The 56,110-nt window shown below is 65.2% G+C and carries 54 protein-coding genes and 1 tRNA gene (1 of these 55 only partly in view); 24 read left to right on the top strand and 31 right to left on the bottom strand.

What is annotated here, in order from left to right; genetic code table 11:
- On the top strand, positions 1-971 hold the 3' portion of the coding sequence (gene mgrA, locus LJ656_RS12645; RefSeq protein WP_230509739.1) for an L-glyceraldehyde 3-phosphate reductase. Its footprint begins 73 nt before the window's first position; 971 of the gene's 1,044 nt are visible here — the last part of the coding sequence; its start codon lies off the left edge, out of view; it ends in the stop codon at positions 969-971.
- A gap of 117 nt (positions 972-1,088) precedes the next feature.
- Here mgrA and LJ656_RS12650 read toward each other — a convergent pair whose 3' ends face one another.
- Positions 1,089-1,271 (bottom strand): hypothetical protein, encoded by a 183-nt coding sequence (locus LJ656_RS12650; protein WP_008923386.1) that lies wholly within the window; start codon positions 1,269-1,271, stop codon positions 1,089-1,091.
- A 309-nt stretch (positions 1,272-1,580) separates the two neighbouring features.
- Positions 1,581-2,855 carry an MFS transporter gene (locus LJ656_RS12655; RefSeq protein ID WP_230509740.1) on the bottom strand — a complete coding sequence of 425 codons (1,275 nt, stop codon included), beginning with the start codon at positions 2,853-2,855 and terminating at the stop codon, positions 1,581-1,583.
- Between the two features lie 381 nt (positions 2,856-3,236).
- On the opposite strand from LJ656_RS12655, the gene LJ656_RS12660 reads away from it, so the two are divergent.
- Together LJ656_RS12660 and LJ656_RS12665 are read left to right on the top strand one after the other, a co-directional pair.
- Positions 3,237-3,449 carry a hypothetical protein gene (locus tag LJ656_RS12660; protein ID WP_230509741.1) on the top strand — a complete coding sequence of 71 codons (213 nt, stop codon included), beginning with the start codon at positions 3,237-3,239 and terminating at the stop codon, positions 3,447-3,449.
- Between the two features lie 37 nt (positions 3,450-3,486).
- Positions 3,487-4,533, top strand: a complete 1,047-nt coding sequence (locus tag LJ656_RS12665; RefSeq protein ID WP_230509742.1) for a serine/threonine protein kinase — start codon at positions 3,487-3,489, stop codon at positions 4,531-4,533.
- Positions 4,534-4,596: 63 nt separating this feature from the next.
- Here the strand turns inward: LJ656_RS12665 and LJ656_RS12670 are convergent, their stop codons facing one another.
- The 11 genes from LJ656_RS12670 to LJ656_RS12720 all read right to left on the bottom strand — a co-directional run bounded on the left by LJ656_RS12670 (position 4,597) and on the right by LJ656_RS12720 (position 17,866).
- Positions 4,597-6,498 carry a DUF3857 domain-containing transglutaminase family protein gene (locus LJ656_RS12670; RefSeq protein WP_230509743.1) on the bottom strand — a complete coding sequence of 634 codons (1,902 nt, stop codon included), beginning with the start codon at positions 6,496-6,498 and terminating at the stop codon, positions 4,597-4,599.
- Between the two features lie 138 nt (positions 6,499-6,636).
- Complete coding sequence (locus tag LJ656_RS12675) at positions 6,637-7,659, bottom strand: XdhC family protein (protein ID WP_230509744.1); 1,023 nt, start codon at positions 7,657-7,659, stop codon at positions 6,637-6,639.
- Entirely contained in the window at positions 7,632-8,237 is a 606-nt protein-coding gene (locus LJ656_RS12680) for an SRPBCC family protein (protein WP_230509745.1), read from the bottom strand. Before LJ656_RS12680 ends, LJ656_RS12675 begins: the two co-directional genes overlap by 28 nt.
- Positions 8,228-9,436 (bottom strand): vWA domain-containing protein, encoded by a 1,209-nt coding sequence (locus tag LJ656_RS12685; protein ID WP_230509808.1) that lies wholly within the window; start codon positions 9,434-9,436, stop codon positions 8,228-8,230. The genes LJ656_RS12680 and LJ656_RS12685 overlap by 10 nt, the downstream gene beginning before the upstream one ends.
- An 89-nt stretch (positions 9,437-9,525) precedes the next feature.
- Positions 9,526-10,407, bottom strand: coding sequence for an AAA family ATPase (locus tag LJ656_RS12690; RefSeq protein ID WP_230509746.1), 882 nt, complete (start codon positions 10,405-10,407; stop codon positions 9,526-9,528).
- An 11-nt stretch (positions 10,408-10,418) separates the two neighbouring features.
- The gene (locus LJ656_RS12695; RefSeq protein ID WP_230509747.1) at positions 10,419-11,216 is read right to left on the bottom strand and encodes an FAD binding domain-containing protein; all 798 of its coding nucleotides are present in this window, start codon (positions 11,214-11,216) and stop codon (positions 10,419-10,421) included.
- Positions 11,217-11,236: 20 nt separating this feature from the next.
- Positions 11,237-13,621 (bottom strand): xanthine dehydrogenase family protein molybdopterin-binding subunit, encoded by a 2,385-nt coding sequence (locus LJ656_RS12700; RefSeq protein WP_230509748.1) that lies wholly within the window; start codon positions 13,619-13,621, stop codon positions 11,237-11,239.
- A 10-nt stretch (positions 13,622-13,631) separates the two neighbouring features.
- Positions 13,632-14,165, bottom strand: coding sequence for a (2Fe-2S)-binding protein (locus tag LJ656_RS12705; protein ID WP_230509749.1), 534 nt, complete (start codon positions 14,163-14,165; stop codon positions 13,632-13,634).
- Between the two features lie 396 nt (positions 14,166-14,561).
- Positions 14,562-15,953, bottom strand: a complete 1,392-nt coding sequence (bcaP, locus tag LJ656_RS12710; RefSeq protein ID WP_230509750.1) for a branched-chain amino acid transporter BcaP — start codon at positions 15,951-15,953, stop codon at positions 14,562-14,564.
- A gap of 343 nt (positions 15,954-16,296) precedes the next feature.
- Positions 16,297-16,953, bottom strand: coding sequence for a response regulator transcription factor RqpR (rqpR, locus tag LJ656_RS12715; RefSeq protein ID WP_230509751.1), 657 nt, complete (start codon positions 16,951-16,953; stop codon positions 16,297-16,299).
- 10 nt (positions 16,954-16,963) lie between these two features.
- Entirely contained in the window at positions 16,964-17,866 is a 903-nt protein-coding gene (locus tag LJ656_RS12720) for a sensor histidine kinase (protein ID WP_230509752.1), read from the bottom strand.
- Between LJ656_RS12720 and LJ656_RS12725 the strand changes: the two genes are divergently transcribed.
- Positions 17,865-18,011, top strand: a complete 147-nt coding sequence (locus tag LJ656_RS12725; protein WP_230509753.1) for a hypothetical protein — start codon at positions 17,865-17,867, stop codon at positions 18,009-18,011. The two genes, LJ656_RS12720 and LJ656_RS12725, sit on opposite strands and share 2 nt — an antisense overlap.
- A gap of 268 nt (positions 18,012-18,279) precedes the next feature.
- On the opposite strand, the gene LJ656_RS12730 is transcribed toward LJ656_RS12725, so the two are convergent.
- The 6 genes from LJ656_RS12730 to LJ656_RS12755 all read right to left on the bottom strand — a co-directional run bounded on the left by LJ656_RS12730 (position 18,280) and on the right by LJ656_RS12755 (position 25,768).
- Positions 18,280-19,050 (bottom strand): ferredoxin--NADP reductase, encoded by a 771-nt coding sequence (locus LJ656_RS12730; RefSeq protein ID WP_230509754.1) that lies wholly within the window; start codon positions 19,048-19,050, stop codon positions 18,280-18,282.
- 493 nt (positions 19,051-19,543) lie between these two features.
- Positions 19,544-20,497 (bottom strand): ABC transporter permease, encoded by a 954-nt coding sequence (locus tag LJ656_RS12735; protein WP_230509755.1) that lies wholly within the window; start codon positions 20,495-20,497, stop codon positions 19,544-19,546.
- A 30-nt stretch (positions 20,498-20,527) separates the two neighbouring features.
- Complete coding sequence (locus LJ656_RS12740; protein ID WP_230509809.1) at positions 20,528-21,439, bottom strand: ABC transporter permease; 912 nt, start codon at positions 21,437-21,439, stop codon at positions 20,528-20,530.
- Between the two features lie 115 nt (positions 21,440-21,554).
- Positions 21,555-23,120 carry a sugar ABC transporter ATP-binding protein gene (locus LJ656_RS12745; RefSeq protein WP_230509810.1) on the bottom strand — a complete coding sequence of 522 codons (1,566 nt, stop codon included), beginning with the start codon at positions 23,118-23,120 and terminating at the stop codon, positions 21,555-21,557.
- A 396-nt stretch (positions 23,121-23,516) separates the two neighbouring features.
- A complete protein-coding gene (locus tag LJ656_RS12750) occupies positions 23,517-24,536 on the bottom strand; it encodes an ABC transporter substrate-binding protein (RefSeq protein ID WP_230509756.1) in 1,020 nt (339 codons plus the stop codon).
- A 179-nt stretch (positions 24,537-24,715) separates the two neighbouring features.
- Complete coding sequence (locus LJ656_RS12755; protein ID WP_230509811.1) at positions 24,716-25,768, bottom strand: LacI family DNA-binding transcriptional regulator; 1,053 nt, start codon at positions 25,766-25,768, stop codon at positions 24,716-24,718.
- A gap of 339 nt (positions 25,769-26,107) precedes the next feature.
- On the opposite strand from LJ656_RS12755, the gene LJ656_RS12760 reads away from it, so the two are divergent.
- Positions 26,108-27,133: an aldose 1-epimerase gene (locus LJ656_RS12760; protein WP_230509757.1), complete on the top strand. Its 1,026-nt coding sequence runs from the start codon at positions 26,108-26,110 to the stop codon at positions 27,131-27,133.
- A 35-nt stretch (positions 27,134-27,168) separates the two neighbouring features.
- On the opposite strand, the gene LJ656_RS12765 is transcribed toward LJ656_RS12760, so the two are convergent.
- Both LJ656_RS12765 and LJ656_RS12770 read right to left on the bottom strand, forming a co-directional pair.
- Positions 27,169-27,966: an endonuclease/exonuclease/phosphatase family protein gene (locus tag LJ656_RS12765; protein ID WP_230509758.1), complete on the bottom strand. Its 798-nt coding sequence runs from the start codon at positions 27,964-27,966 to the stop codon at positions 27,169-27,171.
- A 67-nt stretch (positions 27,967-28,033) separates the two neighbouring features.
- A complete protein-coding gene (locus tag LJ656_RS12770) occupies positions 28,034-28,654 on the bottom strand; it encodes a hypothetical protein (RefSeq protein WP_230509759.1) in 621 nt (206 codons plus the stop codon).
- Positions 28,655-29,064: 410 nt separating this feature from the next.
- On the opposite strand from LJ656_RS12770, the gene LJ656_RS12775 reads away from it, so the two are divergent.
- The 4 genes from LJ656_RS12775 (at position 29,065) to LJ656_RS12790 (ending at position 33,699) form a co-directional block, all read left to right on the top strand.
- Entirely contained in the window at positions 29,065-30,042 is a 978-nt protein-coding gene (locus LJ656_RS12775) for an AAA family ATPase (protein WP_230509760.1), read from the top strand.
- 413 nt (positions 30,043-30,455) lie between these two features.
- A complete protein-coding gene (locus LJ656_RS12780; protein WP_230509761.1) occupies positions 30,456-31,562 on the top strand; it encodes an NAD(P)/FAD-dependent oxidoreductase in 1,107 nt (368 codons plus the stop codon).
- 211 nt (positions 31,563-31,773) lie between these two features.
- A complete protein-coding gene (locus tag LJ656_RS12785) occupies positions 31,774-32,085 on the top strand; it encodes a high-potential iron-sulfur protein (RefSeq protein ID WP_230509762.1) in 312 nt (103 codons plus the stop codon).
- 321 nt (positions 32,086-32,406) lie between these two features.
- Positions 32,407-33,699, top strand: a complete 1,293-nt coding sequence (locus tag LJ656_RS12790; protein ID WP_230509763.1) for an MFS transporter — start codon at positions 32,407-32,409, stop codon at positions 33,697-33,699.
- 43 nt (positions 33,700-33,742) lie between these two features.
- On the opposite strand, the gene LJ656_RS12795 is transcribed toward LJ656_RS12790, so the two are convergent.
- Together LJ656_RS12795 and LJ656_RS12800 are read right to left on the bottom strand one after the other, a co-directional pair.
- The gene (locus LJ656_RS12795; protein ID WP_230509764.1) at positions 33,743-35,335 is read right to left on the bottom strand and encodes an amidase; all 1,593 of its coding nucleotides are present in this window, start codon (positions 35,333-35,335) and stop codon (positions 33,743-33,745) included.
- Positions 35,336-35,497: 162 nt separating this feature from the next.
- Positions 35,498-36,196 (bottom strand): dienelactone hydrolase family protein, encoded by a 699-nt coding sequence (locus LJ656_RS12800; protein WP_230509765.1) that lies wholly within the window; start codon positions 36,194-36,196, stop codon positions 35,498-35,500.
- A 266-nt stretch (positions 36,197-36,462) separates the two neighbouring features.
- Between LJ656_RS12800 and LJ656_RS12805 the strand changes: the two genes are divergently transcribed.
- Positions 36,463-36,840 carry a hypothetical protein gene (locus tag LJ656_RS12805; RefSeq protein ID WP_230509766.1) on the top strand — a complete coding sequence of 126 codons (378 nt, stop codon included), beginning with the start codon at positions 36,463-36,465 and terminating at the stop codon, positions 36,838-36,840.
- Positions 36,841-37,292: 452 nt separating this feature from the next.
- Positions 37,293-38,438 carry a branched-chain amino acid ABC transporter substrate-binding protein gene (locus tag LJ656_RS12810; RefSeq protein WP_230509767.1) on the top strand — a complete coding sequence of 382 codons (1,146 nt, stop codon included), beginning with the start codon at positions 37,293-37,295 and terminating at the stop codon, positions 38,436-38,438.
- Between the two features lie 350 nt (positions 38,439-38,788).
- Here the strand turns inward: LJ656_RS12810 and LJ656_RS12815 are convergent, their stop codons facing one another.
- Both LJ656_RS12815 and LJ656_RS12820 read right to left on the bottom strand, forming a co-directional pair.
- Positions 38,789-40,474, bottom strand: coding sequence for a collagen-like triple helix repeat-containing protein (locus LJ656_RS12815; protein WP_230509768.1), 1,686 nt, complete (start codon positions 40,472-40,474; stop codon positions 38,789-38,791).
- Positions 40,475-40,731: 257 nt separating this feature from the next.
- On the bottom strand, positions 40,732-41,946 hold the full coding sequence (locus LJ656_RS12820) for an MFS transporter (protein ID WP_230509769.1): 1,215 nt from the start codon (positions 41,944-41,946) through the stop codon (positions 40,732-40,734).
- A 175-nt stretch (positions 41,947-42,121) separates the two neighbouring features.
- On the opposite strand from LJ656_RS12820, the gene LJ656_RS12825 reads away from it, so the two are divergent.
- From LJ656_RS12825 to LJ656_RS12835, 3 genes are all read left to right on the top strand, one after another.
- Positions 42,122-42,802, top strand: a complete 681-nt coding sequence (locus LJ656_RS12825) for a HugZ family pyridoxamine 5'-phosphate oxidase (protein ID WP_230509770.1) — start codon at positions 42,122-42,124, stop codon at positions 42,800-42,802.
- A gap of 394 nt (positions 42,803-43,196) precedes the next feature.
- Positions 43,197-43,502, top strand: a complete 306-nt coding sequence (locus tag LJ656_RS12830) for an H-NS histone family protein (protein ID WP_075294893.1) — start codon at positions 43,197-43,199, stop codon at positions 43,500-43,502.
- Positions 43,503-43,822: 320 nt separating this feature from the next.
- A complete protein-coding gene (locus tag LJ656_RS12835; protein ID WP_230509771.1) occupies positions 43,823-45,115 on the top strand; it encodes a cation diffusion facilitator family transporter in 1,293 nt (430 codons plus the stop codon).
- Positions 45,116-45,146: 31 nt separating this feature from the next.
- On the opposite strand, the gene LJ656_RS12840 is transcribed toward LJ656_RS12835, so the two are convergent.
- From LJ656_RS12840 to LJ656_RS12850, 3 genes are all read right to left on the bottom strand, one after another.
- Positions 45,147-45,605, bottom strand: coding sequence for an Lrp/AsnC family transcriptional regulator (locus LJ656_RS12840; protein WP_012431468.1), 459 nt, complete (start codon positions 45,603-45,605; stop codon positions 45,147-45,149).
- 91 nt (positions 45,606-45,696) lie between these two features.
- Positions 45,697-46,329, bottom strand: coding sequence for a 3'-5' exonuclease family protein (locus LJ656_RS12845; RefSeq protein ID WP_230509772.1), 633 nt, complete (start codon positions 46,327-46,329; stop codon positions 45,697-45,699).
- Positions 46,326-46,970: an MBL fold metallo-hydrolase gene (locus LJ656_RS12850; protein ID WP_230509773.1), complete on the bottom strand. Its 645-nt coding sequence runs from the start codon at positions 46,968-46,970 to the stop codon at positions 46,326-46,328. Before LJ656_RS12850 ends, LJ656_RS12845 begins: the two co-directional genes overlap by 4 nt.
- Positions 46,971-47,614: 644 nt before the next feature.
- On the opposite strand from LJ656_RS12850, the gene LJ656_RS12855 reads away from it, so the two are divergent.
- On the top strand, positions 47,615-48,205 hold the full coding sequence (locus LJ656_RS12855; protein WP_230509774.1) for a septal ring lytic transglycosylase RlpA family protein: 591 nt from the start codon (positions 47,615-47,617) through the stop codon (positions 48,203-48,205).
- A 187-nt stretch (positions 48,206-48,392) separates the two neighbouring features.
- On the opposite strand, the gene rsmI is transcribed toward LJ656_RS12855, so the two are convergent.
- Positions 48,393-49,277 (bottom strand): 16S rRNA (cytidine(1402)-2'-O)-methyltransferase, encoded by an 885-nt coding sequence (gene rsmI, locus LJ656_RS12860; protein WP_230509775.1) that lies wholly within the window; start codon positions 49,275-49,277, stop codon positions 48,393-48,395.
- On the opposite strand from rsmI, the gene LJ656_RS12865 reads away from it, so the two are divergent.
- The 7 genes from LJ656_RS12865 to LJ656_RS12895 all read left to right on the top strand — a co-directional run bounded on the left by LJ656_RS12865 (position 49,276) and on the right by LJ656_RS12895 (position 53,542).
- Positions 49,276-49,746 carry a YraN family protein gene (locus LJ656_RS12865; protein WP_230509776.1) on the top strand — a complete coding sequence of 157 codons (471 nt, stop codon included), beginning with the start codon at positions 49,276-49,278 and terminating at the stop codon, positions 49,744-49,746. The genes rsmI and LJ656_RS12865 overlap by 2 nt on opposite strands.
- Before the next feature lie 269 nt (positions 49,747-50,015).
- Positions 50,016-50,603 carry a phosphoheptose isomerase gene (locus tag LJ656_RS12870; RefSeq protein WP_230509777.1) on the top strand — a complete coding sequence of 196 codons (588 nt, stop codon included), beginning with the start codon at positions 50,016-50,018 and terminating at the stop codon, positions 50,601-50,603.
- Between the two features lie 26 nt (positions 50,604-50,629).
- Complete coding sequence (locus LJ656_RS12875; RefSeq protein ID WP_230509778.1) at positions 50,630-51,418, top strand: BON domain-containing protein; 789 nt, start codon at positions 50,630-50,632, stop codon at positions 51,416-51,418.
- 53 nt (positions 51,419-51,471) lie between these two features.
- On the top strand, positions 51,472-51,783 hold the full coding sequence (locus tag LJ656_RS12880; RefSeq protein ID WP_230509812.1) for a c-type cytochrome: 312 nt from the start codon (positions 51,472-51,474) through the stop codon (positions 51,781-51,783).
- Positions 51,784-51,848: 65 nt separating this feature from the next.
- A tRNA-Ala gene (locus tag LJ656_RS12885) sits at positions 51,849-51,924 on the top strand.
- Positions 51,925-52,225: 301 nt separating this feature from the next.
- Entirely contained in the window at positions 52,226-52,561 is a 336-nt protein-coding gene (locus LJ656_RS12890; RefSeq protein ID WP_230509779.1) for a DNA-binding protein, read from the top strand.
- A 3-nt stretch (positions 52,562-52,564) separates the two neighbouring features.
- Positions 52,565-53,542: a replication initiator protein A gene (locus LJ656_RS12895; RefSeq protein ID WP_230509780.1), complete on the top strand. Its 978-nt coding sequence runs from the start codon at positions 52,565-52,567 to the stop codon at positions 53,540-53,542.
- A gap of 344 nt (positions 53,543-53,886) precedes the next feature.
- Here LJ656_RS12895 and LJ656_RS12900 read toward each other — a convergent pair whose 3' ends face one another.
- Together LJ656_RS12900 and LJ656_RS12905 are read right to left on the bottom strand one after the other, a co-directional pair.
- The gene (locus LJ656_RS12900; RefSeq protein ID WP_230509781.1) at positions 53,887-54,063 is read right to left on the bottom strand and encodes an AbrB/MazE/SpoVT family DNA-binding domain-containing protein; all 177 of its coding nucleotides are present in this window, start codon (positions 54,061-54,063) and stop codon (positions 53,887-53,889) included.
- 256 nt (positions 54,064-54,319) lie between these two features.
- Entirely contained in the window at positions 54,320-55,012 is a 693-nt protein-coding gene (locus LJ656_RS12905; protein WP_230509782.1) for a hypothetical protein, read from the bottom strand.
- Positions 55,013-55,132: 120 nt separating this feature from the next.
- Here LJ656_RS12905 and LJ656_RS12910 point away from each other — a divergent pair, with 120 nt between their 5' ends.
- Complete coding sequence (locus LJ656_RS12910; RefSeq protein ID WP_230509783.1) at positions 55,133-55,417, top strand: hypothetical protein; 285 nt, start codon at positions 55,133-55,135, stop codon at positions 55,415-55,417.
- A 188-nt stretch (positions 55,418-55,605) separates the two neighbouring features.
- Positions 55,606-55,845 carry a TraK family protein gene (locus LJ656_RS12915; protein WP_230509784.1) on the top strand — a complete coding sequence of 80 codons (240 nt, stop codon included), beginning with the start codon at positions 55,606-55,608 and terminating at the stop codon, positions 55,843-55,845.
- Positions 55,846-56,110 lie beyond the last annotated feature (265 nt).

Below are 56,110 nucleotides of genomic sequence, written 5' to 3' on the forward strand. Positions count from 1 at the left end.
TGCCGGCGCTGTCGCTCGGCCTGTGGCACAACTTCGGCGACACCACGCCGATCTCCACGCAGCGCGACATCCTGCGCACCGCGTTCGACCTGGGCATCACTCACTTCGACCTCGCGAACAACTACGGCCCGCCGTACGGCAGCGCGGAAACCAATTTCGGCCGCCTGTTCAAGGACGATTTCAAACCGTACCGCGACGAGCTGCTGATTTCGTCGAAGGCCGGCTGGGATATGTGGCCCGGTCCGTACGGCCAGGGCGGCGGCTCGCGCAAGTACGTGCTCGCCAGTCTCGATCAGAGCCTGAAGCGCATGGGCCTCGATTACGTCGACATCTTCTATTCGCATCGCTTCGACGCGCATACGCCGCTCGAGGAAACCGCCGGCGCGCTCGCGAGCGCGGTGCAGCAGGGCAAGGCGCTGTATATCGGGATCTCGTCGTACTCGTCGGCGAAGACGCGTGAAATGACGAAGCTGCTGGCCGAGTACAAGGTGCCGCTGTTGATCCATCAGCCGTCGTACAACATGCTCAATCGCTGGATCGAACGCGACCTGCTCGATACGCTCGCCGACGTCGGCGCGGGCGCGATCGCGTTCACGCCGCTCGCGCAAGGGCTGCTGACCGGCAAGTATCTGAACGGCGTGCCGGCCGATGCGCGCGTGAACAAGCCGGGCGGCGGCTCGCTGAAAGACGAGCATCTGAGCGCGCAGAACATCGAGCACGTGCACAAGCTCAACGACATCGCGCAGCGCCGCGGCCAGAGCCTCGCGCAGATGGCGCTCGCATGGGCATTGCGCGATCAGCGCGTGACCTCGGTGCTGATCGGCGCGAGCCGCGCGGAGCAGGTGCGCGAGAACGTCGGCGCGTTGCAGAACCTCGCGTTCTCGGCGGACGAACTGGCGGAGATCGATCGCTTTGCGACCGAAGGCGGAATCAATCTGTGGGAAAAGCCGTCGACCGATCAGGACATCTGATCATGTGACGCCGGCTCCGCGTGGTTAGCGGACACAGAAAGCGGACATGGAAAGCCGCACGCATGCGCGTGCGGCTTTTTTATTCGGGCTCTGCAGCGGCGACGCCGCTGCGCAACGCTACACCAGCGCCGGCAGACCCTCGACCAGCGCGACCGCGCACATCACGCCGATCAGCGCGCCCAGCACGCGCAGCGCGTTATGGCGCAACTCGGTCTTGCATGGCAGCGCGCCGACGAACAGCGCGCCCGCCAGCGCCATCGGAATAACAAGGATGAAATCGCCGATCGTGAAGTACGTCATATTCGTCTCCGTTGTCGAACCCGTGCTGCCGGGTTGCTGAGTTGTTCCGGGGAAGGCGGCGGCTGCGCAATCGGGCAGCACGCGCGTTCGATTCGAGTATAGGAGACCGGTGGTGACGCAGGAGCGCGCGCGAGCGGCTCGCGAGCTTTATTCGCAAGCCGGCGAAGCCGGCGCGGCAGGGCCTTCGCCGGTTGGCGCGGCGCAGCAAAACGCGAAAAAGATATGTAGCGGACGCTTACGTTTGGCTTGCGTTTTGCCGCAAATCCATGCGGGCTGGGTCGCGCGGGTTATTCGCGGGTCATTCGGGGATTATTCGCGCCCCCGCAGCCGCGTCGCTGCCACCAGTCCGATCACGAGCAGCATCCCGACGAGTCCGGCCACGCCGTTCCACCCGTGTCCGGCCCACACGTGACCGCCATACGAGCCGACCACGCTGGAGCCGATGTAATACGCGAGCAGATACAGCGCGGCGGCCTGGCCCTTCGCTTCTTTCGCGAGTCGCCCGATCCAGCCGCTCGCGACCGAGTGCCCGGCGAAGAAGCCGAACGTCACGCACGCGATACCGGCGACGATCGCCACGAGCGGATGCAGCATCGTCAGCGCGAGGCCGCACACCATCAGCAGCAGGCTCGCGGTCAGCACGCGCGCGCGGCCGAATGTGTCGGCCATCCGACCCGACAACGGCGACGCGATCACGCCGGTCAGATAGACGACAAAAATCGCGCCGATCCCGGTCTGCGTCAACTTGTATGGCGGCGCGAGGAGCCGGTAGCCGATGTAGTTGTACAGCGTGACGAAGCTGCCCATCAGCACGAAGCCGAGCAGGAACAGTTGCGGCAGGCCGGGACGCCTGAACTGCGCGAGCAGCGCTTTGCGGTGATGCGCGAAGCCGAGTCCGCGGCGCGGCACGAAATGGCGCGACGGCGGCAGCAGCGCGCGAAACGCGAGCATCGACAGCAACCCGAGCACGCCGATCGTGCCGATCGCGACACGCCACGAAAACAGATCCGCGACCACGCCGGTAATCACGCGCCCGGCCATTCCGCCGATCGCAGTGCCACCGACGTAGAGCCCCATCGCGAGACCGAGACCGTCGGGATGCACTTCCTCCGCAAGATAGGCCATCGCGACGGCCGGCACGCCGCCGAGCGCGAGCCCTTCGAGAAAGCGCAGCACCAGCAACTGATGCCAGTGCGGCGCGATCGACACGCCGATCGTCAGCACCGCCGACACGGTCAACGACAGCGTCATCAGCTTGTGCCGGCTCCAGCCTTCGGAGACGAAACCGGCGACGAAAATCGCCAGCGCGAGCGCGGCGGTGGACAGCGACAGCGACAGGCTGCTTTGCGCGGGCGTCACGCCGAACGCTTCGGAAAACGACGGCAACAGCGGCTGCACGCAGTAAAGCAGCGAGAAAGTCGCGTAGCCGGCGAACAGCAACGCGACGCTCGCACGCCAGTACGCGCGGGAGCCACGTTCGAGATACGGGATGTCCGACACGGCGGACGCGCCGGCGGCAACGGTCGATACAGCAGGGGAGGGAACAGCAGATGCAGTCCGCTGGGATTGCGGCGGCAGGGTCACAACAGAACTCCTTGGGTCACACGAAACGCGCAAAAGCGTGAAGGATACGCTGAAAAAGCAACTCGGGCCGGCTCGCCGGTTTTGTTGGCGGTCATCCGCAGGGTTTATGATGGTCCGCATGACGAGGCATGGCGGTGCGATCAGCGCCGTGCGCCGTGAAGCTGGAATCAAGCGAGGAAACTCGCGAAACGACGGCTGAACCGCTTTCTGTTCGCGCTTCCCAAAGCCCGGTAAAACGGCAACAATGGTTCGAACCTTACACGCGCAAAGGGGCGGTGTAGCTTGGGTGCGCTGGCAACGTTCAATGCGAAGCGGCGTTTTTATCATCACCTCGACCGGCGGAAAACTCACTAAGCCGGCTAAGGGAAACGGGGAAATATCATGCAAGTCGGTTCCATTGTCCGCTCGGTACATATCGCCGTGCCGCAAGGCGCGCGCGGAATCGTCATGCGCATTCTTGGCGACATGGCGATGGTCGCGTGGTACGCCGGCGAGCCCGGCGCGTCGCAGCAACTGAACACCGAACCCTTTTTCCTCGAAGATCTGATCGATACCGGCGACGTGATACGTCCGGCCGGCGCGCAGACACATTGAAGATGCCGACTCGTTTTTCCCCGCGACGCGGCGCACAATGCGGGGCATGAACGACACCATTCCCGATTCTTCCCATCCCGAGGCCGGCGCCGGCGGCGCCGTGCCGTTCGCGCGGCTCACGCCGGAAACCGTGCTGGACGCACTCGACGGCGTGCTCGCCACCGCCGGCGTGCGTACCGACGGCCGGCTACTGCCGCTCAACAGCTACGAGAATCGCGTCTACCAGGTCGGCGTCGAAGACGGGCCGCCGGTGGTCGCGAAGTTCTATCGGCCGGCGCGCTGGAGCGATGCGGCGATCCTCGAAGAGCATGCGTTCGTCGCCGAACTCGCCGCGCGCGAAATTCCGGCGGTGACCGCGCGCGTGCTCGACGGCCGCACGCTGCACAGCTTCGACGGTTTCCGCTTCTCGGTATTCGAGCGGCGCGGCGGCCGCGCGCCCGATCTGGACCGGCGCGATACGCTCGAATGGCTAGGGCGCTTCATCGGCCGCATTCATGCGATCGGGCAGACGCAGAACTACGCTGAGCGTCCGACGCTAAACATCGAGACCTTCGGCTACGAGCCGCGCGAGTTTCTGCTCACGCATCGTTTCGTGCCGGACGATTTGCGCACCGCGTGGGAAACAGCGGTGAATCTCGCGCTCGAAGGCGTCGAGCAGGCGTTCGAGCGGGCCGGTGAGATTCGCCCGCTGCGCCTGCACGGCGATTGTCATCCAAGCAACGTGCTGTGGACCGACGCGGGTCCGCATTTCGTCGACTTCGACGACAGCCGCATGGGCCCCGCGATTCAGGACCTCTGGCTGCTGCTGCCGGGCGAACGCGTGGAAGCATCGCGCGCGCTCGCCGACCTGCTCGCCGGTTACGAGGACTTCTGCGAATTCGAGCTGCGCGAGCTGTATCTGATCGAAGCGTTGCGCACGTTGCGGCTGATTCATTACCAGGTGTGGCTTGCGCGCCGCTGGGACGATCCGGCTTTTCCGGCCGCGTTTCCGTGGTTCAACACGCAGCGTTACTGGGAGGAGCGCATCCTCGAGATGCGCGAGCAGATCGGCGCGATGCAGGAAGGGCCGTTGTGGCCGGTGTGACGCATGGCCCGGGTGGCCCGGGTGGCCACCCATACGCGCGTCGTTTCAGCTGGTCCGCAATCCTCAAGGCGCCTTCGACGCCACACTCGACGACTCCACCAGCGTCGATCTGACAATCACCTGCGCGCGCACGTCCCGTCCGATCGCTTCGATCGCGGGACGCATTCGCGCGAAATCATCAGGTGTGCAAACGTCGCTGTCGAAATGGGTCGCGCCGTCGCGCGTCATCGTCACCACGTTGGTGTGCGGATCGTACGCGTAGCGCGACGTGAAATCGACGAAGCGGTCCGCGGTGCGCAGCGCTTCCGGCATGTCGAGCACGCGGAAATTAGCCGGCAATTCGAGCCGCGCGCGTTCGTGAATCACCAGGTTGTGGCACACGAACGGCTGCGTGCGTTTGCGCTCGCCGAGCCAGTAGCGGGTGTCCGCATCGACGCCGCCGCCGAAACTCGTCAGCGCGGGAATCGATGCGGTCATCCCGGTCACTACCAGGTCTTCGAGCGTGCCTTGCATCGTCAGCGTGAGCGGGCCTTCGGTGGCGGCGAGATCGCTCGTTGCGAGCGTCGCGGTGCCGCGCAGATTCGCGTTGCGCAATTCGCCCTGGATCGATTCCTCGCGCTGCGCCGGCGTTTGCGTGCGCAGCCGCGCGCGGGTCTGTTCGGCGTACGGCCCGATGTCTTCCAGCCGATAGGTGAAGCTCGCGGACCCGTCCGCCGCAACCTTGATCGCGAGGTCGGTGCTGCGCGTCATCGGCGCGGTTGCCGGCGTTTGCGCGAGCACGCCGGTGTCGACCAGCACCGCGGGCCGGTTCATATCGGACGCGGGCAGATAGCCGAATTCGACGTTCGACGCGGTCGAATCCGCGTACATCTGCAACTCGGGCAGCCACGTGATCGCGTGATTGATCACGCCGTAGCCGGGCACGCTCGGCAGCGTGTAGATCGTGCCGTTGCTGATCAGCGCGGGCTCGTTGCGCACGCCGACCGCATCGAGCAGCGCGCCGTATAGCGCGACGTGGTCCTTGCAGTCGCCGTAGCGGTTCGCGAGAATCGCGCTCGCGCTGTGCGGCACGACCGCATCGCGGCCCACATAGATCGCGACATAGCGCACGTTGCGGCGTACCCAGTCGTATAGCGTTTTGGCTTTGTCGCGCGGCGTGCGGTCGTGGGCGGTCAGTTGGCGCGCGAGTTGCGCGAGCGCGGCATCGTGCGCGCCGGGGTCCGCCGCCGACGCGCGATACGACGCGGCGAACGCCGCATAGCTCGGAAACGTCGACACCATCAGCCGGTCGCCATACGACACATACGCGATCGAGCCGCGCTCCAGCCGCTCGAAATGCGCCTTGTCGTAATCGAATTCGTAGCGGGTGCGGCCGTCGCGAGTGACCGGCGACACCGCGCTGAAGCCGCGCGCGTCCGCATACAGCGGCTTGTCGGCGGGCAGGTCGTAGATCAGACGGAAGTTGCGGGTCGGCGCGAGATCGGGCGGCGTGAAGTCGCTGAATTCGCCGGGGACGATCGGCTGGCGCTGGGTCTTGCGGTAGGTCAGATGCACGCGCGCGCCTGGTTCGACCGCCGGAAACACGATCACTTTTTCCTGGATGTCCTGAAACATCGGCGCGTCGAACGACCGGGCTTCCTGCACGTCGCGAATCTGTTCGGACCGCACGTCGTGGCGTCTGCCGTCGGCGCTCAGCGTGTAGGCCTCGAGAATCTGTACGTCGGCCATGTTGCGGTTGAACCAGACGTACTGCTGCGCGACCCGGCCGACCCCGGCCTCGGTGTTCACGCGCAGCGTCATCGAGTCGAGCTTCGCATACGAGCCGTCCGCGTTGACCGTGAAGGTCTGCGTTTCGCCTTCGTTCGTGTACGGGTCGTCGAGCTTGAGCGCCACGCTCGCGCTCGCGGCGTGGATGCCGGCGAGCCAGCCGAGCGAGGCAACGCGGACCAGAACGTGCAGGCGCATGACAGGTGATATCCGGACGGTGACGTTGACGGGATCGTCAGCTAGCGTCGGTTCGCGCCGCGCGGATGTCAAGCGGCTGTCGCGCATTGCGCGGGCGGTGGCGCGGCACGCCACCCGCCGGACGCAACCCGCGCGACGCTACACGCCGCAAGCCGCCCCGCCCGACGCCGCGATCTCGCGCGCGGCCTTCGCGCCTTCGACCTGCAACAAGGTAGGCAGCGACACGCCGTTCTTCGCCGCGGTCACTTCCGCGAGGATCGACACCGCGATCTCGGGCGGCGTGCGGCTGCCGATATAAATCCCGACCGGCCCATGCAGCCGCGCCAGCTCGGCGTCGTTCAGATCGAACTCCTTGAGCCGCTCGCGCCTCGCCTGATTGTTGCGCCGCGAGCCGAGCGCGCCGACATAAAACGCCGGCGTTTTCAGCGCTTCCATCAGCGCCAGATCGTCGAGCTTCGGATCGTGCGTGAGCGCGATCACCGCGCAGCGTTCGTCGAGCTTCATGTCGAGCACGGTGTCGTCCGGCATCGTGCGCACGAGCTTCGTGCCGGGCACGTCCCATTCCTCGGTGTATTCCTCGCGCGGATCGCAGACGGTGACCTGGTAGTCGAGCCCCACCGCGATATGGCACAGATAGCGCGACAATTGCCCCGCGCCGATCACCAGCATCCGGTAGCGCGGCCCGTGGATCGTCAGCAGACGCTGGCCGTCGAAATGCACGCCGTCGGTCGCCTGCGCGTCGTCGAGCCGGACCGCGCCGGTCGCCATGTCGAGTTCGCGCGCGAGCAGCCGGCCGTTCTCGACCGCGTGACACAGTTCGGCGATCGCGCTGGCCGGCGTCAACGGTTCCAGCACCAGCTGGATCGTGCCGCCGCACGGCAGCCCGAAGCGGTGCGCCTCTTCGGCGGTGATCCCATACTTCACCGCTTCCGGGTGGGTCTGCTCGATACCGCGCTGCCGCACCCGCTCGATCAGATCGTCTTCGATACAGCCGCCCGACACCGAGCCGACCACGTGGCCGTCGTCGCGCACCGCGAGCATCGCGCCTTCGGGGCGCGGCGACGAACCCCACGTCTTCACGACCGTGACGAGTAGTGCGCGATGTCCGTCTTCCAGCCAGCGAGCGCTGGATTTCAGGACTTCGAGATCCACGCTGTCCATGATTTCTTCCCTTTCTTTGTGTCGCCGTCGGACGTGCCGTCCGCGGTTTCGTTCGATTCCGGTTGCGTCGCCGCGGATGCGGCTTCGGTTGCTGCCGGCGTGACCGCATCGCCGTGCGCCGGGCCGGCGCTATTGTCGCCCGAGAGCTGGGCACTGAAGCGCCGAAAAAATTCCCCGGCGATCTTGCGCGCGGCACCGTCGACGAGCCGCGAGCCGATCTGCGCGAGCTTGCCGCCGACCTGCGCGTTGGCCGTGTAGCTGAGCTTCGTGGCGGCGTCGCCGTCGGCTTCGAGCACGACCTGCGCGTTGCCCTTCGCGAAGCCGGCCGCGCCGCCCTGACCTTCGAACACGATCGTGTAGGTGCGAGGTGCGTCGATGTCGGTCAGCTGCATGCGCCCTTTAAAACGCGCCTTGACCGGCCCGACCGCCGCGCTCAACGCGACGAGATACGCGTTCTCGCCGTCGGGATCGATGCTTTCGCAGCCGGGGATGCACGCGCGCAGAATGTCGGTGTCGTTCAGCGCGTCCCATGTTTGCTGGTGCGCGACCGGCAGCGTGTGCGTTTCGGTCAATTCCATGAGCTTGCTCCTGCGGGTGTCGTTGCGGCGACGGCCCGGCGCGGCGCGCGCGCGAGTTGCGCGAGGTCGCGGCCGAACGCGGCGAGACTGTCTAGATTATGAACCGGACGATGCGCGTCCACATGCGGGAGGATCGCCTGCACGCCGCGCGCTTTCGGGGTGAAACCGCTGAAACGCAGCAGCGGATTGAGCCAGACGATTCGATGTGCGAAGCGCGCGAGGCGCGCCATTTCGGTGTCGAGCACGTCGATCGCTTCGTGATCGAGTCCGTCGGTGACGAGCAGCACGGTGGCCCGGCCGGTGAGCACGCGACGTGCCCAGCGCCGGTTGAATTCGGCGAGCGCCGCGCCGATGCGGGTGCCGCCCGACCAGTCCACAACCTGATCGCTGAGCGTCGCGATCGCGACATCGGGGTCGCGCTCGCGCAGCGCGCGGGTCGCGTTGGTGAGCCGGGTGCCGAACAGGAAGACCTGCAGACGTTCGCGCGATTGCAGCAGCGCGTGGCAGAAGTACAGCACCGCGCGCGAGTAGTTGCTCATCGAACCGGAGATGTCGAGCAGCAGCACCAGCGGCGGCTTGCGTTCGACCACCGCGCGATATTTCCACACGGTCCAGTCGCCGCCCGCGCGCACCGCGTGCCGCGCGCTCGCGCGCAAGTCCGCATGGGTGCCGTGCGATGCCGCTTTGAGGCGGCGCGTCGGTTCCGTCGCGAGCGGTAGCCGCTGGCCGCGAATCAGATGACGCAGCGTGCGCCATTCGTCGGCGCTGAGCGTGTCGAAATCGCGCTGACGCAACCGCTCTTCCGCGCTGAACGTGAGCTGCGCGTGCAACTCGTGCTGCTCCGTTTCCGGCGCCGCGTGGTGTTGCGGCGACGGCGGCATGCGGACCGCGAGCGCGTCGGCGAGGCGGTTGTTGCGCTTGGGCGGCGGCAGGCCGTCGCGCACTTTCGGCAGCAGCAGCGCGCGCAGCTTGCCTTCCCAGTCGGGGTCGCGCCAGAACAGTTCGAACGCGGCGTTGAACAGGTCCCGTTCGTCGGGCGCGGTGACCAGCAGCGCGGCGAGTGCCGCGCGCACGTCGTCGCGGCGGCCAAGGTCGATCCATTGCAGCGCGGCGAGCGCGTCGACCGCCTGCGCGGGCGACATCGGCAGGCCGGCGCCGCGCAGCACGCGGACGAAATGGACCACGTTGCGCGCGAGCATCGGCGCGGTGGGTGGGGCCGCCGTGGGTGGCTGCGGGTTGGTGTCGTTGCTGTCGTCGGGGCCGCTTTGCCTGGTCATCCGAACGATCCTCACGCGGACAGGCACTGCGCGATCTGCGCGGCGTCGATGCGCGCGAGATCGTCCTGATACTTGAGCAGCACGCCGAGCGTGTTCTGCACCGATTGCGGATCGAGTTCCGTCACCGACAGCGCTTCGAGCGCGCGGCACCAGTCGATCGTCTCGGCGATGCCGGGCGCCTTGAACAGATCCATCCCGCGCAGCCGGTGCACGAAATCGACCGCGCGCCGCTGCAATTGCTCGGACGTTTGCGGCGCGCGCGCGGCGACGATTTCCAGTTCGCGCTCGCGGTCCGGGTAGCCGATCCATTGATACAGACAGCGCCGTTTCAGCGCGTCGTGCACTTCGCGGGTGCGGTTCGACGTCATGATCACGAGCGGCGGCTGGGCGGCGCGCACGGTCCCGTATTCGGGAATCGATACCTGGAAGTCCGAAAGCAGTTCGAGCAGGAACGCTTCGAACGGCTCGTCGGCGCGGTCGATTTCGTCGATCAGCAGCACGCGGCGCGCGCCCGGATGGTGTTCGTCCGGCAGCAGCGCCTGCAACAGCGGCCGCTTGAGCAGGAATTCGCCGCGATACAGCGTGTCGTTATCGGCGCGCTCGCCGGTTGCTTCGGCGAGGCGCAGCGCCATGATCTGGCGCGGGTAGTCCCACTCGTACAGCGCACTGGCGGTGTCGAGTCCTTCGTAGCATTGCAGCCGCAGCAGCGTGGTGCCGAGCATGCCGGCGGCCGCTTTCGCGAGTTCGGTTTTGCCGACCCCGGGTTCGCCTTCGACGAACAGCGGCCGCTCCATGCGCAGCGCGAGATACAACGCGGTCGCGAGTTCGCGGCTCGCGAAATAGCGTTGCGCGGCGAGCTGCGCGAGGGTGTCGTCGATCGAGGCCGGCTGCATCGCAAGGATCGCTAAGCAGTTGCCTTCGTCACCGCGCGTGCGGCCAGCACCGGGATCAGGTGCGCGCGGTACTCGGCGCTCGCGTGCATGTCGTCGTTCAGCTCGTCGGCCGGCACACTGACAGCGCGCGCCGCGTCGGGCGTGAAGTTCGCCGACAGTGCGTTTTCGAGTCCCGTCGCACGAAACACCGACGACGCCGCGCCGGTCACCGCGACCCGCACGCCGCCCGCGAACTTCGCGACGAACACGCCGACTAGCGCGAAGTGCGACGCCGGGTTGCGAAATTTCTCGTACGCGGCCCGCTCCGGCACCGGAAATTCGACCGCGACGATCAGCTCGTCCGGTTCAAGCGCGGTCTCGTACATGCCGACGAAGAAATCGCCCGAGGCGATGCGCCGCCGTTCGGTGACGATCGTCGCGTCGAGCCCCAGTGCCGCGGCCGGGTAGCACGCGGCCGGGTCGTCGTTCGCGAGCGAGCCGCCGATCGTGCCGAGCGCGCGCACCTGGCGATCGCCGATATGGCCGGCGAGATCGGCGAGCGCCGGCAATACGCGCCGCACGTCCGGATGATCGGCGACGTCCGCATGACAGACCGCCGCGCCGATCGTCACCTTGTTCGCATCGACCGTGATCGACTTCAGCGCCGGAATTCGCGTCACGTCGACCAGTTGCGACGGCTGCGCGAGCCGCAGCCGCATCGTCGGCAACAGGCTCTGGCCGCCGGCGATGAATTTGGCTTCGGTGTCGGCGGACAGGGCTGCGGCGGCCGCTTGCGGATCCGTCGCGCGTTGATACTCGAATGAATACATGTCGAATGCTCCGCTCAGGATCAGTTGGGTTGCTTGGCCGCGTGAATCGCCGACCACACGCGATGCGGGGTTGCCGGCATCTGCAGATCGGTCACGCCGAGCGGCGCGAGCGCGTCGATGATCGCGTTGATCACTGCCGGCGGCGAGCCGATCGCGCCCGCCTCGCCGCAGCCTTTGACGCCGAGCGGATTGTGCGTGCACGGCGTGCCCTTCGCGGTTTCGACGGTGAAGTCGGGCAGGTCGGACGCATGCGGCATCGCGTAGTCCATATACGAGCCCGACAGCAGCTGGCCGCTGTCGTTGTCGTACACGCAGCGCTCGAGCATCGCCTGACCGATCCCTTGGCCGAGCCCGCCATGCACCTGGCCTTCGACGATCATCGGATTGATCACGTTGCCGAAATCGTCGACCGCGGTGAACTTCTGGATGCGCGATACGCCGGTGTCCGGATCGACTTCGACCTCGCAGATATACGCGCCCGACGGATAGGTGAAGTTGGTCGGGTCGTAGAACGCGCTTTCCTCCAGGCCCGGTTCGAGCACGTCGAGCGGATAGTTGTGCGGCACGTACGCGGCGAGCGAGATTTCCGCGAACGCCTTGGTGCGGTCGGTGCCGGCAACGCGGAACACGCCGTTCCTGAACTCGATGTCTTCGGCCGACGCTTCGAGCAGATGCGCGGCGATCTTCTTCGCTTTCGCTTCGATCTTGTCGAGCGCCTTCGAGATCGCCGAGCCGCCGACCGCGATCGAACGCGAACCGTAGGTGCCCATCCCGAATGCGATGCGGCCGGTATCGCCGTGCACGATCTCGACGCTGTCCAGTGGAATGCCGAGGCGGTCCGCGACCACTTGCGCGAAGGTCGTTTCGTGCCCCTGGCCGTGGCTGTGCGAGCCGGTGAACACCGTCACCGAGCCGGTCGGATGCACGCGGATCTGGCCGACTTCGAACAACCCGGCGCGCGCGCCGAGCGCGCCCGCGATGTTCGACGGCGCGAGTCCGCAGGCTTCGATGTAGCACGAGTAGCCGAGCCCGCGCCGCTTGCCGTTTCGTTCGGATTCCTGCCGACGCGCGGCGAAGCCCGCGACGTCCGCGAGTTCGAGCGCGCGTGTGAGCAGCGTGTTGTAGTCGCCGGTGTCGTAGGTGAGGCCGACCGGCGTCGCGTACGGGAACTGCGTGATGAAGTTGCGGCGGCGGATTTCGGCCGGATCGAGCTTCATCTCGCGCGCAGCGGCTTCGACCAGCCGCTCGACCACGAAGGTCGCCTCCGGCCGGCCCGCGCCCCGATACGCGTCGACCGGGACCGTATTGGTGAACACCGCCTTCACTTCCGCGTAGATCGCCGGCGTCGCGTACTGGCCGGCGAGCAGCGTCGCGTACAGGATGGTCGGCACGCTCGACGCGAAGGTCGACAGATACGCGCCCATGTTCGCGATCGTATGCACGCGCATCGCGAGGAACTTGCCGTCGGCGTCCATCGCGAGTTCGGCTTTGGTTACGTGGTCGCGGCCGTGCGCGTCGGACAGGAACGCTTCTGAACGCTCCGCGGTCCACTTGACCGGCCGGCCGATCTTCTTCGACGCCCACGTCAGCGCGACGTCTTCCGCATACAGGAAGATCTTCGAGCCGAAGCCGCCGCCGACGTCCGGCGCGATCACGCGCAGCTTCGATTCCGGCAACGACAGCACGAACGCGGCCATCAGCAGGCGCTCGACGTGCGGATTCTGGTTCGCGACGTACAGCGTGTAGCTGTCGTCCTGCGCCGAGAAGCTCGCGTTGACCGCGCGCGGTTCGATCGCGTTCGGCACGAGGCGGTTGTTGACGATGTCGAGCGTGGTCACGTGCGCGGCTTTCGCGAACGCGGCGTCGGTCGCGGCCTTGTCGCCGTGGCCCCAGGTGTAGCAGACGTTGTCGGGCACTTCGTCGTGCACCGCCGGCTGTCCGGCGTCGGACGCATGCGCGGTGTCGACCACCGCGGGCAGCACGTCGTAATCGACTTCGATCAGCTCGGCCGCGTCCTTCGCGGCCTTGATCGAGTCGGCGATCACCAGCGCGACCTGGTCGCCGACGTGGCGCGCCTTCGTATGCGCGATCACCGGATGCGGCGGCTCGTTCATCGGCTTGCCATCGGTGCTGTGGATCAGCCAGCCGCATGGCAGGCCGCCCACTTTTTCGGCGGCGAGGTCCGCGCCGGTGAAGATCGCGACCACGCCCGGCGATTGCCGCGCGGCGTTGATGTCGATGCTGTTGATCTTCGCGTGCGCGTGCGGCGAGCGCAGGAACACCGCGTAGGTTTGCTGCGGCAGCACGATGTCGTCGGTGTACTGGCCTTTGCCGGTCAGGAATCGATAGTCTTCCTTACGTTCGACGGCGGCGCCGATCAGGCTCGGGGTATCGGGTGCGTTCATCGTCGGCTCCTCAGGCGGCGGGCGCGGTGGCCGCGCCGGCGTTGGCGGGACTGCCCGCATGCGCGTCCGACGCGCCGCGCTTCATCCCTTCGGCGCCTTCGAGCACGGCCTTGACGATGTTGTGATAGCCGGTACAGCGGCACAGATTGCCGTCGAGCTGCGCGCGTACGTCGTCGCCTGTCAGGTCGGGCTGCCGCTCGACCAGCGACACCGCGCTCATCACCATCCCCGGCGTGCAGAAGCCGCATTGCAGACCGTGGCAGTGCTTGAACGCGGCCTGCATCGGATGCAGCGCGCCGTTCTGTGCGAGTCCTTCGATCGTGGTGACTTCGGCGCCGTCCGCCTGGACCGCGAGAATGTTGCAGGATTTGATCGCGCGGCCGTTCAGATGCACCGTGCAGGCGCCGCATTGCGCGGTATCGCAGCCGATGTGCGTGCCGGTCAGGCGCAGCTGCTCGCGCAGGAACTGGACTAGAAGGGTGCCGGGATCGATCGAGGCGCTCACGGGTGCGCCGTTGACCGTCAGACTGATGCTGATCGCCATGAAGTTGTCTCCATTGTCGGCCGCACTTGGCGCAAAGCTCCTAGTGCGGTCCCATGCAACGCTGTCGGCCGCAGTCGGTGCTTCAACGCTCGCTGCGGTCCCCTGCGTCTATCGCTGTGGGTGAGACCGGACCTGTGACTTTTATTGCCCCTGCTTTCCTTCGACTGCCTGCTGACTTCTTGCGCAAGGTCCGATGAGGGTGCTACGGGTCTTATACGGCTGCCGAAAAGTAAATCACAAATCGCGCGAGCGCGCTATGAGGGGAAGTGTGTCGGCGCGCGCGAGCGCACGAATCGGTGAGCGGAAAGAACAACGCCCCGTCATGCGGTGCATGACGGGGCGTATCGACAGATCAGCGGAAAACCGGGCTCGGGCCGCCGGCCCGAACCGGCAAACTCACTTCGCCAGCTTCGAATGGCGGCGCGAATAACCGAAATAAACCAGCATGCCGAACGCGAGCCAGATACCGAACGCGGTCCAGGTAATGCCTTGCAGATTGAGCATCAGGAACAGGCACGACGCGACCGCGAGCACCGGCACCACCGGCACGCCCGGGCAACGGAACGCGCGCGGCAGGTCCGGGTGGGTCTTGCGCAGCACCAGCACCGCGATCGACACCATCGAGAACGCGGCCAGCGTGCCGATATTGATCAGTTCGGCCAACACATTGAGCGGCACCAGCGCGCCGATCAGGCCGAAGAAAATGCCGACCAGCCAGGTCGTGAAGAAAGGCGTCGAGAAGCGCGGATGCACCTTCGACAGCTTCGCCGGCAGCAGGCCGTCGCGCGACATCGCGAAGATCACGCGGGTCTGACCGTAGGCCATCACCAGAATCACCGTCAGCATGCCGAGCACCGCGCCCAGATCGATGAAGCCGGCGACCCAGTTCTGCCCGGCCAGTTGCAGCGCATACGACACCGGGTGCGAGATGCCGACGAACTTGCTCGACGGCACGATGCCGGTGACGACCGCCGCGACCGCGACGTACAGCACCGCGCACACGCCGAGCGATGCGATGATGCCGACCGGCAGATCGCGCTTCGGATTCTTCACTTCCTCGGCCGCCGACGACACCGCGTCGAAGCCGATGAACGCGAAGAACATCACCGCGGCCGCGCCGAACACGCCGCTCCAGCCGTTCGGCATGAACGGATGCCAGTTGGCCGGGGTCACGTGGAACACGCCGACTACGATCACCAGCAGCACCACGGTGACCTTGATCGCGACCATGATGTTGTTGATCTTCGCCGATTCGCGGATGCCGACCGACAGCAGCGTGGTGATCGCCATCATCACGAGGAACGCGGGCAGGTTGAACAGCGTATGCACGCCCGGAATCGCGCCGGGCGCCGCGGACAGCGCAACCGGCAGCGACACCCCGAAGCCCGACAGCAGCGACTGCAGATAACCGGACCAGCCGACCGACACCGCCGAAGTGGCGAGCCCGTATTCGAGCATCAGGTCCCAGCCGATGATCCACGCGGCCAGTTCGCCGAGCGTCGCATACGAGTACGTGTAGATCGAGCCGGCGACCGGGATCGTCGATGCGAATTCCGCGTACGCGAGCGCGGCGAAGCCGCAGGCGATCGCCGCGATCACGAACGAGATCATCAGCGCGGGGCCGGCCTGGACCGCGCCGGTGCCGGTCAGCACGAAGATGCCGGTGCCGATGATGGCGCCGACGCCGAGGAACGTGAGGTCCAGCCCGCCGAGGGCCTTTTTCAGGCCGGCGGTCTGAGCGCTGGTCGCGAGCAGATGCTCGACGCTCTTTTTGCGAAACAGGGACATTGGCGTGGGTCTCCAGTAGTGCACGCGTGTTGCGCGCCGAATGTCGGGAAAACCCGGGATTCTAGCGGATACGTGCGATCGGGCTGCCCGTTCAACGCGATTTCGGAGTGCCGGCGACGGGCGGAAACTCCCGCCAGGACGGGCGTTCGGGGTGGTCTTGCAGTTCCGGGCCGGGGCTGGCGATAAAGATTACCGGGATAAGCGATTAACGGGGAGGGAATCGCTCGCGTGGCGCGCGCGCCACGCCGGCCGGTCGGCGGCGCGGTGCCGCAGCGGGGTGGCGCAAGAGCGGGCTGCTTCGGCCGGTCCGCTTGCTCCACGCGGCACCGCCGAAGCGGCGCGCTCAGCCGGCCATCGCCGGATTCAGATCGACGAGGCGATTGCTCATCACGTAGAACGTCAGCTCCGCGTTGTTGCGCAGCTTCATCTTCTCCAGCAGCCGGGTGCGATACACGCTGACCGTTTTCACCGACAACGACAGCGTCGCCGCGATGTCGGTCAGCCGCTTGCCCGATGCGAGCATGCACAGCGTCTGGTATTCGCGGTCGGAGAGCTTTTCGTGCGGCAGCTGCTCGCCGTCGAACGACACGTAGTCGGCGAGCGCCTCGGCCATCGCCGGGCTCACGTATTTGCGGCCGGCGGCGACCTGCTGGATCGCGCGGATCATCTGCGCGGCATCGACGGTCTTCGACAGATAGCCGGACGCGCCGGCCTTCAGCGCGCGCACCGCGTACTGGTCCTCGCGGTACATCGAGAACATCAGCACGGCGACCCGCGGGGCCTTGCGCTTCAGGCGCTTCAGCACTTCGACGCCGTTCATGTCGGGCAGCGAAATGTCGAGCAGCACGACGTCGAAGCTTTGCTGGCCGACCGCTTCGAGCGCTTCGCCGCCGTTTTGCGCCTCGGCCACCTCGCGCGCGATGCCGCGATCGAGCAGCAACTGACGCACGCCCTGGCGGACCACCGCGTGATCTTCGACGATCAGGATGCGCAGGCTCATGATGGCCGGCTCACGCTTGCAGCGCGCGCCGGGCGGCGCGCGGCGCGGTGATGGGGGCGAGCAGCGCGTCCCAGGCGAAGCGGGCGAGGAGCTGCGTGCCGCGCTGAGCGGCGTGTGCCGCTTTGGCATTGGGGGTGGCGTTGGGGTTGGCGGTTGCGGTGACGTTGGCGCTCGCGCGCCGTGCGCTCACGCGCAGCGTGCCGTCGAACGCGGCGCAGCGCGCCTGCATGCCGGTGAGCCCGAAATGGCCGCCGTGCGTGCTGCCGTGGCGCTTTTGCGCACCGCGCGGCATGCCGATTCCGTCGTCGCTGACGACCAGCTTCAGATGGCGCGCGCCGGCCTCGATCCGCACCTCGACGCGGTTCGCCCGCGCATGCTTCGCGACGTTGTTCAGCGCTTCCTGCGCGACCCGGAACACCGCGAGCGCCGCGTCGGCGGACAGGCCAGCGAGCCGCGCGTCGTCGGTGCAGCTGAACGACGTGAGCAAGCGGGTGCGGCCGGCGAATTCCTCGAGCCACTGCCGCAGCGCCACGCCGACGCCCCGCTCGAACGACGGCGCGTGCAGTTGCGCGACGGCCGCGCGATGGGCCGCGCAGACTGCATCGAGCGAACGGTTGGTGAGCGCAAGCGCGGCCGTGCATTGCGGCGGCGCGTCGGCCGCCAGCCAGGTCTCGACGCCGGCGAGCGCGAAGCGCGTCGCGGTCAGCTCGGCGCCGACGCCGTCGTGCAACTCGCGCGCGATGTGGCGGCGCACGCTCTCCTGCGCGTCGACCAGCTCGGCCGACAGCTCGCGCACGCGCGCACGCAATTGTTCCAGCTCGCGCTGCGCGGCGTGCGACGGGGCGTCGAAGCCATCACGCGGCGCCGGCGAGGCCAGCGGCGCGTCGAATGGGACGGCAGTCGACGTATCCATGGAGATTCCTCTCAGGAAACGGGTGGATGACGAAAGCGGGCGGGATGGCAAAACACGAATGTCGAACCTTTCCGAGCTGATCGTCGCGGGCGCGGCGCGACGGATAATTGCTACGGCTCAAGGTAACGAAATTTACATTCAGTAACAAGTCGGGCGGACCACGACAGGCATCGAATTTGTCCTAACTTGGTGCGCGATGATATCTCAAAAAAAAGAAAAGTGCAGTCGCACCAAGGCTTAGCGCCGGTTTGTTAGAAATCGCTTGATGTATTTTGCATGACCAACATGTCAGAAAAATGCCGACGCCAAATGTTAAATGGACGAGGGCAATTTGTAACCGGCAACAAAAAAGGAGCCCGTAGGCTCCTTTGCAGTAATTCGCGGCGCGCGGGCCGCGAAAACGTGTGTGTCGCTCAGCCGACGAAGGCCTTTTCGACCACGTAGTGACCCGGCTCGTTGTTGCTGCCTTCCTTGAAGCCCAGGTCGTCGAGCAGCTTGCGCGTGTCGCGCAGCATGTGCGGGCTGCCGCACAGCATGACGCGGTCGTTTTCGAGCGAAAAGCCCGGCACGCCGAGGTCGGCGAACAGCTTTTCGGTTTCGATCAGCTCGGTGATGCGGCCGCGGTTCTGGAACGCTTCGCGCGTGACGGTCGGGTAGTACAGCAGCTTTTCCTGCACCAGTTCGCCGAGGTGCTCGTGCGCCGGCAGGTGGTCGGTGATGTATTCCTTGTACGCGAGTTCGTCGACGAAACGGCAGGTGTGGGTCAGCACCACGCGCTCGTAGCGGTCGTAAATGTCCGGATCTTTAATGATCGACATGAACGGCGCGAGGCCCGTGCCGGTGGACAGCAGCCACAGCGTCTTGCCCGGCAGCAGGTTGTCGGCGACCAGCGTGCCGACGGGCTTCTTGCCGATCAGCACTTCGTCGCCGACCTTCAGGTGCTGCAGACGCGACGTGAGCGGACCGTCCTGCACCTTGATGCTGAGGAATTCGAGATGTTCTTCGTAGTTCGCACTCGCGAGGCTGTAGGCGCGGATCAGCGGCTTGCCGTCGACCTGCAGGCCGACCATCGTGAACTGGCCGTTTTCGAAGCGGAACCCCGGGTCGCGCGTGCAGGTGAAGCTGAAAAGCGTATCGGTCCAGTGGTGGACGCTCAGGACGGTTTGTGAATTCAGGTTGCTCATGGCTTCTTGGATAGTGCGAAAACAAAGGCGGCCAGTCGTTGGAGCCGGCCGGCACGGCAATGGGCGATGCTGCGCGCTTCTGGGCGCGGTGGCGTTTCCCCCGCGGGCGGGAGTTACGCGCAATCCGCCATTTTACCGTGCCCGGCGGACGGGGCCTCGGCGCGACGGTCGAGCGAGGTAAAGCGGGTTGCCGGACCAGCAAAGCGTGGGCGCCGGTGGCTTGGCGCCGCAAAGTACGTCGGCGTGAGTGCGGCCGTGCTTCAGCGGGGTACGGCGATTCGGCGAACGCCGCGCGGGGCGGCTGCCATTGACTGCCCGGCAGGCGCGATAAGCAGCGCGGCGCGCGGACGACAATTTTCAGGATGATACCTAAAGGTAACGTGCAGTGCAGCATTGACCCTGCTGAGAAAACTGGCAAACGGGGGGCGCAACGGACCCCGAAGCGCCCGACCCGCCCGATCCTTCCCAAGCCGCCCGACTCGCCCGACTCGCCTTAAGCCGCAGCCCGCTTCGCCCCGCGCTGCTTCAGCACCCGCGCCTGCAGCACGATCACCAGCAGCAGGAACACGCCGCGAATCACCGACTGCCAGTACGCGGACAGGCTGATGAACCCCAACCCGTTCTCGAAGTTCAGCAGATTGAACACGAGCCCGAGCAGCAGCACGCCGGCGATCGTCATCGCGACCGAGCCTTCGCCGCCCGTCAGCAGCGTGCCGCCGAGCACGACCGCCGAGATCGCGAACAGCTCCCAGCCGACCCCTTCGTTCGGCTGCCCGGCGCCGAACTGCGCGGCGAGGATCACGCCGGCCATCCCGGCCAGCAGGCCGCTGACCGCATACGCGAGCACCAGCGTGCGGTCGACGTTCAGGCCCATCAGCCGCGTCGCTTCCTCGCTGCCGCCGATCGCCAGCGAATGCCGGCCGAAGCGCGAACTGCGCAGCGCGAGCCAGCCGGCCACCGCCGCGACCAGCGCGACCAGACCCGGAATCGGCAGCCCGAACAGGTCGCCCTGGCCGAAGTCGCCGAAGTTCGATTCGGCGGCAATCGACACCGCATCGTTCCTGCCGAGCAGCAGCGCGACGCCGTGCGCGCCCAGACTGGTCGCGAGCGTGACGATGAACGGCAGGATCTTGAGCCGGGTGATCATCACCCCGTTCAGCACGCCGACCGCGAGCCCGGCCGCGCAGCCGGCCAGCACCGCGACCCAGCCGCCGTACACGCTGGTCAGCGCGGCGACCACGCTGGCGAGCGCCGCGACCGTGCCGACCGACAGATCGATCCCGCCGGTGATGATCACGAACGCCATGCCGATCGAGATCAGCGCGAACATCGAGTTGTAGCGCCAGAACGACGTGATGTTGTACGCCGAGCCGAAGTGCTCGTAGCGCACGAGGCCGAGCACGACCAGCGCCGCGAGCGCGAGCAGGATAGGAAGATTCTTTTTCATCGCATCGAGTCCTGAGATGGCGTGCGCGGATCAGCGCGCGCGCCGCTGCACATAAACGGCCGCGACGATGATGCCGGCCTTCACGACCAGCGCGGCCGCATCGGGGATGCCGTGCGCGAGCAGCGTGTAGCGCAGCAACTGGATGATCAGCGCGCCGATCAGCGTGCCGCCGATATACGCCTTGCCGCCGGTCAGCGCGGTGCCGCCGACCGCGACCGCGGCGATCGCGTCGAGCTCGACGCCGAGTCCGACCACGTTCGCATCCGACGACGAATTCACCGAGATCGAGATCAGCCCCGCGAGCCCGGCGAGCGCCGCGCACAGCGTGTAGGCGATCAGCTTGATGGTCGCGGTCGGCACGCCGCACAGATAGGCCGCCTTCTCGTTGCCGCCGGTGATCAGCAGATACTGGCCGAACAGCGTCTTGCGCACGATCCACGCGAAGAGGCCAACCAGCGCGAGCATCAGCAGCACCTGGAACGGCACGCCGGCGACCTTGCCGAGCGCGATCCACTGGAACGCGGGCGTATTGAACGCCTGCAGACTGCCGTCGGTGACGACTTGCGCGATCCCGCGTCCGGCGATGAACAGCACCAGCGTCGCGACGATCGGCTGCACCGCCAAACGTGTGACCAGCAATCCGTTGAACACGCCGCATGCGGCGGCCGCGAGCACCGGCAGCACGAACGCGAGCCCGATGCCGAGCGGCCCCTGAATATTCAGGAACAGCATCGGCGCGAGCGCGCCCGAAATCGCCATCGATGCGCCGACCGACAGATCGATCCCGCCGGTCGCGACCACCAGCGTCATGCCGATACCGACGATCACGATCGTCACGACCTGGGTCATGTTCACGTTGAAGGTCTGCAACGACCAGAAGTGCGGCGTGAAGATCAGGTTGAACAGCACCATCGCGAGCAGCACGATCACTTCGCGCTGCATCGCCAGATGGCGCAATTTCTGCACGGTGCTCGATGCGCGCGTGCGCGGGGTGGCCGCCGACTGCAACGGCGCAGCGGCGCCCGGCGCCTCGGCCGGCAGCGAATTTGAATGAAGCTTAAGCGCCATGACGGTCGCCTCCCAACGCGTCTTCGATATGTGCCGATTGCGCTGCGTCGGCGAGCGCCGAGTGGCCCTCGCTGCCGTACGCGATCGCGTCCATGATCGCGGTCTCGCTCATCTCGGCGCCGTTCAGTTCGGCGACCGTGCGGCCGTCGCGGATCACCACCGCGCGGTCCGCGACCGCGGTCAGTTCTTCGAGTTCCGATGCCGACAGCAGCACCGCGAGCCCCGCGTCGCGCAACTCGCGCACGATCTTCGCGACGTCGGCCTTCGCGCCGACGTCGATCCCGCGGGTCGGCTCGTCGAGCAGCAGCAGCGCCGGCTGCGCCGCGAGCCAGCGCGCGAGCAGCACCTTCTGCTGGTTGCCGCCGGACAGTTCGCGGATCGGTTGATCGGCCGAGCGCAGCTTGATGCCGAGCGACGCGATGAAGCGATCGACGATCGCCTGCTGCTTCTTCACGTCGACCACGCCGTTTTTCGCGAGCGTGCGCAGACAGACCAGCGTGAGGTTGTCGCGTACCGACAGTTCCGGCACGATCCCTTCGCCCTTGCGGTCCTCGGTCAGATACGCGAGACCGCGCGCGATCGCGTCCTGCGGCGACTTCAGCGCGACCGCCTCGCCGCCGATCGAAAGAGATCCTTGCGCAAGCGGATCGGCGCCGAACATCAGCCGCATCGTCTCCGTGCGGCCCGAGCCGAGCAGACCAGCGAGGCCGACCGCTTCGCCCGCGTGCACGTCGAGCGAGACGCCGTTGACCTTCGGCGGTGCGCCGAGCTGGCTCGCGCCGAGCACCTGCTTGCCGCGCTTGGCGAGGTTCGCTTCGCGCGACGCGGTGTCTTCCTGCACCACCGCGGCGAGCGTGCGGCCGAGCATCGTGGTGACCAGTTGCAGTTTGTCCATTTCCGCCATCGTGCTTTGCGCGACCGTCTGGCCGTCGCGCATCACAGTCACGCGATCGCACAGCGCATACAGTTCGTCGAGCCGGTGCGAGACGAAGATCACCGCGCGGCCGTCGTCGCGCAGCTTGCGCACGACCGTAAACAGCAGCTCGACTTCGCGTTCGTCGAGCGACGAGGTCGACTCGTCCATGATCACCATCTTCGCGTCCGACGACACCGCCCGCGCGAGCGCGACCATCTGCTGGATCGCGGTCGAATAGCGGCCGACCGGTTTCTTCACATCGATTTGCAACCCGAACGATTCGAGCAGCGCGCTAGCGCGCTGCTGCACCGTGCGCCAGTCGATCAGGCCGAAGCGGCGCGGCTCGCGGCCCAGAAAGATGTTTTCCGCGACCGAGCGGAACGGCACCAGGTTTATTTCCTGGTAGATCGTGCTGATGCCCGCCCCGCGTGCCTGCTTCGGGGTGCGGAAATCGACTTCGCGGCCTTCGAAGCGCACGCTGCCCGAGCCGCGCCGATACGCGCCGGTCAGGATCTTGATCAGCGTCGATTTGCCGGCGCCGTTCTGGCCGATCAGCGCGTGGACTTCGCCCGCGGCGACGCTCAGGTTGGCGCCGCGCAGCGCGGGTACACCGCCGAAGCTGATGCCGATGTCCTGCATCTCGAGCAGCGGGGGACGGGTAAGAGGGGAGTGACGCGGGTGCGTGCCGGATTCCGTCACGGTGTTCTCCTGGTGCGGATGCTGCCGGTGGTGCCGGGATTACGTCGGTTGGCGTTGAGTTACAGCGGGGCGGGATGCGCGGCGTGTCCGGCGCGGGTCCGCGGCGCCTGCGCGCCGGACCAACGGGGCGGGGCGTGGCGACCCCGGTTACGCCGCATAAAAACGAAGCGACGGTCCGTGCGTGACGGGCGCGTCGCTTCGAACCCTTCCCGCCACCCGCCCGACGAGGAGACCTTCATTGGAAGGCGGGTGACTTCCTGCTACAACGCTGTAGCCGGCGCCGGGGAAGCCGCTGAAGCGAGCGCCGCGTTCACGCGCGCTGCCCCGGGTTCGCGCTCAATAGCCGTACTGCATGCTCTGTTGCACGTTGCTCTTGTCGTAGAAGCGATCCGACACCTTGACCCACGTCGGGATCTTTTCGCCCTTCGCGTAGCGCTGCGCGACGTCGCACGCGAGCGGGCCGAAGAACGGGCTCGACTGCACGCTCGCGCCGAGTTCGCCGGCGGCGATCGCGTCCATGCCGCCTTTGGTGCCGTCGATCGTGACAATCTGGATGTCCTTGCCCGGCTGCTTGCCGGCCGCCTTGATCGCGGCGATCGCGCCGAGCGCCATTTCGTCGTTGTGCGCGTACACCGCGGTCACGTCCGGATGCGCCTGCAACAGCGTTTCCATCACCTGACGGCCCTTGTCGCGCGCGAAGTCGCCGCTTTGCGACGCGATGATCGTCATGCCCGAATTCTTCGCGATCACTTCGTCGAAGCCCTTCTTGCGATCGTTCGCGGCCGACGCGCCGGTCGTGCCTTCGAGTTCGATGATCTTCGCCTTGCCGCCGGTCGCCGTGACGAGCCAGTCGGCTGCGCGGTGGCCCTGATCGATGAAGTCCGAGCCGATGAAGGTGATGTAGTCGCGGCCCGCTTTCGCGACCGACTGATCGACGTCGCGGTCGACGAGGATCACCGGAATGCCGGCTTTTTTAGCCTGCAACACGATCGGCGCCAGCGGCTTTTCCTCGCGCGGCGGGAACACCAGCAGATCGACGTGCTGCGCGATCATGCTCTGGATGTCGGAAACCTGTTTGGAGTTCGAACCATTGGCGTCGGTCATCACGACCTGCCAGCCGCACTTCGCGGCGACGTCCTTGAAGCTCTTCGTTTCGGCCAGACGCCACGGGTTATTGCTTTCGGTTTGCGCGAAGCCGACCTTCAACGGGGTCTTGCTCGGCAACTTCGGCAATGCGTCGTCGGCGTGCGCCACCGCGCCACCGAAACCGATTGCCAGAGCCAGCAGAGAAGCTGCCAGCGGACGGATCTGTTGCTTGCGCGCGTGACCGCGCGACTGCGTGTTGAGCGACGCCATGTCTTCCTCCAGTAACCGGTGAGGGTTGTGTATTTGCTTTTTGTGCTGCCCGCATTGCCGTCTGTCGTGCGGGAGGTCCGGCGCATGTTGTCCCGGCGACGCCCGACGAGCCTATTACTCGCGAGCGTTCGTCCTTCCCGACCCGACGTGCCGATTATTCCACCTGGAATTATTATCGGTCAATCACTAATATTATTAATTATCGGCGCTTTCGCCTCGGTAATTACCCTGACCGATGCGCGTTCGACCAGCGGGCCGTCGAGCTTGACCGTGCGATGCCGGACCGGCGCGCCGGCGAGGCGGTTGTGTTCTTCCTGCAGCAGCGTCTCGACCGCCCAGCGGCCGAGCTCGTAGTTCGGCAGCACTACGGTGGACAGCGGCGGGTGGGTGTGGCGGGCGATTTCCTGGTCGTCGTAGCCGAGCACCGACACGTCTTCGGGCACCCGCATGCCGAGCTGCTTGAGCGCTTCGATCGCGCCGATCGCGGTCAGATCGTTCGCGCAGAAGATCGCGGTGGGCGGATTCGCTTCGCGCATCAGCGACAGCGTCAGCTCGAAGCCCAGACCCGAGCTCCAGTCGCCGTCGCGCACCAGTTCGGGCGCGTAAGGCAGGTCCGCGGTTGCGAGCGCGGTGCGGTAGCCCTTCAGGCGGTCCTTCGCGGCGTCCTGCCACGGCTCGCCGTTGATGTAGCCGATCCGCCGGTGGCCGGCTTGCAGCAGATAGTCGGTCGCGAGATGGCCGCCGGCCACTTCGGCCGGCACCACTGACGAAAACGCGTTGTCGCCGGTGTAGCAGTTCAGCAGCACGGTCGGCACCTGCGACAGCGCGGCCGGCGGCGCGACCTTGCGGGTGTAGACGGTCGCGTAGATCACGCCGAACACGTGCGGATTGGTCAGCACCGTGTCGAGCACCTGTTTTTCGATGTCGGCGTTGCCGTGGGTCGAGTAGACCGCCAGCATCTTGCCGTTCGCGTAGGCGGCGTCGCGCGCGCCGTCGGCGTTGACGACCGGATGCGGGCTGGTCGAAATTTCGTCGGCCAGATAGACGATCAGGTTGCGCTCGTCGCCCGAGGCCGGCACCGGCTCGCGCAGCGACAGCCGGTAGCCGAGATCGTGTGCGGCCTTCAACACCTTGTTGCGGGTGGCTTCGGAAAATTTCGCGCCGGCCGCGTTGTTCAGTACCAGCGAAACGGTGGATTGCGACACGCCGCTGAGCTTGGCGATGTCGGTCATGGTCGGACGGCGTTGAGTCGATTTTTTCATTGTGCGGGCCGCGGCGAGGCGGCGCTAAAGCATGGGGATGCGGCTGGGCATCATGCCGATGACGGTACCACTAATAATATGCGTGCGGCAACGCGCGCTGACCGACATCTGGGAACGGGTTTACGGCGAATTACCGGTTCTTTCGTCAAATTTATTACTAATAATATTGACTGCGCGGCCGCTCTCGTGCGATTCTCGCCCGGGCGGGCTAGAGGACGCCCGCCGGCCGCGTGCTGTGCGCGGCACGTTACAGGAGAGACGAATGCACGTTGGTGCCGCCATCCGCTTGCGGTTTTTCGTTTGTTGATCATGCGCGACGTTTCCGTGCATCCGACGCAGCCGCCGGCGCCGGACGCGCCGCACGCGGTCGCGCAAGCCGGCTGGCAATTGTCGTGGCTCGACGATCCTGCGATCGTCGCGCGGACCATCGCGGTGTCGGCGGGCCCGTTGCGCGCGGTGCTCGCGCCCGACGTGGGCGGCGCGCTCGCGGCTTTCTATGAAGTCACGCCCGCCGGTCCGCTGCACTGGCTGCGGCCGGCCACGGCGGACGCGTTCGCGCAGCGCGATCCGCTGCAAATGGCGAGCTTTCCGTTGTTTCCGTATTGCAACCGGATTCGCGACGCGCGTTTCGAGTTCGACGGCCGGGCGATCGATCTCGCCGGCAACGACCCGCGCTTCGCGCATGCGCTGCACGGCAACGCGTGGCGGCAGCCGTGGCGGGTCGGCGCGCATAGCGAAAGTTCACTCGACCTGCATTTCGAGCACGAACCGGATGCGCGGGTGCGCGGCGACTGGCCGTTCCGCTATCGCGCGCGCCAGCGGATCGAGTTGCGCGACGGCGGCCTGCGGATCACGATGTGGGCGCAGAACCTCGACGATCGGCCGATGCCGTTCGGGATGGGCCATCACCCGTACTATCCGCGCACCCAAGCGACCCGCGTGCATGCCGACGTGCAGGCGATGTGGCACGCCGATGCCGCGGTGCTGCCGACTCATCTCGGCCCGCATCCGGCGGTCGACGCGTTGCGCGCCGGCATGTCGCCCGATGCGTTCGATCTCGACAACAACTTCGCGAACTGGACGCGCGAGGCGACGATCGCATGGCCCGACGAACGCCGCAGCCTGACGATGCGTGCGGACGCGCCGTTCGATCACATGGTGGTGTTCGCGCCGGCCAACGATCCGCAGCTGTGCGTGGAGCCGGTCACCAATACGACCGACTGCTTCAACACGTTCGGGGAGGCGGGGCTGCGCGAGCAGGTCGGCGGCTGCGTGCTGCAGCCCGGAGAGGAGATCGAGGCGGCGCTGACGTGGACGCCGCGGCGGGAGGGGTGAGGGCCCGGTCCTTCATCCGCTTCACTCAACCCGCTTCACTCAACCCGCAATCGCGCCATATAAGGCAAATGATCCGACAGCCACGCAGTCTCCTGCGTCGGCTGGATCCATTCGATCGGCTGCATCCCGCGCACGAACATCTTGTCCAGCGACAGCGCCGGCGAGAACGCCGGAAACGTGCGCGCCGGCTCGCCGAGCAGCGTGGCGACTTCCTGCAGGCCATGCTCGCGAAACAGCGGCACCGAGTCGTTGCGCCAGTCGTTGAAGTCGCCGGCCAGCACGAGCGGGCCGGCCGGCGCTTCCTTCGCGATCCAGTGCGCGATCCAGTTCATCTGCCGCAAGCGCGCCGGACGCGTCAGCGCCAGATGCGCGCACAGCAGCGTGACGAGCCGGCCGCCGAAGGTCGCGCGCGCGACCAGCAGCCCGCGCTTCTCGAAGCGGTGCGCGGAAATATCCCAGCGGCCGCCGAGGTCGAGCGGATGCGGCGACAAGATTGCATTGCCGTGCCGCCACGACGGCTTGAACACATTGGGGCCGAGCGCCACTTCGAGTTCGAGCGCGCGCGCGATTTCGGTCGCCTGGCAATGCCAGACGTCGGCTAGCGGGTCGTCGATCGGCGCGCCGAAGCTGGTGGCGGTCACTGGCGACGGCATCCGCCGCGCCATCGCTTCCTGCAGGAAATAGGCGTCCGCGTGAGTCGACTGGACCCAGCGCTGCATCGCCTGCCAGGCCTGGAAGCCAAGCGGCGTGCGGCCCTTGTGCAGGTTCCAGCTCACCGCGACGAAGTCGTTCGGCGCGAAGTTATCGCGGATCAATTCTTCTGGGTTTCGCATGCGGCGTTATCCACGTGTTCTGGTTGAGGGCGCCGCGAAGGCGCGTGGTTCACGTTCGCTGTTCATGTCAGTTCGATTTGCCGGGGGGAACGGCGATGGTCGTGCCGCTAGCCGTGCCCGCAGCAGTGTCGCTAGCGGGACTGTTTGCGATGCCGCCGGCGGCGCCGCCGTTGCCGTTCATCGCGCCGTTGCCGTTCGCGCCGTTGTTCACGACGTTCGCATGCACGCGATAAACGAGGTTCGGATTGCTCGCGACGATCGTCCAGCTCGCCCATTGATCGGGTGGCACCACGAGGCCCGGATGGCTTGCATTCACCTGACGCGGCTGCGGCGGCAGCTTGCAGCCGATGTCGGTGCGCTGCGCGCTGTCGCTTTCGAGCGTTTCCTGGGTGTCGATCGACAGCATCACGCCCTGCGGATCCACGCGCAGCGGCGATAGCGTGATCGTGCGCGACAGGTCGATGCTGCCGGCCGGCTGATCCTTGCAACCGACGTTGTGCTGGATCACCTGGTGGTGGGTATCCGTGCGCGCCTGGCCCACGGTGGTGGTGCCCTCGAACGAGTCGATCTGCTGACCGTCCTTGAGCACCTGTAATTGCCATTGCACGGCCTGCTGGCCTGGTCGTTGTTGCGCGTGCGCGAGCAACGAAGCGCCAAGCAGCAAGGCCGCGATACTGGTTTTCCACATATCGGGAATCTCCGCTCACGACATCGGCCGGTACCGTGTCTGGGTCGGGGTGGTGTCGTTTTTCAGGTATTCGAAACAGTGAGCCATCTTACCCCCGATGGCCGAAACGATTTTCTGACATCGTGGGCCCGGGCCGGTTCAGCAATACTCCATTTCAGATAAGGACAGCAAACGCGGAAACAAGCGCGGCAACAGGCGCGGCTGCAAGCGCGGCAACACGCACGGACCGCCGCGCACACCGAACCGCGCGCCGCACGTGGCGGGCCCAACCCCCGGCGAGGCTGTTAGCAGCAGAGCCGCCCGACTGCTGGCTTGCACGTGTTTATGTCATCGCTACACTGGATTCGAACCGGCACCCACAGGGCGCCGCCGCAGCAGCAACACGCAGCATCAAGCAGACGGGGTGAGCGATGACGACGGCAATGGTCAAACAGGAAATCGCGGTGGCATCGTTTAGCCGGGTGTACGACCTCGATCAGGTCGAAACCGCGCTGAACGGTCTCGGTGACGGCGCCAACGAGGCGCTGCGCGCCACTTACGAAAAGATGCTGAAAACCGGCAATCTGCGCTTCTGCGTGAAGCCGAACCGGATGCCGTCGATCGACGATCTGATCGACGCGCTGCCGAACTTTTCCGCGCCGCTCGACGACATCCGCAAGCAGGTCGCGCTGTGCCTCGAAACGGAGGACCGGCTCGAACTGATGCCGATCCTGCTGCTCGGCGACCCCGGCATCGGCAAGACCCATTTCGCGAAGCAACTGGCGCGGCTGCTCGGCACCGCGTATCAGTACGTCGCGATGAGTTCGCTAACCGCGGGCTGGATTCTGTCGGGCGCGTCGTCGCAATGGAAGAACGCGAAGCCGGGCAAGGTGTTCGATGCGCTCGTGAACGGCAGCTACGCGAACCCGGTGATAGTCGTCGACGAAATCGACAAGGCCACCGGCGACTCGCAATACGATCCGCTCGGCGCGCTGTACGCGCTGCTGGAGCACGACACCGCGCAGAGCTTCATCGACGAATTCGCCGAAATTCCGATCAACGCGGGCAACGTGATCTGGATCGCGACCGCCAACGACGAACGCGCGATTCCGGAGCCGATCCTGAACCGGATGAATGTCTACGAGATTCCGCCACCCGATCATGCGGGCGCACGGCGCATCGCGCAGGCGATCTATGACGAAATCCGTTGCGCGCACAACTGGGGCCTGCGCTTTCCCGAGCAGCTCGGCGACGCGGCGCTCGACGCGCTCAAGCCCGCCTCGCCGCGCGCGATGCGCCGGGCCATCCTGAACGGCTTCGGCGCGGCGCGGATCGCCGGACGCGACCACATCGAGGCGGCCGACATCCGGCTCGATTACGGAAACCGGCGAAAACCGATCGGTTTTTGAGGTTTTCCGGCCATTTTCAGGCCCAAAACCGCTATAAATGCGATTCGCATATAAATGATGGGCAATTCGTACCGGTCGCGCAGTGAATGCCAAGGCAATTGTTGCTAGTTTTGAGATATGTGCCCGCGCGCGCCCGGTAGAGGGATGCCGGGCCGCGCTCCGCGAGCGCGGTCGAGTGCCGTTTCAGTCTGTACTGCGTCGTACAATTTTGCGTGGTGGTGATAAAACGGTATCAGCAGAGCCGAATAAACCGACGCACATCCAGGCGGCAAACCCAGGCAAACGCAAAACAGATTCCAGCGGACAGATGCACTCGATAAACAGCGAAAGCGCCACCGAGGCGCCGCATCCAGTCTTTCTCCCCATCGGCTGAACGAGGCAGCGCGCGGCGAAGTCGGGCCGCGTCAACGGATATGGATCAGATCGAATGTGTAGTGATCGGCGCCGGCGTGATCGGCCTCGCGACGGCGCGCGCGCTGGCGGCGCGCGGGCGCGAGGTGATCGTGCTGGAGGCAGCCGAGGCAATCGGAGTGGGCACCAGTTCGCGCAACAGCGAAGTGATTCACGCGGGCCTGTACTATCCGCGCGGCTCGCTGAAGGCGACGCTGTGCGTGCGCGGCCGCGAAATGCTGTACGACTACTGCGCCGAGCGCAACGTGCCGCATTCGCGCTGCGGCAAGCTGCTGGTCGCGACCGCGCGCAATCAGATTCCGCAGCTCGAAAGCATCATCGCCAAGGGACGCGACAACGGCGTGCTCGACCTGATGCGTATCACCGGCGATCAGGCGCAGGCGCTCGAACCGGCGCTCGAGTGCGTGGAGGCGGTGTTCTCGCCGCAGACCGGGATCGTCGATAGTCATCAACTAATGCTCGCGTTGCAGGGAGACGCCGAGCGTGACGGCGCGATCTTTGCGTTTCACGCGCCGGTCGAGACGATCGAGGCGCGCAACGGCCGCTTCACGATCGCGGTCGGCGGCGCGGCGCCGACTACGGTTAGCGCGGCCTGCGTGATCAACAGCGCGGGCCTGTACGCCAACGTGCTGGCGCGCAAGATTCGCGGGCTCGACGTGCGTCACGTGCCGCCGCTGTATTTCGCGCGCGGCAACTACTTCAGCATCTCGGGCCGTGCGCCGTTCAGCCGGCTGATCTATCCGATGCCGAACGAGGCCGGTTTGGGCGTGCATCTGACCATCGACCTCGGCGGTCAGGCGCGCTTCGGTCCGGACGTCGAGTGGGTCGACACGATCAATTACGACGTCGATCCGCGCCGCGCCGAGTCGTTTTACGCGGCGATCCGCGCGTACTGGCCGGCATTGCCCGACGGCGCGTTGCAGCCCGCGTACGCGGGTATCCGTCCGAAGCTGTCCGGCCCGGGCGAGAGCGCCGCGGACTTCGTGCTCCAGGGACCGGCCGCGCATGGCGTGCGCGGGCTCGTCAATCTGTTCGGGATCGAATCGCCGGGTTTGACCGCGTCGTTGGCGATCGCGCAGCGGGTCTGCGAACTGAGCGGGCACGCGTGAAGCGAGCCGCGGGCGCATCGTCGGACGCACCTCGGGACGCATCTGAGGACGCGCCTGAGGATGCACCCGCAGCCGAACGCGGGCAGCCCCGCGCTCCCACCGCCGCACTTATCTCCATCATTGGACGCTCACGCCGGGCTGCTTCATTGCTATGCTTGGCGAACGCTGTCATCAGAACGGCGTGGTTGCCATATAAATGGAGTGAGTTCCCATGAGATCTTCCCGTCGTACGTTTTTGATCACCAGTATCGGTGTGGCCTCGACGTTCGCGCTGTCGCGCCAGGCGTTCGCCGATGCGCCGAAAGTCTCCGAATCCGACCCGACCGCGCAGGCGCTTGGCTACCGCGAGGACGCGAGCAAGGTCGACAAGGCCAAGTTCGCCAAGTTCGCGGCGGGCCAGGACTGCGGCAACTGCAGCTTCTTCCAGGGCAAGGCGGGCGACGCCTACGGCGGCTGCCCGATGTTCGCCGGCAAACAGGTCGCGGCCAAAGGTTGGTGCAGCGCCTATAACAAGAAGGCCTGAAGCGGGTTTCGCCCGAGGCCCGGACCGGCCATTGCGCTCCGGGCCGCAACGTGCGGCGCGGCTTCGGCTCGTGAAGTTTCGGATGCCTGCCGCGCCGCGCGCAGCAGGCATTGCGCGGTGCGTTGCCGAGGTCTCCAAACGAGATGAAAACGGCTTGAAAACCGTTTAGCCCCTCCTTACACTCCAAGGCGGTTGCTGGTATCAGCGCGACTTTTCTCGCGCATCGACATGGACAGCGGCGCTCGGCGCATTCCCACCCGCTTCGAAATGGCAGTCAGTTTCGCTGACCCGGGGACACTTTTTCGCAGGCGGAGAGTTCGCATGGCACCCGCGTCGAGGAGCCTCAACACCCGCGCAGTCGTCGCGGCGGTGATCGGCAACGCGCTCGAATGGTACGACTTCACCGTATTCGGTTTTCTGACGGTGGTGATCGCCCAGCTGTTCTTTCCCGCCGCCAGCGACTATTCGTCAATTCTCCTGACTACCGCAACCTTCGGCGTCGCTTTCGTGATGCGGCCGATCGGCGGCATCGTGCTCGGACTCTACGCGGATCGCGCCGGCCGCAAGGCGGCGCTGTCGCTGGTGATCGCGCTGATGACGTGCGGCATTCTCCTGCTCGCGCTGGCGCCGCCGTATTCGGCGATCGGTATCGCCGCGCCGTTGATCGTCGTGCTCGGGCGTCTGTTGCAGGGCTTTTCCGCCGGCGGTGAGTTCGGCAGCTCGACCGCGTTGCTGATCGAGGCGGCGCCGTTCTCGAAGCGCGGCTTCTACGGCAGCTGGCAGATGGCGAGCCAGGCCGCGGCGCTGCTGCTCGGCGCGGTGGTCGGCGCATCGATCACGCGCGGTCTGTCGCCCGACGCGCTGAAGTCGTGGGGCTGGCGTGTGCCGTTCCTCATCGGTCTGCTCATCGGGCCGGTCGGCTTTTATATTCGCCGCCATCTGCGCGATTCCGAAGTCTTTCTGCTCGCGCAAAAGAACGCGCCGCGCGCGACGCTGCGCGAAGTGTTCGCGAGCCATAGCCGCAACTTGCTGTGCGGACTCGGCGCGGTGATCGCGCTGACCGTGACGATCTATGTGCTGATCACCTATCTGCCGACCTTCGCGGTCAAGCAGCTGAAGCTGCCGTTCGCGCAGTCGTTCTATGCGGTGATCGTCGGCAATCTGCTGTTGACCGTGCTGTCTCCACTGACCGGTGCGTGGTCGGACCGGATCGGCCGCAAGGGTCTGTCGCTGTGGTCGCTGGTGCTGACCTTCGTGTTGATCTATCCGCTGTTCGCGTGGCTCGCGGCCGAGCCGAGCGTGTCGAAGCTGGTGCTCGTGCAGGCGGTGCTGTCGATCACGCTATCGGGCTACTACGGTCCGTTCGGCGCGCTGATCGCCGAGCTGTTTCCGGCTAACGTGCGCTCGATCGGATTGTCGCTCGCGTATAACGTCGCGGTGATGGTGTTCGGCGGCTTCGGGCCGTTCGCCGTCACGTGGCTGATCAAGACCACCGGCTCGCCGCTCGCGCCGGTGTGGTACGTGATGGCGGGGCTTGCGTTGTCGATCGTCGCGGTCGCGTGTATTCCAGGGCAGCGGCATGTCGATCTGGATGCGCAGCGCAAGCCGGCTTGAGTTTTCCTGGCGTTTCCTTCTGGCTGACGACAGCGCGATCGTTCTAGCGCTGTGCGTTGAGCAACGGCGGCCGCCGGTCGAACCACGGCCGCGCCGCTTCGAGTTGCGCGGCGAGTCGCAACAGCGTCGCCTCGCCGCCGACACGCGCCGCGAACTGTACGCCGATCGGCAGTCCGCGCGCGTTCCAGTAGAGCGGCACCGACATCGCCGGCTGCCCGCTCAGGTTGAATAGCTCGGTGCAGCCGGCCCACGCGAACGCCCTGCTCGAGGTTTCGAGCAGCAGCTTTTTCATCAGCGCTTCGAGCGGCACCGTTGTGACCGCGCGCATTTGCGCGCGCTCCAGTGACGTGGGGTGCATTTCGCCGATCTTGATCGGCGCGGCCGCGAGCGTCGCGCACAGCAGCACGTCGTAGCGGTTCAGCAGACCGGTCAGGCGTTCGGTGATGCGGCGCTGTTCTTCGAGCGCGGCCGGCAAGCCCTGCTCGCCGAGCTTGCGGCCGACGTGCGCCATCGTCCACGTCGAGATTTCGAACTCGTCGCGCTGCGGTTTGCGACCGGTGATGCGCTCCGCGTTCAGCACCATCTGCTCGGCGCTCACGGACCACAGCGTCAGAAACGCGTGACCGACCGCGGCGAAATCGATGCCGAGCGACACCGGTTCGACGCGATGGCCGAGCGAGCTCGCGAGTTGCGCGGCGTCGTCGAGCGCGGCTCGGACATCCGCCGATAACGACGGCGCGAGCATCGATTCGGTCACGTACGCGACCGTCAGCGGCTTGCACGGCTCGCGGCTTGCGCCGAGGAACGTGCCGGGCGCGCCGGCGTCGCGCTCAGCATTGCCCGACAGCAGATCGAGCAGCAGCGCGCTGTCGCGCACGCTGCGCGAAATCGCGAGGTCGACGCCGAGTTCGCCGGGGCCGGGCTCACCCGCGCGCGGCACGCGGCCGCGCGACGGTTTCAGGCCGAACAATCCGCAGCACGACGCCGGAATGCGGATCGAGCCGCCGCCGTCCGACGCATGCGCGAGCGGCACGATGCCGGCCGCGACCGCCGCGGCGGCGCCGCCGCTGGAGCCGCCGGGCGTGTGATCGAGATTCCACGGATTGCGGCAGGGGCCGAATAGTTCGGTCTCCGTATAAGGCATCTGGCCTAGCTCGGAGGTGCTGGTCTTCGCGAAGATGTTCAGGCCGGCCGCTTTGGCGAGCGCGACGACCGGCGCGTCCTCGCCTGGAATGAAATGGCGGTAGTGACGGCTGCCCATCGCCATCCGCAGGCCGGCGATCGGCGCGAGATCCTTGATCATGAACGGCACGCCGGCGAGTGCGGCGTGGGTGGGCAGGGCGTCGGCGGCCTGGCTGCCGCTCGCGCTCGCGGCGTTCGTTCCGTTCATTGCGTTCGCGCCGCTCGCGCCATTCACGCCGTTCAGGCTGTTCGCATCCTGCGCGCTGTCGGCGTCGGCGCGCGATGCACGCTGGCGCGCCGCGTCGTAATCCTTCAACACCACCGCGTTGATCGCGGGATTGACCGCTTCGGTGCGCGAGATGGCCGCGTCGATCAATTCGCGCGCGCTGACCTGGCGCGTGCGCACGAGTTCGGCAAGGCCGATGGCGTCATGAGCGAGATAGTCTGATTGCACGGCTAAAGGGCCCTCGCGGTCGGTGTCGGTTTGGCGGCCGGGCTTGCGCTCGCGCGGTCCCGGTGCCGCCAATGAAAAAAGACGGCGTGTCGCCGACACACCGTCTTTCGGAGCGTACCTGAATTGCGGCGGCTAGCGCAGGCCGCGCCGCGGCGCCCGCGCTTACATCCGCTCGCCGAGGAACGTCAGCGTGCGGCCATGCGCCAACGCCGAAGCGTGCTGGTTGTACGACGCGCGCTCCGAGCAGTTGAAGCCGTGGTCGGCGTTCGGGTAGATGTTGAACTGCACGTCCGCGCGGCCGGCGAAGCGCTCCTGGATCTGGCCGATGTCCGACATCGGAATGTGCGCATCGAGTTCGCCGTAGTGGAACTGGATCGGCACCTTCACGTCCGCGGCCTTGTCCAGATGCGTGTGGATGCCGCCGCCGTAGTAGGCGATCGCGGCGTCGACCGAACCGGCCGCCGCGGCGAGATACGCGAGCCGGCCGCCGAAGCAGTAGCCGATCGCCGCGACCTTGCCGGTCACTTCCGGCAGCGCGCGCAACGCGGCGGCGGCGGAGCCGATGTCGGCGACCGCGTCGTCGAGCCTGGTCTTCTGCATCAGTTCGATGCCTTTTTCGCGGTCCTTGCCGTCATACGTCAATTCGACGCGCGGCTGCACGCGCCAGAACACATCCGGCGCGAGCGCCACATAGCCGTCCGCCGCATACTGATCGGCGACCGAGCGGATATGGCTGTTCACGCCGAAGATTTCCTGAATGATGATGACCGCCGGGCCCTTACCGCCCTTCGGCAGCGCGAGGTAGCCGCCGAAACTGTCGTCGCCGGCGGGGATGTCGATCCATCGGGAAGTCGTGCTCATGCTGTTCTCCATAGACTCGCGCGAGCGCCGCGCGAGGTCGGTGTGTACGAAACGCCAGAGGCCCGGGGCCTCTGAAGCGGGCGGTCAGTTTGCCATCAAAAGAAACCGCTTGCAGTAAGGCTCGGCGGGGCCTTGCGGCATGCATCGCGCGAGCTGGATTTAGTAAGGCGATTGAAAATCAGCGGGCATTCATTCTTTCTCCGTGACGACATGTGCGGCTGCGGTTGGCGTGATCGCAAGCGTGGGTGTATCGCTGCCGGAAATACGTGGAAAACATCGCGCCAGCAGATCACGCATACGTTTGCGAGCGCATTGAAACGGCAATCGACGCATTGACACCGGCGGCGCGCCGCAACGGAATCCGGCATGAATCAAGGCTGTTTTGTGACGGCGTTCGCGCGGCGCGCTTGCCGCTGCGCGTGGCGGTTGCGGATTTTACGTTTGGAGTGCTGGCGGCGGCGAGGAACGGACCGGTTGAGGATGCACGCCATCCGCATAGTTGGGACTGCCATGTATGTTGCGCGCGCCGCGTTTGCGGGCTAGCGGGAGCGCGCGATTCTAAAGTTATGGAAAACCCGCGTCTGCGCAACGGCCCAGAAGTCGCGCGCAGTTGCGCGCTGTATAACGCCGCATTAAAGCATTGAGAAGAGTGTGGATTTAAGTTTGATTTAATTGTTTTCGGCATGCTCACAAAGCTGTGCGGCGCGCCACATCTTCCGGTTGAAAAAACCTTCGAATCGCCCGCGCCTCAAGCCGGAAAAACGCTGAATCAGCGCTTGCAGTGAAACCCATCAATTAGCGGAAACCCGCGCCAGCCGTAGCTTTCCGGCCCGTTCGCCGACGCCGGGAGCGACTCGGTTGGGAACAACGCTATTAGTGTTGTTCCCACTTTCTCAAAAAACTCCCCCAAATTAATTTGATCACCTACACTTGCGCGCAAGTACGGGTTGCCAACCGCCACAAACGGTTCGGCAAACGTGCGGGCCAAGTGCATGAACGATGCAACCGGCGTGGTCGTCCACGGGACTGAACGACACGAGTTTGGGAAGCGGGGCACAGGGCGATTACGTTGTTTTGACCGAAACTGGAGACTTACATGAACATCAAAATTCAAAAGCTGTTGCCGATCAGCGCCGCGGCGATGCTGTTCGCGACGTTGGCAACATCGGCCGCTGCCGACACGGTCGTCAAGATCGGTCACGTTGCGCCGTTGACTGGCGGTATCGCTCACCTGGGTAAGGACAACGAAAACGGCGCGCGCCTCGCCGTCGAGGAAATCAACGCGAAGGGTCTCACGATCGGCGGCCAGAAGGTCACGCTGCAGCTGGACGCGCAGGACGATGCGGCCGACCCCCGCACGGCCACGCAGGTTGCGCAGAAACTCGTCGACGACAAGGTCGTCGCCGTGGTCGGCCACCTGAATTCGGGCACCTCGATTCCGGCGTCGAAGATCTATAGCGATGCGGGCATCGTGCAGATCTCGCCGTCGGCGACGAACCCGGCTTATACGCAGCAAGGCTTCAAGACGACGTACCGCGTCGTCGCGACCGACGCTCAGCAAGGCCCGGCGCTCGCGAACTACGCGGCCAAGGACCTGAAGATCAAGTCGGTGGCGATCGTCGACGACTCGACCGCGTACGGCCAGGGCCTCGCGAACGAATTCGAGAAGACCGCGAAATCGCTTGGCCTGAAGGTCGTGTCGCACGACGCGACCAACGACAAGGCGGTCGATTTCCGCGCGATTCTGACCAAGATCAAGGGTGAAAACCCCGACGCGATCATGTACGGCGGCATGGACGCAACCGGCGGCCCGTTCGCGAAGCAGGCGAAGCAGCTCGGCCTGCGCGCGAAGGTGCTGGCGGGCGACGGCGTGTGTACCGACAAGCTGTCGGATCTCGCCGGCGACGCGACCGACAACATCGTCTGCTCGGAAGCCGGCATGGCGCTCGAGAAGATGGCGGGCGGCAAGGCGTTCGAAGGCAAGTACGAGAAGCGCTTCGGTCAGCCGATCCAGATCTACGCGCCGTTCACATATGACGCGGTGTACATCATCGTCGACGCGATGAAGCGCTCGAACTCGACCGATCCGGCGAAGATCCTCGCCGCGATGCCGACGACCGACTACAAGGGCGTGATCGGCGAAACGACCTTCGACGCGAAGGGCGATCTGCAACACGGCGTGATCTCGCTGTACAACTACAAGTCGGGCAAGAAGACGCTGCTCGACGTCGTGAAGATGTAAATCCGGTTTGAGCGAAGGCGCTTAGCCGTCCTTCGTTTCGCTGGTTGAAGGCACGCAGGCCGTGAGGCTTGCGTGCCTTTTTTCTTTTCTCGGGTTTGCTACGCGTCACCGGTTCTCTGTCAGTCGCTACGCTACGGATCCCGAACTATGTTCCGCGATCTGGCGGGGGCGATCCGGTACCGCGCTATTGCGCGGCGATTGCCGCAAGTCACGCGCGGCCGAACGTCCCGTGCCGCCAATTGCGCCAAGCGGCGCGACGTAAAAAATGGCGAGCCGGTTGCCCGGCTCGCCACCCTCCCTATGGCGCTTGTTGCCACCGCGCCTTTATCTGCTGTCGTTTTTCTTGTTGATCACTTCTTCGCGGTCAGGTTGGTGAGGCCGCTCAGCAGACCGCCGCCGGAGCTGCTGCCCGTGCTGCCGCCGGCGGTGCTCGCGACGCCGCCGACGGTCGTCGTCAGCGTGCTCGTTACCGTGGTCAACAGCGTGGTGACCGGCGCGAGCGCACTGCTCGTGCCGCTCGTGCTGCTACCCGAGCTACCGCCGGTCGCCGAGCCGAGCGCGCTGGTGAGCGACGTCACTGCCGATGTCACCGGTGCGAGTGGATTGCTGCCGCCGCTGCTGCTCGAAGTCGCGCCGCTCAGCGCGCTGGTGAACGTGCCGGTCACCGTCGTGACGACATTGGTCAGCGGCGCGAGTGCGCTACCCGAGCCGCTGCTGCCGGCGCCGCCGAGCGTGCCGGTCAGCGACGACACTACATTGGTCAGCGGCGCGAGCGCGCTACCCGAGCCGCTGCTGCCGGCGCCGCCGAGCGTGCCGGTCAGCGACGACACTACATTGGTCAGCGGCGCGAGCGGGCCGCTGCCGGAGCTGCCGTCGCCGGTCAGGCCGCTGCTCAGCGTGCTGGGCAGCGCGGTCAGCAGGCCGGTCACCGAGGCGAGCGGATCGCTCGACGTGCCGCTGCCGCCGCCCGGATTGAGCAGGCCCGTCAGGCCGGACAGCGGATTGCCGCTGCTGCTGCCGCCCGCGGTCAGCAGGCCGCCCGCGGACGTCACCGTGTCGCCGAGTTTCGTGACGACGTTGCCCACGTTCTGGCCGATCGCATTGTCGGTGGCGCTGCTGATCTTGTTGCCGGCGCTGTCGAGGCCGTGACCGAGCGTCGCCAGCAGGCCGTTCAGCGGCGTGCCGAGGCCGGTCGTGTCGCCGACGGTCTGGGTCGTTTGCGCGAGCGTCGCGGTGATCGGCGTGATCGCGGTGCTGACGCCCTGCGTGAGTTGCTGGACCGGGCCGGTCGACAACGCGGTACCCAGGTCGGTGCCGACCGTTGTCACCGTGTTGCCGAGCGTCGATACGACGCTGCCGAGCGGCGTCGTCAGCGGGCTGAGGGCCGAGGTCGAGCCGCTGCCGAGGCTGGTCACCAGTTGGCCGGCGCTGTTGACTGCCTGGCCCGCATCGGCGACGAGGTTGCCGCTGCTGGAGAGGGTGGTGCCGAGCGGATCGGTCGAATTGCCGAGCTGGCCGAGGCCGTTCGCGACGCCGCTGCCGAGCGCGGTCACGCCGTTGCCGAGGTTTGTGACGACGCCGCCGAGCGCACCGGCGGTCGCGGCGTTGGTGCCGGGGATCGACGTCGAAGTGATCTGGCTGCCGACCGCCGACACGGTCTGGCCGGTCGCGGTGACGACGTTGCCGGTGTTCTGCACGACGACACCGACGGGGTTGGCGCTGGTGGTGCCGCTGCTGGAGCCACTGCTTGAACCGCTGCTCGAACCACTGCTTGAACCACTGCTTGAACCACTGCTTGAACCGCTGCTCGAGCCGCTGCTTGAACCGCTGCTTGAACCGCTGCTCGAACCACTGCTTGAGCCGCTGCTCGATCCACTGCTCGATCCACTGCTCGACGCACCGCTGGACCCGCTGCTAGACCCGCCGTTCGCGCCGCTCGGGACGTGCGGTTGAGTAAGGGTGCTTCCGCAGCCGGTGAGGACGATTATCGATGACAGGCACAGCGCGCCGGCTGTCAGTTTGAATGTGCGATGCATGTTGGGCTCCCCTCGTAATGTGGAAATTGCTGGGGAGCTAACTGCAAAGCCTATGCCAATTTTATGGGCTGCCGGGCGGCAAGGGAAAACTTATAGGAATCAAAGCGTCGAGGGCGAATGGCCGGCGCCGTCAACGAAGCGGAAAAGGAATGTGTCGAGGAACACGATCGCACGCGGGGTCGCGCGTAACGTAACGCAAGCGGTCGTTTTTCGTCTGGCCCCCGCGTGCGCCGACCGCGAGCCGGCGCGCGCTCGCGTCAGATCTTCAAACGCCGCAACACCTTCGGCCCGGCCACCGCGATCGACGCGGAACACAGCGCGACGACCGACAGACCGATCGTCAGATTGGTCACCTGCGCGACCGCACCGATGATCACCGGTCCGAGCAGCAGCCCGAAATACGCGAGCCCCGCGACGTGCGCGAGCCCTTCGGCCGCGTGGATGCCCTTCACGCTCGCGGCCGCCGCGAACAGCACCGGCATCATGTTCGCGAGCCCCAGACCGATCAGCGCGAAGCCCGCGAGCGCGGCCACCGGATTGGGCAGCAGCAGCGCGTCGACCATCCCCGCGCAGGCGAGCGCGGCGCTGATCATCACCAGTTGCGGCGCGCCGAAGCGGGCCCGCACCGCGTCGCCGGCGAAGCGCGCGAGCGCCATGCCGCCCGAGAACGCCGCATACGCTGCACTCGCGAGCGCGGGCGTGGCGAGCACCACGTCGCGCATATAGACGGTGGCCCAGTCGTACATCGCTCCTTCGGCGATCAACGCGACCAGCGCCATCGTGCCCAGCGCCCACAGGGCCGGCGAGCGCCAGCGGCTCGCGCGCGGGGTCGCCGCATCGGGATGCTCGGCGTGCGGCACGTGCGGCAGCACCGCCGGACACGCGCTTACCAGCACCAGCGCGCTGACCGCCGCGGCCAGCGCCAGGTGCAGGGCCGGCGCCATCCCGCGCGACAGCAGCGCACCGCCCACCGCCGCGCCGAACATCCCGCCGAGGCTGAACATCCCGTGCAGCGACGACATGATCGGCTTGCCGACCGCCTTTTCGACCGCGCTCGCTTCGGCGTTCATCGCGACGTCGAGCGTGGCCATGCCGGCGCCGAAGATCGCGAGTACGACCAGCAGCATCCAGTACGCCGGCACGACGAGAATCAGCGCCGCGCAGGCGGCCATCACCAGGCCGCCGGTCAGGCACGCGCGCCGGGTGCCGACCCGCGCGATCCACGACGCGTTCGTCACCATCGCGCCGATCGAGCCGCCGGCCACCGCGAAGAGCGCGAACGACAGCAGCGCCGGACTGAGCTGGAAGCGGTCGCGCACCGTCGGCACATGCACGCCCCACGATGCGTACATCATCCCGGCGATGAAAAACACCGCCATCGTGGCGAAGCGCGCACGCTGCCGTTCGGTGTCGGACAGGTTGCGGTGAGCGGCCGGCAGGACGGCGAATTCGGAGGCGTGGTGGTCGGGCACGGAGGTCTCGGGCGCAGAGGGCGTGAGGACGATGGAAGGCAGGTTGAAAGCAAGCTTCCGATTCTATCGAAGCACACGCGCTTATGCTTGGAGCGGCGGGCGCGCGCACGTACGATTCAGCGTGGGCATCGCGATCCTGCGTGCGCCCCGTCTCCGACTCGCGAGGTACGCTGCCGTGAACATTCCCGCTCATGCTCCGCTGCATCTACTGCACACGGCCGCGGTCGGCACGCTCGCGACTCATGCGCGTCAGCCGGAAGGCTTTCCCTATCCGTCGGTACTGCCGTTCGCGCCGGACCCGCGCCATCAGCCGACCATTCTCATCAGCCGCCTCGCCGAGCACACCCACAATCTGGTCGCGGACCCGCGCGCCGGTTTCCTGGCAGTCGATGCCCCCGACGGCGACGTGCTGGTCGGCCAGCGCGTGACGCTGCTCGGCCGCTTCGCGCCGGTCGAGGCGAGTGCGCAGGTCGTGCGGCGCTATCTGCGTTATCACCCCGACGCGGAGCGCTACCTGGTGCTCGGCGACTTCACGTTCTGGACGATGGAGCTCGAACGGCTGCGCTATATCGGCGGCTTCGGCGCAATGGGCTGGCTCGACGGCGCCGAACTCGATCCGCTGCCGCCTCTGGACACCGACGAGGAAGACGCGTTGATAGAGGAATTCGGTGCGCGCCTCACCGCCGCCAACGGGTCAGGCAGTGCGGAGTCCTTCGAACTGATCGGCGTCGACCGCTATGGCGCCGATCTGCAACGCGGCGGCGCGCGCGTGCGTTGCGCATTCGACGGCGTCGCCGCCGACCACGAAACATTGCATGCGGCGCTCGAAGTTTGCATCGGGCGACAGGCGAATTAAGCATTATCGCTTTTCGGGAAAGCGCGCCGGTGCGCGTCACCGGCGGCCCGCTTCTGTTTCAACGCAGAATGTTTATCGAGACAAAAGTTTTCACGGCGTGAAATGTTTTCATGACCGCTGCTATCTCAAATCGCATTTTTTGCTAGTTAATCGTATAAATACCGAACTGTCGGGAATTTTTTCAGCAAAATCTGAAATCAGCGAATTGAAAGGCAGCCGGCGGAGCACGGGCCGCGCGGAAACTTTTTGAAACGAATTTAAATTAAATTTGAGTTTGCGCTTTTGCAGTCTTTCTATTTTGTGTTAATCTCGCCGTCAAATTCCGAGGCAAGAAACCTTCAAAGGCAAGCCGGCTGAAGACCGGCAGTCATTTATCCATACCACAAGGGAAACTATGTCTTCTTACAAGGAACTGCTCGCGCAGCGCGAGAAGCTCGAAAAGCAGATTGAAGAAGCGAAGTCGCGCGAATACGCGGAAGTCTTGAATGAGATCAAGCAGAAAATGGCCGACTACGGCATTTCGCTGAGTGAACTCGGCGGGGGCCGCGCACCGAAGGGCGCTAAAGCAGCCGCTCGTCCGCGAGCCGGCGTCGCACCGAAATACCGCGATCCCGAAAGCGGCAGCACGTGGTCGGGCCGCGGTAAGCCGCCGCGCTGGATCGCTGGCCTCGATCGCGATAAGTTTTTGATCCAGAAGTAATACCGGTGGCCGGAAGTAATGCCTCCGGCCAGCAGCAAGTAATACGATTACCGGCAATGAAGCGGCGCTTATAACGCCGCATGATTTCCGGATTGAGCACATGAAGCCGCGCACCGTCTGGGACGCGCGGCTTTTTGCTTTTTAAGAGACTGCCGGCTTGCCCGCGAGCTTTGGATAACCAGAACGAGAATGCTTGTCGTTCAGATAAGCGATTGATCCCAAAGGATTTTTTCGGCGTATGCCAAGCTCGGCCCGAGTGCCGGCGGGTACAATAATCGCATTCCGTCGAGTTGTACTCTTTTCCGTTCTCCGCTCCCAGCATGACGTCCGCCCCGATCGACCAATCCATCGAGAAACAGCGCGTTGCGCGCAAAAGCACCTTTACTAGTATTGCGCTCAATACAGTGTTGATGACGCTGCAAATCGGCATCGGCACGATCGCGCACTCGCAGGCGCTGGTTGCCGACGGCGTTCATTCGCTGGCCGATCTGTTTTCCGATTTTGTCGTGCTGCTCGCCAATCGGCATAGCGGCGCAAAACCCGACGCCGATCACAATTACGGACATAGCCGTTATGAGACGGTGGCGTCGTTATTTCTCGGCGGCGTGCTGATTTCTGTCGGCGTCGGCATGTTATGGGGCGCCGGCACGCGGCTCGCCGCTCTGGATAGCCTGCCGGCGGTCCATGCGAGCGCGCTCGCTGTCGCCGCGCTCGTGCTGGTGTCGAAAGAGGCGCTGTTTCGCTACATGCTGCGCGAAGCGAAGCGCGTGCGTTCCGCGATGCTGATCGCCAATGCATGGCATGCGCGTTCGGACGCGGCGTCGTCTCTGGTGGTGAGCATCGGCGTGATCGGCAGCCTCGCCGGCGTGCGGCTGCTCGATCCGATCGCGGCGGCGATCGTCGGCTTCATGGTCGCGCGGATGGGCTGGACCTTCGGCTGGGACGCGCTGCAGGACCTGTCGGATCGCGCGCTCGACGAATCCGCCGCCGCCGACGTGCGCGCGCTGCTGCTGTCCACTCCCGGTGTGCGCGACGTGCATGAAATGCGCACGCGCAAGATGGGCGATTTCGCGCTCGTCGATGCGCATATTCTGGTCGATCCGCTGATCTCGGTGTCGGAGGGGCATTACATCGCCGAATCGGCGCGCTTGCGCGTGCTTGGCGACCATCGTGTGCTCGACGCGCTGATTCACGTCGATCCGGAAAACGATGCGCTCGCGCATCCGCCGGTCGATTTGCCGCCGCGCGAGAAGGTGCTTGCCGAGGTGAATGCGGCGCTGGCCGGTAGCGGCTTGCAGGCTGCGGCGGTGAATTTGCACTACCTGAGTACCGGGCTCGATGTGGAGGTGATTTTGCCGGTGGCGGGGGCGGGGGCGGGTGCGGCTGACGGGGCGGGTGCGGGGGATGCCGCGTGGATTTCTGAAACCGGAAGCGCCGCGCCGTCGCTCGACCGCGTGGATCTGGATGCGCTCAAGCGCCGTCTTGGCGCGCGCAAACTCGACGTGCTGCTGCAACGCGACGTGGCGGCCACGTCGATTGCCGGGGCTGTGGAGAAGAAAGCGGCGACTGCGGCCGGACAGGCGAAAAGCAGCGAATCGCAGAACGCTGCCTAAGGGCCGTGCTAGCCCCCTCGCGCATCGCTCGTCACAACGGCAACTGCGTGTCGAACTTGATCTCGCGCAGCACGACGCTCGTGCGCACTTGCGCGACGGCCGGAATCTTGAAGATGCGTTCGTGCAGGAAGCTGTCGTACGCCTTGATGTCGGGCGCGACGATCTTGAGGATGTAATCGGATTCGCCGGTCGTGCTGTAGCACTCGGTCACTTCCGGGCAGGTAGCGATTTCCCGTTCGAACTGCTCGACCCCGCCCTCGGTGTGGCGGGTCAGATGGATGTGCGCGAGCGCGCACACGTGCAGGCCGAGCTTTTCGCGATCGAGCAGCGCGGTATAGCGCTGGATCACGCCCGACTGTTCCATGTCCTTGATGCGTCGCCAGCACGGCGTGCTCGACAGCCCGACCTGGTCGGAAATCTCCTGCACCGAACGGCGCGCGTCGAGCTGAAGCAGGCGCAGGATCTTCTGAGAGAACGTATCGAGTGTCAACTGCGCCTCCGTTAGCGTCGCCGTATCACCGCATGGTAGAGGGCGCGAAAACGAAACGCAATGTAAAACGGCTCCCGCGAGCGAGATTGCCCTATTTTACTGGGTCCGGGGCGGCGTTTCGCCCTGAGCCGTCCCCATCTTCCTTGTCCGCTACGGGCTGCTCCGGCCGGCTCGCGCGCAGCTCCTTCAGCATGTTGCAGAACAGCGCGCCTTGCTCGATCGCGTCGTCGAGCGCGACGTGCGTGTGCGGATGCTCGTCGAACCAGTGCTTCGGAAAACGCGGCTTGATGTTCTTCCGATACGGCAGCCCGGTCATCGCGAATGCGAGCGTCTTGATGTCGAGCGCCGACCACGAGAACGGACAGCGGCCGACGAAACGCATCATGTACCAGAACATATAGGTGAAGTCGAAACCGGCCGGCATCGCGACGAACACCGGCTTGCCCGGCAGTGCCTCCACCCAGTCGACGTAGGCGGCCAGCGCCGCCGCCGGCGCCTGCAGATCCTTGCGGCACGCCTCCCACGCTTCCGGCTGGGTTTTCCACCACGCTTCCTGGACCGGATGCGGCGCGGCGCCTTCGAGTGTTTCCAGATTCGCCGAGAAGGTCGCGATTAGCTGCTTGTCTTCGCTGTACGCGGCGGACGCGAAACTCAGCATCGAATGCGGGCCGGGGATCGGACCGTCCGCTTCGACGTCGGTGCTCACATAGATTTCGCTGCTCATGCGCCCACTCCATCGGCTACGTACGGATTGCTGCGGCGCTCGGCGCCGAACGTCGAGGTCGGACCGTGCCCCGGCACGAACGTGACGTCGTTGCCGAGCGGCCAGAGTTTTTCGCGGATCGAGCGGATCAGGTCGGCATGATTGCCGCGCGGAAAATCGGTGCGGCCGATCGAACCGGCGAACAGCACGTCGCCGACCAGTGCGAGGCGATGCGCGCGGCTGAAGAACACGACGTGACCGGGCGTGTGGCCGGGGCAGTGGTAGACCTCGAGGGTTTCGTCGCCGAATTGCACGGTTTCGCCGTCATCGAGCCAGCGATCGGGCTCGAACGCTTCGGCGGCCGGAAAGCCGAAGCGCGTGCTTTGGTCGGGCAGCTTGTCGAGCCAGAAGCGCTCGTCCGGATGCGGGCCTTCGATCGGCACGCCGTAGTGCGTCGCCAGCGTCTTCGCGCCCGCGCAGTGATCGATATGGCCGTGCGTCAGAAAAATCTTTTCGACCGACACGTTCTGCCGCGCGATTTCCTGCTGGATCAGTTCAAGGTCGCCGCCCGGATCGACGACGGCCGCGCGTCCGCTGGCTTCGCAAACGAGCAGCGAGCAGTTCTGCTGGAACGGCGTGACGGGGATCAGGGTGACTTTCATGGCTTGACCGCGAACTGGAAAAACGTTGATTGTACCGGCCGCACGGCCGTCGCCGGAGCCCGCGCGAAGAGCGTTGCGGACGTGCGCCCGCGGGTTGTTTGGCCGCCCATTTTTGCGATAAATGTGAAGATTAATCAACGAATTGGGCCGTTCGGCATCCCGAAAATTTTTTTTGGGTATAATGCGCCCCATGCACAGAAATTGTGCTGCCACGAGGCGATGCGTTCCGATCGAAAAGGTACGCCGCTCGCCATTCAAGTAAGGGCTGTCGGAATGCCGACGGCCATCAAGTATCGATGCGTTCGATGCACACGTCTTGCCCAGCCAGGCGCCGCGCGCCTGCTACGGAACTAATCCGTGACGCTGGGTGGGGCCTACGCCGCCGTTCCTGTGCGCTGAGTTGCGCGCGCAAGAACGTGATTGCCACGTTCAGTTGGCGGCATGTGGGGTCTGGTCAGGCTGCCGGGGACAGGTTGCGCCAGACGTGAAAATTAACCGTGCGGTTAGCGGCTGAGTGAGCCGCTCCGGGCTTTGACGTACTGCGCTTGTTAGCGCGGCGCGTTGTCGTCCCTACCGCCGGAGTCGCAAGCAACATACCCAGCTTTACGCGGGTGACGCGGCTCGACAATGTGATTGCACGTCTTATGAAAACTCGGCTAACCCGCGGTCTGGGGACTGTTTTTGCCTTTTTTGCCTTGGCCGGTTGTGCCACGCCGCCGGGCGCGTCCGACACGGCCGCGACCGACACCGTCCGCAGCACGAAGAATGCCCGGCTGACCAGCTTCGGCCCGCAGTCGTTCGGCAGCGCGCCGGCCTCGAGCTCGAGCGCCACGAGCACGCCGCTGGCCGATGCGAAGCCGCTCACCGACGACGGCGCCGACGCGTCGGACTTTCGCCAGACCGGCCGCGCGTCATGGTACGGCCGCTTCTTCCACGGCCGTCGCACCGCCAACGGCGAGCGCTACGACATGCACGCGCTGACCGCCGCGCACCGCACGCTGCCGCTCGGCTCGTATGTGCGCGTGACCAATCCGTCCAATTCGCGCTCGGTGGTCGTGCGCATCAACGACCGCGGTCCGTACGCGCGCGGCCGGGTGATCGATCTGTCGATGGCCGCCGCTTCGAAGCTCGACATGCGCCACAGCGGCACCGCACGCGTCCAGATCGAAGGGATCACCGCACAGGAAGCGCGCGCGGAGATGAACGAGCAACTGGCTTCGAACTCGGACAAGTGATTTGAAAGGTGGTAAGGGCGGCGCGGTGCGTGCCGCCGCGCCGTGTAGTGAGCAGTGCAATTTGCAATTTGCGGATCGTGCGGGCTTCCCTGCTGGCGATCGAGTTGCCGGAGCACTGGCTGTAAAAACGAAGGGCCGCTTATGCGGCCCTTTTTTAGTCCATATTGGTCTGTGCGTGGCTAGCGCGTCACGCGTCGGACTTGCCTTCCTTCAGCGCCAGCGCGCGCGAATACAGCGCGTTGCGCGATGCGCCCGTCAGCGACGCCGCGACTTTCGCCGCGCCGCTCACCGACATCTCTTCCAGCAGCAGTTCCAGCAGCGCGTCGTGATCGTGTTCGCCGGCCGCTTGCGGGGGCGCGCCTTCGACCACCAGCACGAATTCGCCGCGCTGCCGGTTCGCATCGGCCGCGAGCCATGCTGGCGCTTCGGCCAGGGTGCCCTGGTGCAGCGCTTCATGTAACTTCGTCAGTTCCCGTGCGATCAGCAGACGGCGCGCGCCGCCGAACGCATCGGCGAGCGCCTGCACGGTTTCGACGATCCGATGCGGCGCTTCGTAGAACACCATCGCGTGCGAGTGTTGCGCGAGCGCCTGCAACGCAGCGGTGCGCGCTTTCGGCTTCGGCGGCAGAAAACCGAGAAACGAGAAGGTCGCGACCCAGTTGCCGGCCGCGCTCAGCGCGGTCGCGAGCGCGCTCGCGCCGGGCAGCGGGATCACCGCGAAGCCGGCCTCGCGCACCGCATCGACGAGTTTCGCGCCCGGGTCCGAAATGCCCGGCGTGCCCGCGTCGGACACGTAGGCGACGCGCTCGCCCGCTTGTAGAAATTCGATCACACGTTGCGCGGCGGCGCGCTCGTTGTGCTGATGCACGGCGACGAGCGGCTTCGAGATGCCGTAGCGCGCGAGCAGCTGTCCGGTATTGCGGGTGTCCTCGGCGGCGATGCGGTCTGCAAGTCCGAGCACGTGCAGCGCGCGCAGCGTGATGTCGGCGATGTTGCCGATCGGCGTGGCCACGACATACAGCGCGGCGCTCGGGTACTGCTGTCCTTGCGCGAGTTCGGAGAGAGGAGTCATGAAACGGAAGACGCAAACAGACGGAACGAGGCCGACATTGTGCCATGTGGGCTCGCGCGAATCGGGCTCGGCGGCGCGCGACAACTTTTCCGCCGCGGCCCGGTCCAAAACGGTCGGCGCCGCGTTCGAAGCGCGTGCACAGGCTTTTTTGCAGCGTCAGCGGCTGCGTTTCGTCGCGCGCAATGTGGCGTGCCGCGGCGGCGAGATCGATCTGGTGATGCGCGACCGCGACGGCGCGCTGGTGTTCGTCGAAGTGCGCGCGCGAGCGCAGCGGCACTACGGCGGCGCGGCGGCGAGCATCGGTTGGCGCAAGAAGCAGCGCATCGTGCGCGCGGCGCGGCACTACCTCGCCACGCTCGCACGGCGCGATGAGCCGTATGAGCAGCCCACATGCCGGTTCGACGTGATCGCGTTCGAAGGCGGCCGGCTCGAGTGGCTGCGCGACGCGTTTCGCGCCGACGAAGTTTGATGGCCCGCACGAGCAGCCCGTACGGGTGACCCGCGTGAGTGCGATAAACTTGCGCTCGCGTGTCAGGCGTGCCGGCGCGCTCTGTGATGCGCGACGCGCGCAATCACGCAGAAAGCCACGCGTTTCGAGAGGTTTTTCGCGCCCACGCCCGCGCGCGGCAAGAACGGCGCAATTCATCGCCGGCACGCAACTGGCAGCACGACTTCATAACATGGCCGCGCAGTGCGGTCCCTGAACGGTAAAACCAAGCGGTAGAAGATAGAGACTCGATGTCAGTCGAACGCATCCAACAACACTTCCGCGACAGCGCGGCAGTCAAACTCGCAGCCCTCGAAACCCTGTCGATGCCGATCGCCGCGGCGGTCGACACGATGTTCGCCGCGCTTGCCAACGGCAATCGCATCCTCGCCTGCGGCAACGGCGGTTCGGCCGCCGACGCGCAACATTTCGCCGCTGAGCTGATCGGCCGCTTCGAACGCGAGCGGCCGGGCCTGCCGGCCATCGCATTGAGCACCGACACGTCGGTATTGACCGCGATCGCCAACGACTATTCGTTCGAACAGATTTACTCGAAGCAGGTCTGGGCGCTCGGCCAGCCCGGCGACGTGCTGCTCGCGATCACCACGTCGGGCAACTCCGCGAACGTGCTCGCCGCGATCGAAGCCGCGCACGAGCGCGAGATGATCGTGGTCGCGCTGACCGGCAAGGGCGGCGGCCGCGCGCAGGAGGTGCTGAGCGATACCGACATCCACATCTGCGTACCGTCCGATCGCACCGCGCGCATCCAGGAAGTGCACCTGCTGACCATCCATTGCCTGTGCGACGGCATCGATGCCATGTTGCTCGGCGAAGACTGAGACTGATTCCGAAGGAGAGCTAGTTGATGAGCGTATTCCGCGTCAAGAAGACACTGGTGAGAACCGTGCTGGTGGTGGGGTTTGCGGCGGGGCTGTCGGCCGCGCTGCAAGGCTGTTTCCTTGCCGTCGCGGGCGCGGCCGGCGGCGGCGCGCTGATGGCGACCGACCGGCGCACGCTCGGCGCGCAGACCGAGGACCGCGAGATCCAGGTGAAGGCGCTGTCGCAGATCAGCCAGAATCTGCCGGACTCCGCGCACGTGAACGTCGCGGTGTTCAACCGCCGCGTGCTGCTGACCGGCGAGGTCGCGGGCGATGCGTCGAAGCAGCGCGCCGAGAGCATCGTGCGCGGTCTGAACAACGTGAATACGATCGTCAACGAACTGGCGATCATGCCGGCCAGCTCGTTCTCGTCGCGCACCAACGATACCTATATCGAGACCCGCGTGAAGACCGCGCTGATCGCCGAGAAGGACATTTCGGCGAACAACTTCAAGGTAGTGTCCGAGCGCGGCAACGTGTACCTGATGGGCCTCGTGACGATGGACGAGGGCAATCGCGGCGCCGACGTCGCGAGTCGCGTGCCCGGCGTCGTGCAGGTCGTGAAGGTGTTCCAGTACATCCAGCCGCAGGAAGCGGCGGCCGCCGCCACCGCGGCGGCGACGCCGGTGACCGCGTCGCAGCCCGACGCCGGCGAACCGACGGTCGGCGCGATTCCGGATTCGGGCGTGAGCTCGCAACCGCTCGAGCAGCAGGCGCCGGCGCCGGTCAATTCGTCGACGTCGGTGCGTCCGGGTAACCCGAAGGCGCCGCAGTGACGCGCGTCGCAGTGAAGCGCGCCGTGCGCGCTGGCGGCGCGCTGGCGCTGGGGCTGGGCGTGCTGATCGGTGGGCTTGCGCCGCAGGCGCAGGCGGCCGGCCCGCCGGCCGGTCAGCGGATCGCGCTCGCGAATGCGTGCATGGGTTGTCACGCGGTGGATCGCAAACTGGTCGGGCCGTCGTTCGAGCAGGTCGCCGCGAAATACAAGGGCGATGCGCGGGCGCCGGCGAAACTCGCGCATAAGGTGAAGGACGGCGGCTCGGGTGTGTGGGGCATGATCCCGATGCCGGCCCATCCGAAAATGAGCGATGCGGACGTGCGCGCGGTGGTCGATTGGGTGCTGCAGGGCGCGCCGTCCAGATGAGGTTTTCCCCGAGCCGCCCGGCTTGGCAAAACGGAAAATTGCTGTGCTAGAATGATTTTCGTGTCGGGGGGGTAGCTCAGCTGGGAGAGCGTCGCGTTCGCAATGCGAAGGTCGGGAGTTCGATCCTCCTCCTCTCCACCAAAAGTTTCAATAAAAACAACGCACTACGTCTTGCGATGTAGTGCGTTGTTTTGCATTCGGAAGCAGGTTTTGGCATACCGTGTGTGCCATATTTGTGCCAAGTGGCAACGCTGCGCCATTTCCTGCGTCTTACGGGCTGCAATCAACTGCGCATAAGTGCTCAGCATCCCATCGATTCGTTGTATGATTTGTCCGCTGGCCGATCACATCGGCAGCAGACGGCTGGCACCGTCTTTCATCAATCGTGCGCGGAGAGAGTATCCGGCCGGGTTTCTTGTCGACCCGCCGTGGGATCTCTTTGATGAAAGAACTGATCACGGTCGAGCAGCTATCCGTCTATCTGCACAAATCGATTGCGAGCATCCGAAGCGATGCGACCCGCAATCCACAATCTCTCCCTCCTATCTGTCGTCTCCCAGGCACCAAGCGCCTGCTCTGGCGCGCCGAGGATGTTGAACGCTGGTTAGCGGCCCATGTCGAGGGTATGTCTCGCCCAGTGGCCTTGGTAGTCGCGGAAGATTCGCGACCACGTCGGGGGCGGCCTACCAAGGCCGAGCAGGTAGCACGACAGCGGAACCAATGTCGCACGCAAGCCGGCGTCAACCCCTTGACCACCGAAGCCACGGCCAAGGGGTGAGGCATGCAAGCATTCATCGTCAAGGCGACGCCGCTGGCGCCGCCTGGCGGTGCTTGCGATGCGTCTGCATCGACGCACTCGCGCCTTGCACCGCACCGGCACCGGCAATGCGATTTCTTCGTCGCGGACATTCTCGATGCTTCACCGAAGGACGACGTGGCGAGCATGGAGCACCCTTTGTTCGCGTTACGCGCCGGCGACCGTCGCGTACGTGTATACGAGCGAAATGGGACTACGGTAACTGTGAAACCCGGGGTCGACGGCTGCGCTACGATCCATGACAAAGACCTATGGATCTACTGCATCAGCCAGTTGGTTGAGGCGAAGAACCGTGGCCGGGAGATCGCACGCACGGTACGCTTCACCGCCTACGACTTCTTGCACACGACCAATCGCGATACCAGTGGGCGCGCCTATATCCGATTGGGAGAGATGCTCGCGCGGCTCACCGGCACGCGCATCGAAACCAACATCGAGACGGCGGGCAAGCGCGAACGCGGGTTCTTCGGATTAGTCGACTCGGCCAAGCTCGTCGAGCGTGATGGCGACAACCGCATGGTGGCTGTGGAAGTGACCTTGCCAGACTGGCTGTTTCGCAGCGTGGATGCTATGCACGTGCTAACCCTCTCACCAGACTACTTCCGTCTGCGCAAGCCGCTGGACCGGCGCATATACGAACTGGCCCGCAAACACTGCGGCAGGCAACCGAGCTGGAAGCCTAGCATCGCCACGCTGCACGAAAAGAGCGGCAGCGCCGACAAGCTATTCAAATTTCGAGCGGCTATCAAGGCGCTGGCCGCCTCCGGCGAGCTACCCGACTACCGTATGGCCTACGATCCTAAGGCCGACCACGTGACGTTCTATGCCAACGGCCCAAAGGGCTATCGGGCCGAGATCGCAGACATGATGAAGGGCTTGCCTCACACCCCGGCAAAGGCTCGCGAGAAGGCACATGCTCGTAAGCTCGGTGGACTCAAATGATGCTGAATCGCGTGCCGGCCGTTGTGGATAACCTGCTCGCGCTGTGAATTACCACGTGCCTTTAGGGATGCTCGGCAGTGGATTACACGTGCCTTTTGGGATGAGCCACTTCGTGCTTTTCGGGATGAGAACATCCCTATGAGCCTTGCACCGCAAGGGTTTCAAGAACCGTAACGCGCGCGCGCGATTTAACTCTATATAAACCTTAACATCCGCGTCCTGTTAAGGGTTGGCCCGTGCAAGGCCGTGAGTCTCGGCGGAAGCCCTCATTCTTTGTCCAATCTCCGCGCCCAGCCCGCGTTGCAATTTGGTTCGTGTCTTCGATCGGCAGCACTTTTCCAGGTTCACCTTGCCGTCGAAGATGGGTTTCTGCTTCCGGCCGACGGTGAGGCTTTCAATATGGCCCGCCCGTTCGGTAGCAAGTCCAGCTCGATTTTCTCGCCAGGCTTGATGCCGAGGTGCTGTAAAACCTCTTTCGGCAATGTCACCTGGCCTCTCGCAGTAACGGTTAGTATGAACATGACTCACATCCACGGCTGATGTATCGCGATGCTGTGTCCGCAAACGTCAATCTTCATGGCGGTGCGCAATAGGTCGTCGCGCCGTGTCGCGGTGCTCTCCCAACTTGTCCCTCATGTGTCAAGAAATGTTGATTTGACGCACAAATTTGGATGGCACATAGCCGTTGCTGAATTGAAGCACTACCCTTCAAGGCATTTCGTTGACACTTGAGGGAAGCGAGCAGGCGCATTTTAGCCGCTAAAATTCCCAATCAGTTCAACTGACCCAGTCTAGCCGAGGCGCGACGGTATTCCATCGTGCTTCGGCCGTTGCCCACGCCACCTCCAAATCGGGTCGAGACACAATCCAGCTTAACAGTTCGGCGTTGACGGCCTGTAGGACGCCAAGATGGAAGAGTTCTCGCTGTACTTGGTCATTATCCAAGCATAGCCGCAGGCATCTGCATATTCCATCGCCATCAAGACCGAGGGGAACGATAGCCTCGAGTTCCTGATGCAGCCGATACAAGGCAATCGCCTTCACGAGTTGCTCAAGCGTAAGGGACGCATGATCGTACTCGGCTAGCAGCAGATCGGCCTCAAATTCGGCGAGAACCATATCAAGCGTACGCGATTCCTGCAGTTCGCCGGAAAGCATCAACTGCAACTCGGCCACTCGTCCCCACATCGCTTTCCATAGTCCCGCCGGGCCGTTTTCATGTAGTGCGTCAGTATCGGCATCAAGACGCGCCAGCAGCTTTCTTTGCTGTGTCGACAGTGGCTTTACGCCACCGAAGTTGAGTCGCCATTTTCCGGATTGCTGAGTCAGCATGCCGACATTGTCATCAAAGCGCGCCGCGAACTGGTGTGGATTTTTCGCTCCCATGCGAGCGGCGAGTACGTGCAATAACGCAGCCGCGCGCATTCCACCTTGCCGTTTCTCCGAATCGCTTCGTGCATGTCGTGCCATAGGTCTTCATGCCCTAGTAAGAAAACGCCTGATTATTCGCACTGCAATTTTATTCCCACTTGCTCAAGAATTCACGCAACAACATCAATCAATCGGATTCAAGCCAAGTGTGTGAGTTCAATGTTCGACATTTTGAAAGAGCGATACGGCGCAGTCATGACGTTGGAGCAACTGGCTACGACATTGAGCCGGAAGCCGGAAGGCTTACGAATGGCGCTACTCAAATCGCAGAGCGAATGGGCTCGGTATCTCAACGCTCAGAAGGTTTATATCGGTCGCCGCATGTATTTCCCCACTGAGGCAGTTGCACGTCTTTTCGACAGCGGCATCGGTGAACAAGGAGGCCTACATGGTGAAGCGAATTTCAATAGAGATATCGGACACGACAGCGGCGAATCTTCGTGAGCATGCGACTCGCTGCACTCAATCGCACAAGCTACGGGAAGGCTTCGCGAGTCACGGTGAACTGACGCCCTCAAAGTTGCTTGCAATGCTTGCTGAAGACGCCGGCGTGGTGATTAGTCGTCCAGGAAGTTGGGAGGAGGCCAACTTGGCGCAGGTGCTGTTGTCGCACGGCTACGAGGTTTGATGCCATGAAATCTCTGTCGGAACGAATCGCCGAACGCGCCTTGATGCAGTCCATCGGACGGAATGCAAGAAATCGAGCAGCGTTTCTCCTCGTGCGCACAGAAGTTCAAGCAGCCATCGACGACGGGCATTCGCTAATGAGCATCTGGGAGGCACTCGTGGAAGAAGGAAATATCCACTACGGCTACCAAGCTTTCCGCCGATACGCCAACGAACTGACGCGCAAGCAGGACGTGGGTCGGTAATGGTCAGCGACCTTGCTGCATTCATCCATCGCCTTCCTGGAGTCGAACAAGGCATGTCCTTTTTGGACCAATGCGGCATTCGCACATTGTTCTTTCGATCAATCGAAAAAAAACAGCCAAATGCAACGTATTCGACAGGGAAAGCACGCTTCGTTGCAGACCTTCCCTCGAAAAATACAGAGTGAATCTCGGGGCAGGATATGTGAAGTAGGCCCACCGGCAAGCCGGTGTTCCTTCTTCACTCCCCCTTATTCGAGCCTTCGGC

Origin of the sequence: Paraburkholderia sejongensis, from assembly GCF_020880815.1 — a bacterium.
In the GTDB taxonomy this organism is placed as follows: Bacteria; Pseudomonadota; Gammaproteobacteria; order Burkholderiales; family Burkholderiaceae; genus Paraburkholderia; species Paraburkholderia sejongensis.

Coding starts and splice junctions, on each gene's coding strand:
- LJ656_RS12650 (WP_008923386.1), bottom strand. CDS start 1,271: ATGACGTACTTCACGATCGGCGATTTCATCCTTGTTATTCCGATGGCG.
- LJ656_RS12660 (WP_230509741.1), top strand. CDS start 3,237: ATGCAAGTCGGTTCCATTGTCCGCTCGGTACATATCGCCGTGCCGCAA.
- LJ656_RS12665 (WP_230509742.1), top strand. CDS start 3,487: ATGCGGGGCATGAACGACACCATTCCCGATTCTTCCCATCCCGAGGCC.
- LJ656_RS12670 (WP_230509743.1), bottom strand. CDS start 6,498: ATGCGCCTGCACGTTCTGGTCCGCGTTGCCTCGCTCGGCTGGCTCGCC.
- LJ656_RS12675 (WP_230509744.1), bottom strand. CDS start 7,659: ATGGACAGCGTGGATCTCGAAGTCCTGAAATCCAGCGCTCGCTGGCTG.
- LJ656_RS12680 (WP_230509745.1), bottom strand. CDS start 8,237: ATGGAATTGACCGAAACGCACACGCTGCCGGTCGCGCACCAGCAAACA.
- LJ656_RS12685 (WP_230509808.1), bottom strand. CDS start 9,436: ATGCTCGCGCGCAACGTGGTCCATTTCGTCCGCGTGCTGCGCGGCGCC.
- LJ656_RS12690 (WP_230509746.1), bottom strand. CDS start 10,407: ATGCAGCCGGCCTCGATCGACGACACCCTCGCGCAGCTCGCCGCGCAA.
- LJ656_RS12695 (WP_230509747.1), bottom strand. CDS start 11,216: ATGTATTCATTCGAGTATCAACGCGCGACGGATCCGCAAGCGGCCGCC.
- LJ656_RS12700 (WP_230509748.1), bottom strand. CDS start 13,621: ATGAACGCACCCGATACCCCGAGCCTGATCGGCGCCGCCGTCGAACGT.
- LJ656_RS12705 (WP_230509749.1), bottom strand. CDS start 14,165: ATGGCGATCAGCATCAGTCTGACGGTCAACGGCGCACCCGTGAGCGCC.
- bcaP (WP_230509750.1), bottom strand. CDS start 15,953: ATGTCCCTGTTTCGCAAAAAGAGCGTCGAGCATCTGCTCGCGACCAGC.
- rqpR (WP_230509751.1), bottom strand. CDS start 16,953: ATGAGCCTGCGCATCCTGATCGTCGAAGATCACGCGGTGGTCCGCCAG.
- LJ656_RS12725 (WP_230509753.1), top strand. CDS start 17,865: ATGGAGATTCCTCTCAGGAAACGGGTGGATGACGAAAGCGGGCGGGAT.
- LJ656_RS12720 (WP_230509752.1), bottom strand. CDS start 17,866: ATGGATACGTCGACTGCCGTCCCATTCGACGCGCCGCTGGCCTCGCCG.
- LJ656_RS12730 (WP_230509754.1), bottom strand. CDS start 19,050: ATGAGCAACCTGAATTCACAAACCGTCCTGAGCGTCCACCACTGGACC.
- LJ656_RS12735 (WP_230509755.1), bottom strand. CDS start 20,497: ATGAAAAAGAATCTTCCTATCCTGCTCGCGCTCGCGGCGCTGGTCGTG.
- LJ656_RS12740 (WP_230509809.1), bottom strand. CDS start 21,439: ATGCAGCGCGAAGTGATCGTGCTGCTCGCGATGGTGCTGTTCAACCTG.
- LJ656_RS12745 (WP_230509810.1), bottom strand. CDS start 23,120: ATGCAGGACATCGGCATCAGCTTCGGCGGTGTACCCGCGCTGCGCGGC.
- LJ656_RS12750 (WP_230509756.1), bottom strand. CDS start 24,536: ATGGCGTCGCTCAACACGCAGTCGCGCGGTCACGCGCGCAAGCAACAG.
- LJ656_RS12755 (WP_230509811.1), bottom strand. CDS start 25,768: ATGACCGACATCGCCAAGCTCAGCGGCGTGTCGCAATCCACCGTTTCG.
- LJ656_RS12760 (WP_230509757.1), top strand. CDS start 26,108: ATGCGCGACGTTTCCGTGCATCCGACGCAGCCGCCGGCGCCGGACGCG.
- LJ656_RS12765 (WP_230509758.1), bottom strand. CDS start 27,966: ATGCGAAACCCAGAAGAATTGATCCGCGATAACTTCGCGCCGAACGAC.
- LJ656_RS12770 (WP_230509759.1), bottom strand. CDS start 28,654: ATGTGGAAAACCAGTATCGCGGCCTTGCTGCTTGGCGCTTCGTTGCTC.
- LJ656_RS12775 (WP_230509760.1), top strand. CDS start 29,065: ATGACGACGGCAATGGTCAAACAGGAAATCGCGGTGGCATCGTTTAGC.
- LJ656_RS12780 (WP_230509761.1), top strand. CDS start 30,456: ATGGATCAGATCGAATGTGTAGTGATCGGCGCCGGCGTGATCGGCCTC.
- LJ656_RS12785 (WP_230509762.1), top strand. CDS start 31,774: ATGAGATCTTCCCGTCGTACGTTTTTGATCACCAGTATCGGTGTGGCC.
- LJ656_RS12790 (WP_230509763.1), top strand. CDS start 32,407: ATGGCACCCGCGTCGAGGAGCCTCAACACCCGCGCAGTCGTCGCGGCG.
- LJ656_RS12800 (WP_230509765.1), bottom strand. CDS start 36,196: ATGAGCACGACTTCCCGATGGATCGACATCCCCGCCGGCGACGACAGT.
- LJ656_RS12810 (WP_230509767.1), top strand. CDS start 37,293: ATGAACATCAAAATTCAAAAGCTGTTGCCGATCAGCGCCGCGGCGATG.
- LJ656_RS12815 (WP_230509768.1), bottom strand. CDS start 40,474: ATGCATCGCACATTCAAACTGACAGCCGGCGCGCTGTGCCTGTCATCG.
- LJ656_RS12830 (WP_075294893.1), top strand. CDS start 43,197: ATGTCTTCTTACAAGGAACTGCTCGCGCAGCGCGAGAAGCTCGAAAAG.
- LJ656_RS12835 (WP_230509771.1), top strand. CDS start 43,823: ATGACGTCCGCCCCGATCGACCAATCCATCGAGAAACAGCGCGTTGCG.
- LJ656_RS12845 (WP_230509772.1), bottom strand. CDS start 46,329: ATGAGCAGCGAAATCTATGTGAGCACCGACGTCGAAGCGGACGGTCCG.
- LJ656_RS12850 (WP_230509773.1), bottom strand. CDS start 46,970: ATGAAAGTCACCCTGATCCCCGTCACGCCGTTCCAGCAGAACTGCTCG.
- LJ656_RS12855 (WP_230509774.1), top strand. CDS start 47,615: ATGAAAACTCGGCTAACCCGCGGTCTGGGGACTGTTTTTGCCTTTTTT.
- LJ656_RS12865 (WP_230509776.1), top strand. CDS start 49,276: ATGAAACGGAAGACGCAAACAGACGGAACGAGGCCGACATTGTGCCAT.
- rsmI (WP_230509775.1), bottom strand. CDS start 49,277: ATGACTCCTCTCTCCGAACTCGCGCAAGGACAGCAGTACCCGAGCGCC.
- LJ656_RS12870 (WP_230509777.1), top strand. CDS start 50,016: ATGTCAGTCGAACGCATCCAACAACACTTCCGCGACAGCGCGGCAGTC.
- LJ656_RS12875 (WP_230509778.1), top strand. CDS start 50,630: ATGAGCGTATTCCGCGTCAAGAAGACACTGGTGAGAACCGTGCTGGTG.
- LJ656_RS12890 (WP_230509779.1), top strand. CDS start 52,226: ATGAAAGAACTGATCACGGTCGAGCAGCTATCCGTCTATCTGCACAAA.
- LJ656_RS12895 (WP_230509780.1), top strand. CDS start 52,565: ATGCAAGCATTCATCGTCAAGGCGACGCCGCTGGCGCCGCCTGGCGGT.
- LJ656_RS12900 (WP_230509781.1), bottom strand. CDS start 54,063: ATGTTCATACTAACCGTTACTGCGAGAGGCCAGGTGACATTGCCGAAA.
- LJ656_RS12905 (WP_230509782.1), bottom strand. CDS start 55,012: ATGGCACGACATGCACGAAGCGATTCGGAGAAACGGCAAGGTGGAATG.
- LJ656_RS12910 (WP_230509783.1), top strand. CDS start 55,133: ATGTTCGACATTTTGAAAGAGCGATACGGCGCAGTCATGACGTTGGAG.
- LJ656_RS12915 (WP_230509784.1), top strand. CDS start 55,606: ATGAAATCTCTGTCGGAACGAATCGCCGAACGCGCCTTGATGCAGTCC.